We start from the raw sequence: 47,554 nt of genomic DNA, 5'->3' as shown, positions 1-47,554 counted from the left end.
GCGGTGTTAGCCGCTTTCTTTTGCCTACTTTTCTTTGCGGCGGCAAAGAAAAGTAGGTGCCGCCCCGCACAGGGGCGACGCGTGAAGCACGCTAACAAATCGCGGATGCCAGCACAAAAGCAAGCACACAATGAAGGCTTGCGCAGCAAACATCCCATCGCGAACGCCAGCAAAAAACCAAAACCCCTAACGTTCAAATCTCAAGCTCCAAAAACTGCGTCCCTTCAACAGGATTAAACACATAAGCAGAAATCGGCCTGAACCCAAGAGAAGCATAGAGCCGCTGCGCGCTCTTCATACTCGGCAGCGTATCGAGCCGCATCCTCCGATACCCCGCTTCCTTCGCAGCATGCACGACAGCCTGCGCAAGCAGTGTCCCAAGCTGACGCCCACGCCCTTCGGGCCGCACATAAAGCCGCTTCATCTCGCAGATATCAAACTCGAAAGCCCGCAGCGCAACGCAGCCGATCACGCGTTCGTCGCGCCAAGCGAGCAATATCGTGCCACGCGGCGGCGAGTACTTACCGGGCAGCGCGGCCAGTTCCTCATCGAACGCCTGAAAGCCAAGGTCAACACCAAGACCATCCGCGTACTCGCGGAAAATCGCCCGCACGGCGTCGATATCGTCGGGAAAACGGGCGGGCCGAATGTCGATCATCGAAGTCTTTCTGCAATGTGTGATGTATGCAAGTGTAGTCGCGCATCGCGATACGTTCACACCAAGGAGAAAGCGGACGCACCCCGCACGAAGAAGGGCAAGAGATCATGGCAACGATATAGCCAGATCCGCCGACTGCGGCCCAAGCCGGATACTCTGCGAGCAAGGCGCAAGCGTCGGCACGTCGCATCCTTCAGATAGGCATTGAGCCCAAGAAGCGCAACAGCAACAACCTTGACGCCTTCAGGCGATCGCATCAGCCTCCGCAATATGCCGCACGATGGCCGCATTGACCTTGTCAGCGTGCGTGAGCGGTCCCATGTGTCCTGCACCTTCGACGATGGCAAGCCGCGCCGCTGGCAACAGCATCGGCAGTCGCTCGGCAATCGCGCGCGTCGGAATGGGCGCGTGCTGGCCGCGCATGATCAGCGCCGGGACACGCAAACCTGTGTATGCGCTGGCGGGCGTGCGCTCGTCGAGCAGTGCGCGGAAGTCGAGTGGCGCCTTCGGCGCCCAGCGCGTGAGTGCGTCCTGCACCGAAGGCCGCAGTGCTGCCCACGCGCCCCGGCCGCCCCAGTAATCGACGAATGAAGCCGCCGCGCCCCGATAGTCGCCACAGCTCACGCCATCGGCGGTGCGCTTCGAAATCGCAACGATTTCCGCAAGCGCGTGCGCTCCATACGAGCCCATCATCTTGAGCAGATGAAACGCCGAGGGCTCGTATAGCGTCAGACTCGCGATACGCTCGGGCCGCTCGACGGCTGCGCGCAACGCCACGCCGCCGCCATACGAGTGGCCAACGAGATGCACCTTGCCATGCGATGCGTCGATGATGCCGACGGTCTTCGCGGCCTCGTCGGCGAGCGTGAACGCGCGCTCGCCGCTCCACGGCCCCGTGCTGTCGCAGCCGTAGTGCTCGGGCGCGGCGAACGCGTGACGCGAGCCAAGCGCTTCGCCGAGCTTGCGCCATTGCGCCGCTCCCGAGCCTGAGCAATGCAGTGCGATCACCGACGTTACGGATGAAGAGGCTTGCGATGTGACTGTGCTGTCCATGTTGTTGAGAGAGTCAGAAAGTTGGATCGTGACGTCGGCGCGTGTGCGTCAGTCAATTTCGCTTGCATGCATGCGGCGTTCGAGTTCGACCATGTCGACCGCGGATGCGAGGTACGCGTCGCGGCGGCTATGTTCAGCACGGTCAAGCGCCTTTCTCAACAACTGGAATAGATAGATGAGCATGATGTCCTCTGGTCGATCACGTGATCGATTGCGTAGCGGCATGAATGCCGTGTACTCGCAGAGTCCATGCCACGTTGCTGCAAGCCTTGTCTGCCGGGCGTTTCAGCTGTCTCTGCGGGTTTAATACCGGGCGAAGCGTCGTCGCAAAGCCGACAAACCCTGAATGGAAGTTGGACTGAAACAGACACGTATGCCGTGTCGCGACGCATCACGGGACGACTTCGCCGCGCGTGAGCGCAGCGAAGTCAGTTGACGCAGGAAAAGCGGCGTCTGAAGGAAACGACCAGACGATCCGCGTCAGACTCCATTCACACGCGTTCCACCACGACTTCGAGATACTCGCTCGGCAGGACGAGCGTCGCGTCGTTCGAGCGGTTGCGGCTCTCGATCAACGCCATCAGATCGCGAAGAAACGCCGCGTGCGGTTCGCCTTCGAGTGCGGCAAACGCCTTGTTCATCGGCCCATAGAACGTGCGGAACACGTCGACGAAATGTTCCGGCGAACGGTAGCGGAACGTGAAATCGCGGCTGGCCGCGATGACGTTCCTGGCGTTCGCGCCGAAAAGCTCTTCCAGGCGCGCCTTCGTGCCCCAGAGCGCGGGTGACTTCACGCCTGCCGGCGGTGGAATGTACTTGCCGATCGTCTTGAATAGCTGCCCAATGAAACTCTCCGGCGTCCAGTTCGCGAGACCAATCCGTCCGCCCGGCTTGCAAACACGCACGAGTTCGGCGGCCGCTTTCTCCTGGTCAGGCGTGAACATCACGCCGAAGGTCGACATCACGATGTCGAATGAGGCATCCGCGTAGGGCAGCGCTTCAGCGTCCGCTTGCTGGAACTGCACCGGGAGCCCTTCGGCTTGCGCGCGCGCACGGCCGGAATCTAGCAGCGAGGCGACGTAGTCGGTCGATGTGACGTCGCAATAGCGGCGCGCAGCGGCAAGTGTCGCGTTGCCGTTGCCGGCGGCAACGTCGAGCACGCGATTGCCGGCGCGTACATCGAGCGCTTCGCAGAGGTTCTCTCCGACGATTTGCAGCGTGGTACCAACAACGGCATAGTTGCCCGTCGACCAGGCCACCTGCTGGCGGAGCTTGACGGCGGTGAAGTCTGCAACGGGTGCGAAAGCGGAATCAACAGCGGACATGAAGAACTCCTGAAGGGCCAGGGCAGCGATGCGCGAGTGCATGGTTGTGCTGCGTGTCTGATGGCGCCGCGAATGCTTGCTGCGAGCATGCCCGCGCGGCGAACGGGCAAATCAAACTGAACTAGAAGACGCGACGGCTACTCGACAGTTACTCGACAGCGCTGATGCCCGAGCCGCCCATTTCGCTCGGCAGGTCCCTGAGTTTTGGCAGGCCATCGTTCATGGGTAGCACGGACTCCGGGTAGTGAACGTGGACACCCGCTGCATACGGGAAGTCGTCTACAACCGCGGCATAGACATCGATGAGGCCGAGTCCCGGGTGCTCCGTGAAGAGATGTCCGCCGCACAACCTGCACCATTTGCGATAACTGTGCGGTGTCTTGTTGTAGGTGCTGATGTCCTCGGCACCATGTGTGACGCGCAGTGCGTTGGGGCTCCAGAGCGTGAATGCATTGATCGGGCTGGCCGACCAGCGGCGGCACGACTCGCAATGGCAATAGCCCATTCCCGCAGGTTCTCCACTCAACGTGAACTGCACGGCGCCGCAAAAGCATTGGCCTCGATAGATGTCCGCGTGACTCATGTTTGTCTCCGGATAAAGAGGTGCCCGCGCCTTTGACGTTCCATGAGCGCTTCACCGTTCGTTGGTGCAGAATTGCATGGGTGCTAGTATCGGCACGCAAGCCGGTTCGAGGAATGACCAGGCGTCCAGATGTTTTGCGCAGGACGCCGAAACTGATGGGCGCTTTTATGGATGCTTTTTCAGATGTCCTTCGCGTGGTGCGTCTCGGAGGGGCGGTGTATCTAAACGCCGACTTAACCGCACCCTGGTGTGTCGTCGGGGAAGTCACGTCGGATTTGTGCGCCACGTTCCTGCCGCGCGCTGAACGCATCGTGTCCTATCACCTCATAACGGAAGGCAGTTGCTGGGCTGCCCTCGTTGACGATCCTGCTTCTGCGATTCGTGTCGACGCAGGAGAACTTCTCGTCGTACCGCAAGGCGAAGCGCATCTGATGGGCAGTTCACTCGACGTCGAGCCCGCGCCTTCGGACGAACTCATGGCGAAGTATCTGAGCACCTCGCCGGGCGAAGTGATGACGTTGAATTTCGGCGGTGGTGGTGCGCACACGCGGATCATCTGTGGCTTTCTTGCGTGCGACGATTCATTGACGAACCCGGTCCTTTCGGCACTGCCGCGACTCTTCAAGGTCGACATGCGCAACGATCCACAATCGGCGTGGCTCGAATCGTCGTTGAAACTTGCCGCCAACGAAGCGGCCGACTGGCGCGTGGGCAGCGCGATCGTGCTCGCACGGCTTTCGGAGCTGCTGTTTGTGAAGGCGGTGCAACGTTGCATCGAGTCGCTGCCGGCAGATCGCAAGGGTTGGCTGGCAGGAGTAGGCGATCGTTTCGTTGGCCGCGCACTCGCCATGCTGCATGCGCAACCCGCCTATGGCTGGACCGTCGAAGAACTCGCACGCAAGGTAGGTCTCTCGCGTTCGGCGCTTGCGCAGCGCTTCACGGAACTGCTTGGCCAGCCGCCCATGCAGTACCTCGCCCGATGGCGCTTGCAGGTCGCAGCGCAGACGTTGCGGGACGGAAACCAGACGCTTGCGGCAGTGGCCGAGCAGGTTGGGTATGAATCGGAGGCTGCATTTAATCGCGCGTTCAAGCGGGAATTCGGCATGCCGCCCGCCAGTTGGCGACGCAGCAAAGGTCTGGCGGATGGCCGCGATTCGATCGATGCAGACGCCGATACTCGAATCGGTGACGATTCGTCTGAAGAGCGCTTCGTGGCGGGTTAGCGGCGGTTGAGCTAACGCGCGCTAACCGGCGAGCGTGTGGCCGGAAAGAAGCAATGGCGGACGAGGGTTGCACGCGGTAGCGTCGCCTCGTCATTCCTCACGAGCCGGTTCAAGTTCAACGACTGCAAGTTTCGCAGCCGTGTCGCCAATCACGCGGCTCCGATGTCCTCGACCGCTTGTGTCTTCGAGAAGCAGGGCATCGCCGGGCCGGACGCGGTGGTGCTCTCCATCAGACGCCTCGAATTCCATTTCTCCGTCGAGAACGAATACCCACATGCGAAGCGGAGATGGATGCAGGTCACCGATCCATTCGGCCGGAACCACAAGGAAGCCGTTGCGTAAGGCGGGTACAAATGCTGAAACGTTAAAAGCCGGTGCGGGTGGCGCAAAGCTACGTGTGAACGTTTCGACGGATGCACGTTCGAAATGCGATTCGCCAGCGGGGTCGGCATAGAGTCGCAAGTAACTTACCGTAGCGGACGTGGCCATCGCGCATCTCCTTTCAGGAAGATGTCAGTCTACAACTGTGGATGCAGTGCAAGATCGGCGATGCGGCAGCGATGAGCACTGACACGGTTTCACCACGGGTGGAGGACGCTAATCGGCGGAGGCAACTGCGTTGCTCGTCTATTCGCAACTAACTGTCTGCCGCCACCAGCGCCCCCGACAGCTGCCGCGCGAACTTCTGTCTACAGGCAGAGGGCGATATACCCGTTTGCCCAGACATGCAAGCGCCAACGCGCCCAAGGGCGGCCCCACAACGCCTCCACGCACCATCTACGGCGCGTGTCGATCGACAGTGCTAGTCTTTGCGCTGATCGCGCATACCGGCCGTCGCGAACTTCATCGCGCTTCGCGGCTCTTAGCGCAAACGGCGACGCGTCGCGGGCCGCATCTGCACCCGGGCGCCGCGCTGTCCACCGTGCTCAACGGGCACAGACGACCGAGGCGAGGTAACGTGAATGAACACACCATCCAACAACGACGTTGTCTTTCTGTTCGACGTCGATAACACGCTGCTCGATAACGATCACGTGCTGACTGACCTGCGCACGCACATGACGCGGCAATTCGGAGAAGAAAATAGCGCGCGCTACTGGCAGATCTTCGAGGATCTACGCAGCGAACTCGGCTATGCGGACTACCTTGGCGCACTGCAGCGCTATCGAACCGAGCACCACGACGACACGCAGCTATTGTTGATGTCGTGCTATCTGATCGATTATCCGTTTGCGAATCGCGTATTCCCCGGTGCGCTCGATGCGCTGCGCTATGCGAGCGAGTTCGGCAAGACGGCGATTCTTTCCGATGGCGACGTCGTGTTCCAGCCGCGCAAGGTCTCGCGCTCGGGCCTGTGGGACGAAGTCGAAGGACGCGTGCTGATCTACATTCACAAGGAGCTGATGCTCGACGACGTGATCGCGCATTATCCGGCGCGCCATTACGTGATGGTCGACGACAAGCTGCGCATTCTCACAGCGATGAAAGAGCAATGGGGCGACCGCCTGACGACGATTTTCCCGCGCCAGGGTCACTACGCCCTCGATGCCAAGGAGATCGCGAAGTATCCCGACCCTGACATTACGATCGAACGAATCGGCGAGCTGACGTCGATCGACTTCGACGCGTTGACGGCCAAGCGGCGTTGACCGACGAATAAAGCACGCCGCTATTCGCTCATCCATTCGCCGCTCAGATCGCTGCTTTGCAGCAACTCCAGCAGCGTGCCCGCCGGCTGACTGAGCCGCTTCGCGCCCAGCGCGATGAATTCGACGTCGGGTAGGGCGGGCAAGCTCGCGCTGTTCACGGGCGGCGCGAGCCCGCGCGCGGACACGTATTGCGATTTCGCCGTCAACCCCAAGCCGCCGCGCGCGGCCGCGATGCAGCCCGCGTGGCTGCTGCTCGTGCAGACCACTTCCCAGCCGAAGCCTTTCTCGGCGAGCGCATTCAGCACGACGGCGCGCGTCACGCTCGGCTCAGCGACGAGCACCAGCGGCAACGGCTGTTCGAGATCGACGATCGTGCCGGGCCGCGCAATCCATTCGAGCCGCGAGCGCAGTAACGGCGTGCCGCGTCGCTCGCCCAGGCGTCGCTTGCCGACGAGCAGATCGATCGAACCGGCATCTAGCAGTTCATACAGGCGGCTCGTCATGCCGATCGTGATCTCCAGTTCCACATCGGGATGAGCCGCGCGAAACGCGGCCAGCACGTTCGGCAATGCGCCGAGCGCGATGTCGTCGGAGGTGCCAAGGCGCACGCGTCCCTTCAACCTCGGCTTGCGGAACTGCGATTCGGCGCGATTGATGGCCTGCAGGATCACGTTGGCATGCACGAGCAGCGCTTCGCCGTCGGCGGTCATCGCGAGCGAATGCGTGTCGCGCACGAATAGCCGTCTGCCGACGCTCTCCTCGAGGCGGCGAATATGTTCACTGACGCTCGACTGATTCAGGTCGAGCCGTTTGCCTGCCTCAGTAAAGCTGCGGCAGGTGGTGACGGTGGCGAACGTCCTGAGCCAGAGGGGATTGAGCATGCGGCATTGTCATCGGCATTAACGATGACAGTCAATGCCTTCAGGTGACTTCCCGATTGCCGGTGAAATCGATACCATGATTGCTACATCTGGATCTGGACGAATCGGCCCGATCGCCGGTTCGGCGAAACGCCCGTTTCCGAGGCGCTGTCATTGCGACGCTATGTTTAACGGCTTCCGTCGCGCCTCTCCGAACTTCATCATGACCCGCGATTCCTCACACACCGCGCTACTCTGGATCGTCGCCGCTGCCTTCTTCATGCAGGCGCTCGACACAACCATCGTCAACACTGCGCTGCCTTCGATGGCGCAAAGCCTTCACGCATCGCCGCTCGCGATGCAACCCGTCGTCGTCTCATACTCGCTGACGATGGCGCTTCTCACACCCGCCTCTGGCTGGTTCGCCGACCGCTTCGGCACGCGCCGCGTGTACTTCGCCGCGATTCTCGTGTTCGTGTTGGGGTCGGTGTGCTGCGCGGGCGCGCACACGCTGGATCAACTCGTGATTGCGCGAGTGCTGCAAGGCGTCGGCGGTTCGATGCTGCTGCCCATCGGGCGGCTTGCCGTGTTGCGCCGCGTGCCGGGCGAGCAGTACGTATCCGCGCTCGCTTTCGTTTCGATTGCGGGGCAGGTCGGGCCGATCGTCGGGCCGACGCTGGGCGGCTGGCTCACGCAAGCCATTTCGTGGCACTGGATTTTCCTCGTCAACGTGCCCGTCGGCGCGATCGGCCTGATCGCCGTGCAGCACTTCCTGCCGCACGATAATGCAAGCCATCCGCCGCCGTTCGATTTCATCGGCTGTGGTCTGCTTTCGCTCGCGATGATCCTGCTCTCGCTCGCGATCGATCCGCCGATGAGCACCTATCGTGTCGAATGGTCAGTGGGTCTCGCGATGGCGGGCGTCGTCGCAGCGCTGGCTTACATTCCGCATGCACGTTCGAGCGAGCGGCCGCTGTTCAGGCTCGCGCTATTCAGCGAACCGAATTTCAGCGTTGGCTTGATCGGCAACCTGCTGTGCCGGATCGGATCGAGCGCGGTGCCGTTCATGCTGCCGCTGCTGATGCAGGTGCAACTCGGCTATTCGCCGCTGCGCTCGGGGATGATGATGCTGCCCGCCGCCATCGCCGGAACCGTGTCGAAGCAATGGATCGCGCCGCTCATCAAGCGCTTCGGCTATTCGGCGTTTCTGCTCGTCAATACGATGATCGTCGGCTCGACGATCGTCGCGTTCGCGCTCGTGTCGAAACAGTCGGCGCCGCTGCTGGAAATCGCGCTGCTCGCCGTGTTCGGCGCGGCCAACTCGATGCAGTTCGCCGCGATGAACAGCGTGACGCTCAAGGGCTTGTCGCACGCGGATGCAGGCAGCGGCAACAGCCTGTTTTCGATGGTGCAGATGCTGGCGATCGCGATGGGCGTGTCGATCGGCGGCGGGCTGGTCAACCTGTTTTCTGCTGGCGTGGGTTCGTCGGCGACGGGATTCATGCTGAGCTTCGTTTGCGTCGGCGTGATCACGCTGCTGTCGGCGCTCGTGTTCCGGCGGCTCGATGTATCGCCGGCACGGCCTGCCGTCGCGGCGCGTACGGCGCGGTGATTCGCGCTTCATCGGGGCATATGGGTGTACTGCGCACGCTCAACGAGATGATCGACCATGCGCTGCGCGGCAGGCTGTAGCGATTCGAAATCGCGAAAGCACACCACGAAATTCCGCTTTGCCCATTCGTCCGTCAACGGAATGACACGCACGTCGAGAATGCGCGCGTACGTGTCGCCGACCACTTGCGGAATCACGCTGATGCCGAGCTTCGCGGCCACCACGCGAAACGCGGCATCGAAATTCGATACCACCGCCCGATATGACACCGTGCCGCCCGCGCGCGCGGCGGCGCGTTGCAGCATCATGTGTACCGAGGTTGTCGGCGGCAAGCCGACGTGCTCATAGCCGAGCGTGTCCGTGAAGCGAAGCGTCGAGCGTTTCGCCAGCGGATGATCGGGATGCACGGCCAGCGCGAGCCGGTCCTCGCGATACGGCCGATGCTCGAGCCCTTCCAGATCCACGTTGTCCCAGCACACGCCGACGGACGCGGCGCCTTCGCGCAAGCGCCGCACGAGATCGTGCGACAGCCACTCCTCGACATGCACGCGGATGTTCTCGTGCGCCGGCATGCTCATGAACGAGGCGACATCGTCGAGCAGGCTTTCCGCAATCGCCGATGCCGATGCGCACACGCTGACGCTGCCGCGCAGACCGCTGCCGAATGCGGCGACGTCGCTCGCAATCCGGTCCATCGTGAACAGCACGCTACGCGCATGTTCGAGCAGTGCGACGCCGGCGGGTGTGGGCTGCACGCCGCGTCGCGAGCGCGTGAAGAGCGGTACGCCGAGGTCGCTTTCCAGTTGCGCAATCCGCTTGCTGACGGCAGAAGGCTCGATGTGCTCGTCGTGCGCGGCGCGCGCCATGTTCTTGTGCTCGCACACGGCCACCACGAGCCGCAAGGTTTTCAGATCAATGTCGCGCACGCGCTGTGTCTCCTTGTGAGTTTCCTGTTCGGAAACCTGGCGCTTCCAAAATAGCGCTTTATGTATCAGATGGAATGTCTAAAGTTAGCACAACGCCGGCATGACTACGACCGGCTTGCACTTTGGAGACACCTCCCATGCCCCCATTCCCATCGAACGTCGTGATCCGCGAAGTCGGCTTGCGCGACGGGCTGCAAAGCATCCAGACCATTCTTCCGACGCACCGGAAAATCGAATGGATCACCGATGCGTATGCCGCCGGTCAGCGCGAAATCGAAGTCGGTTCCTTCGTGCCCGCGCGTCTGTTGCCGCAACTGGCCGATACGGCGGAACTCGTCGCGTTCGCGAAGACGCTGCCGGATTTGCGCGTGTCGGTGCTGGTGCCCAACCTGAAAGGCGCCGAGCGAGCCATCGATTCACGCGCCGACCTGATGCTCGTGCCGCTGTCCGCGAGCCACGCGCATAGCCTCGCGAATCTGCGCAAAACGCCCGACGAAGTGATCGCCGAAGTCGCGCGCATGCGGGCGGCGCGCGACGCTGCGGGTTCGAAGACGTTGATCGAAGGCGGCATCGGTACGGCGTTCGGCTGCACGATTCAAGGCTCCGTCGATCAGTCCGACGTGCTGCGCTGCATGCAGGCGCTGCTCGATGCGGGCGCGGATTTCGTGAGTATCGCGGACACCGTCGGCTATGCGAGCCCTGCCGCCGTGCGCGATCTGTTCGAGAAAGCGCGGCACATCGCGGGCGACCGCTTCTGCTGCGGCCATTTTCACGACACGCGCGGTCTCGCGCTTGCGAATGTCTACGCGGCGCTGGAGGCGGGTGTTGCGCGCTTCGATGCGACGCTCGCGGGCATCGGCGGCTGTCCGCATGCGCCGGGCGCGAGCGGCAATGCGTCGAGCGAAGACCTCGCGTTCATGCTCGCGGACATGGGCATCGAAACGGGCATCGACATCGAAGGGCTTCTGGCGTTGCGCGCAAAGGTCGCGCAGTGGCTGCCGGACGAAACGCTGCACGGCTCGCTGTGGCTCGCGGGCTTGCCTAAAACCTTTGCCAATCACACTGCTATTGCCTGAGGGCCGCCATGAACACTTCCACTCGACTGCCTCTCGACGGCGTGCGCGTCATCGAATTCACTCACATGGTCATGGGCCCGACGTGCGGGATGATCCTCGCGGATCTTGGCGCGGAGGTCATCAAGATCGAGCCGCCGGGCGGCGACAAGACGCGCAAGCTGCCGGGTCTGGGCATCGGCTTTTTCCGCACGTTCAATCGCAACAAGAAGAGCGTCGTGCTCGATATCAACACGTCCGAAGGCCACGCAGCCGCTGAAGAACTGATCGGTCAATGCGACGTCATGCTCGAAAATTTCCGGCCTGGCCTGATGACGAAACTCGGGCTCGATTACGACACGTTGTCGAAGAAGTTTCCGCGCCTGATTTACGTGTCGCACAAGGGCTTTCTGCCGGGGCCGTATGAAAAGCGCCTCGCACTGGATGAAGTCGTGCAGATGATGGGCGGCCTTTCTTATATGACCGGGCCAGTGGGGCGGCCGTTGCGCGCGGGTACGTCGGTCAACGACATCATGGGCGGCATGTTCGGCGCGATCGGCGTGCTGGCTGCGTTGCGCGAGCGCGATTTCACAGGGCGCGGCCAGGAAGTGCAAAGCGCGCTGTTCGAGAACTGCGTGTTCCTCGCCGGCCAGCATATGCAGCAATACGCGATGACGCATGAAGCGCCGCCGCCGATGCCGTCGCGCGTCTCCGCGTGGAGCGTCTACGACGTGTTCACGCTGGCGAATGACGAGCAACTGTTCATCGGCGCAGTGAGCGACAAGCAGTTCGTCACGCTTTGCGACGTGATCGGACGGCCCGATCTGGCCGAGGAACCGCAATTCGCGGACAACGCGATGCGCGTCGCCGTGCGTCCTGAACTGCTCGCACGGCTTGGCGACATCCTCAAGCATCATCGCACCGACGAACTCGCGCCGAAGCTCGAAGCAGCGGGCATTCCTTACGCGCCGATCGTGCGCCCCGATCAACTGTTCGACGATCCGCATCTGAAGCAAAGCGGCGGCCTCGTGCCGATGCAAACCGACGACGGCGACACGACGGAAGTCGTGCTGCTTCCGCTGACGATGGGTGGCCGCCGGCCCGGCGTGCGTCAGGCGCTGGCGAAGGTCGGCGAGCATACGCAAGAGATTCTGGCGCGGCTGACAGGTAGAGCGGCCGCCTGAACGCATAGCGGGCGAGGAAGTAAAAGACACGAACGAATCATAAACCATCAGGTATCCAAACTAATTAACGACCGATGGTGAACTTCAGGAGACATTCATGCAGCGTACTATCACAGCAGACAATCCTCCGTTTGCGCCTTCTGATGCACAGACCCATTTGCGCGCCGCTGCGTCGTTGTCGGCGCGGATGGATCGCTTGCCCGTCACGCGGCATCTATGGATGCTCGTGCTGCTGATTTCGCTTGGCGGCTTCTTCGAGGTCTACGATCTGATCTTCACCGGCTATATCGCGCCGGGCATGGCGAAGAGCGGGCTGCTCAAGACCACGACGGAGTCGTTCTTCGGCCTTCAGGGCATTGCAGGATTTATCGCATCGACGTTCGCGGGCCTGTTCGTCGGCACGTTCTGCTTCGGCTGGCTGCCGGACCGCTTCGGGCGACGCAAGGTCTTCACGGTTTCGCTGCTGTGGTATTCGATCGGTTCCGCGATCATGGCGTTTCAGACCTCGCCGGAAGGGCTGATCCTGTGGCGCTTCATCACGGGCATCGGCGTTGGAATCGAGATCGTGACGATCGACAGCTATATCACCGAACTCGTACCCCAGCATATGCGCGGCCGCGCGATGGCGTTCAATCAGGCCGTCATGTTCGCTGCCGCGCCTGCCGCCGCGATTCTCTCGTACTGGCTCGTGCCGATTACGTTGGCGGGTATCGATGGCTGGCGCTGGGTCGTGCTGCTGGGCTCCGCTGGCGCGGTGATCGTGTGGTTCATCCGGCTCGTCGTGCCGGAAAGTCCACGTTGGCTCGCAAGTCACGGACACGTCGAACGCGGCGAGCGCGTGGTCAGGAAAATGGAAGAGATGGCCCTAAAGCAGACGGGCCGCGCGCTTCCCGCGCCGCTTCCCGTCGTCGAACAACCGGTACATCGGCGAGCGTCGCTGGCCGAGTTGTGGCAGCCGCCGTACCGTTCGCGTCTCATCATGTTGATCATATTCAACTTCTGCCAGGCGATCGGTTATTACGGATTCGCGAACTGGGTGCCGACGCTGCTGATCGGTCAGGGCATCACCGTGACGAAGAGCTTGCTGTATTCGTTCATCATCGCGATTGCGCTGCCTTGCGGACCTTTGCTCGCGATGCTATTCGCCGACAGGGTGCAGCGCAAATGGCTGATCGTCGGCTCCGCGTTTGCAGTCGTCGTGTTCGGGCTGATGTTCGGCCAGGTGAAAACGGTGATGCCGCTGATCGTGCTGGGCGTGCTCATCAGCCTCGCGGGACAGACCATCTCGGTTTGCTATCACGCGTACCAGGCCGAACTGTTTCCGACGCGTGTCCGTTGCCGCGCGAATGGGATCGTCTATTCCGCAAGCCGCGTAGGTGCGATGATGTCAGGCTTTATGATCGCGCATTTGCTGCGTGAGTTCGGCGTAGCCGGCGTGTTCGTCGGAATTACGGCGTGTATGCTCGTGGTGATGATTTCGATTGGCGGTTTCGGGCCGAAGACGAACGGCATGCGGCTTGAAGAACTGTGCCATTGAAAACAGAAACGCCGGCCGGGTCTCGAAAGACCCGGCCGGCGTTTTAACGTCGTGCCGCGATTGAACGCGTGAAGTTACGCGTTGCCCGCCGCCTTCAATTGCAGACGGAACTTGTGCAGCAGCGGTTCCGTGTAACCGCTAGGCTGCGCGCGACCTTCGAACACCAACGCGCACGCCGCCTTGAACGCAATCGAACTATCGAAGTTCGGCGCCATCGGTTTGTAGCTCGGATCGCTCGCGTTTTGCTGATCGACGACCTTCGCCATGCGCTCCATCGTTTCGCGCACGAACTCAGCCTTGACGACGCCGTGGCGCAACCAGTTCGCGATGTGCTGGCTCGAAATACGCAGCGTTGCGCGGTCTTCCATCAGGCCGACGTTGTGAATGTCCGGCACCTTCGAACAGCCAACGCCCTGATCGATCCAGCGCACCACATAGCCGAGAATGCCTTGCGCGTTGTTCTCGACTTCGCTGCGGATTTCTTCGTCGCTCCACTGCGCACGTTCGACGACAGGAATAGTCAGCAGCCCGTCCAGCAGTTCATCGCGCACGCCGGCGAAATCCGTGCGCTCCAGTTCCTTCTGAACGGCCTGCACGTCGACCTGGTGATAGTGCAGCGCATGCAGCGTCGCGGCCGTGGGCGAGGGCACCCATGCCGTGTTCGCGCCTGCCTTCGGATGGCCGATCTTCTGCTCGAGCATCGCCTTCATCAGGTCGGGCATCGCCCACATGCCCTTGCCGATCTGCGCGCGGCCGCGCAGGCCCGCAGCGAGGCCGACGAGCACGTTGCTGCGCTCATAGGCGGCGATCCACTTGCTCGACTTCATGTCGCCCTTGCGCATCATCGGGCCCGCTTCCATCGAGCTGTGCATCTCGTCGCCCGTGCGGTCGAGGAAGCCCGTGTTGATGAACGCGACACGCGACGAAGCCTCGCCGATACACGCGGCGAGGTTCACGCTGGTGCGGCGCTCCTCGTCCATGATGCCCATCTTGATCGTGTTGCGCGCGAGGCCGAGCAGGTCTTCGACGCGCGAGAACAGCTCGCTCGCGAACGCGACTTCAGCCGGGCCATGCATCTTCGGCTTGACGATATAGATCGAGCCTGTGCGCGAATTGAGCTTGTGCGTGCGGTCATGCAGCGCGCACAGCGTCGTGACGACGCCGTCGAGAATGCCTTCGGGAATCTCGTTGCCGTCGCGGTCGAGCACGGCCGGGTTCGTCATCAGATGGCCGACGTTGCGGATGAACAGCAGCGAGCGGCCGTGCAGCTTCACGGGCTGGCCGTTCGCGCCTTGATATTCGCGGTCCGCGTTCAGGCGGCGCGTGAACGTCTTGCCGCCCTTCGTGACTTCTTCCGTCAGGTTGCCGACCATCAGGCCGAGCCAGTTGCGATAGAGCAGTACTTTGTCGTCGGCATCGACGGCGGCGACCGAGTCTTCGCAATCGATGATCGTGCTGACGGCCGCTTCCATTAGCACGTCCTTGACGTGCGCGGGGTCGGTCTTGCCGATCGAATCGTTCGCGTCGATCTGGATTTCGAAGTGCAGGCCGTTGTGCTTGAGCAGCACGGCAGTCGGCGCATTCGCGTCGCCCTGATAGCCGATGAATTGCGCTTCGTCCTGCAGCGTGGCCGTGCCATTCTTCAGTGCAATGCTCAGCTTGCCGTTCTCGATGCGATAGCCGGTCGCGTCCTTGTGCGAGCCGTTCGCGAGCGGCGCAGCGTCGTCGAGGAACTTGCGCGCGAACGCGATCACGCGCGCGCCGCGCACCGGGTTGAACTTCGCGGTGCGTTCCGCGCCGTCGGCTTCGTCGATTGCATCGGTGCCGTACAGCGCGTCGTACAGGCTGCCCCAGCGCGCGTTCGCGGCGTTCAGCGCGTAACGCTGGTTCGACAGCGGCACGACGAGTTGCGGGCCCGCCTGTTCGGCGATTTCGCGGTCGACGTTGTCGGTCGTTGCTTTCACGCCGGCAGGCGTCGGCACGATATAGCCGATGCTTTCGAGGAAGCCGCGATACGCGCGCAGGTCACGCACCGGGCCCGGATTCGCGCGATGCCACGTGTCCAGTTCGACCTGCAGGCGGTCGCGTTCGGCGAGCAGCGCGCGGTTCTTCGGCGCGAGATCGTGTACGAGGGCATCGAAACCAGCCCAGAAAGCGGCGCTATCGACACCGGTTCCTGGCAGGGCTTCCTTTTCGATGAACTGTTCGAGGTTCGCGGCGACCTGCAATCCGCCGCGTTGGGTCAATTGAGTCATGGGCTGTTCCAAGAGGGGCAAATTCTGGGCAAATTATTCTTTTTTAGCGCGGCCTTCAGCCGTTCGCGTGGCTGGCAACGGCCGCAGCACCGGCCTTTGCCACTTGCGCATCCTGATCGGCCTTGACGCCGGAAACACCGACGGCGCCGACCACCTGACCATTTACCACAACGGGCACGCCGCCTTCCAGCGTGCCCGACAACGGCGCGCTCAGGAACGCGGTGCGGCCGTTGTTGATCATGTCCTCGTACTGCTTCGATTCGCGGCGGCCGAGCGCGGCGGTGCGGGCTTTGTCCGTCGCGATGTAGGCGCTGACGGGCGCGCAGTTGTCGAGGCGCAGCAGCGACAGCAAGTGGCCGCCGTCGTCCACCACCGCGATCGTGACGGCCCACTGGTTGCGTTCGGCTTCGGCGCGCGCCGCTTCGATGATTTTCGTCGACTCGGCGACCGTCAGCACGGATTTTGTCTGCATGTTGCGATTCCTGAAACGATTGAAGTGAATTCCACCGACAGACCGGCCGCAAGCCGCCTTTGTACATGTCAGCCCACATGCGCATGCACTGTGGACGTGCATGCGAGGTCCAGTCTTATATATGACCTGGTGTCCATTGTTCCGGGTTCCAGGCGACTTGTCGACCCGGTGGAACACTGGTCATACCAGTTTTTCTCATTCTTTTTACGGCTTGAAGCACTTGCAGGCGCTGCGCCAGGGAAAACCCGCGCAACAAGTCAATGCGCTTGACCTTGATTCGCTCGGCGCGAATACTACTAAGATGTTAGTGAATGACGGATGCAGGCAAGCCATGTTCGCACTCGACGATCACCGGATTCATCTTGCAGCCGAGCCGTTCGCACGCGATGTCGATGCGCGGACCGTGAGCCCATTGCTCGCGAGTGGAACGGCATGCAGGCCGCCTGTGGATGGCGCGGTCTACGGAACGCTGTTGAACGATCGGGCCGCGCTCGATGCACTCGGCGACGCGGTCAACGCGGCGCCCTACAAAGCGCCGCCGAAAGCGCCCGTGCTGTACGTGAAGCCGCGCAATACGTTCGCCGGTCATCGTGCGAGCGTGGTTGTTCCGGACGACGCGCAAGGCGTGCAGGTAGGCGGTTCGCTCGGCGTCGTGATCGGGCGTACGGCATGCCGTGTGAGCGTCGAGAGCGCACTGGAGTACGTCGCGGGCTATACGATCGTGGCCGACCTTTGCGTGCCTCACGAAAGCGTCTATCGCCCCTCGGTGAGATTCCGCGCGCGCGATGGCTTTTGTGTGATCGGTCCCACCGTGGTCGCGCGTCGGCATGTGGCAAATCCCGACGCGCTGCGGGTCGCGATCCGCATCGAAGGAAAAGAGCCGTTCATAGCGAACATGTCCACATCGATTCGCAACGTCGCGCGCCTGATCGCCGACGTGACCGACTTCATGACGCTCGCACCCGGCGACGTGCTGACATTGGGCGTCCCGCACGGCGCGCCCATCGCGCACGTGGGCGACGAGATCAGCATCGCAATCGGCGACTGGCCGCCGCTGTGTTTCTCGATGACAGCAAGAGAAGGAGGCGGACGATGATGCGCGGCCGTGTTGCCTATGCAGGCGCGATTCATGAAGCGTATCCGCACGAACGTGGCGTGCGTCTCGCCGATGGCCGTGTGTGCCGCGAGGATGAAGTCGTGTGGCTTGCGCCCATTCAACCCGGCACGATCTTCGCGCTCGGACTCAATTACGCGGAGCACGCAAAAGAACTTCAGTTCTCGAAACAGGAAGAGCCGCTTGTTTTTCTCAAGGGCGCGGACAGCGTGATCGGTCATCGCGGGGTGACGCGGCGTCCTTCCGACGTGACGTTCATGCACTACGAGTGCGAGCTTGCTGTCGTTATTGGCCGACCGGCGAAAGAGGTGACGCGCGACGACGCGATGCGATACGTGGCCGGCTACATGATCGCGAACGACTACGCGATTCGTGACTACCTTGAGAATTACTATCGGCCGAATCTTCGCGTGAAGAACCGCGACGGCGGGACGGTACTCGGCCCCTGGTTCGTCGATGCCGCGGATATCGTCGATGTCGCGCAACTCGAATTGCGCACTTATGTGAACGGCACGCTGCATCAGAAGGGCAACACGCGCGATCTGGTGACGGACATTCCCGCGCTGATCGAATACCTCAGCAGCTTCATGACGCTGGCGCCCGGTGACATCATTCTGACGGGAACGCCTGAGGGCGTCGTCAATGTGAATGCGGGCGATGAAGTCGTCTGCGAAATAGACGGCTTGGGCCGTCTCGTCAACGCGATCGTTTCCGACGCGGCCTTCAACCGCGATTGATCATTCAGGACCCGCCATGCGAATCGAACATCTGATCAACGGCAAACCGAAGGCCGCGCGCGATTACTTCGAAACGGTGAACCCGGCCACGCAGGAAGTACTCGCCGAAGTCGCGAGCGGCACGGCGGAAGATATCGACGCCGCCGTGCGCGCCGCGAAAGACGCGTTTCCCGCATGGGCCGCAAAGCCCGCTGTCGAGCGCGCGAAACTCGTGCGCAAGCTTGGCGAACTGATCGCGAAGAACGTGCCTGAACTCTCCGATACGGAAACGCGCGACACGGGGCAAACCATTTCGCAAACGCGAAAGCAACTCGTGCCGCGTGCCGCCGACAACTTCACGTACTTTGCGGAGATGTGTACGCGCGTCGACGGTCACACGTATCCGACCGATTCGCATCTGAACTACACGCTGTTTCATCCCGTCGGCGTGTGTGCGCTGATTTCGCCGTGGAATGTGCCGTTCATGACGGCGACATGGAAAGTTGCGCCGTGTCTCGCATTCGGCAATACGGCTGTGCTGAAGATGAGCGAGCTGTCGCCTCTGACGGCGTCGATGCTCGGCAACCTCACGTTGGAAGCGGGCATTCCTGCGGGCGTGCTGAATGTCGTGCATGGCTATGGCAAGGACACGGGCGAGCCGCTCGTCGCGCATCCCGACGTGCATGCGATTTCCTTTACCGGTTCCACCGCGACGGGCAACCGGATCGTGCAGACAGCCGGGCTAAAGAAGTTCTCGATGGAACTGGGCGGCAAGTCGCCATTCGTGATTTTCGACGACGCCGATTTCGAACGCGCACTCGACGCCGCGGTGTTCATGATCTTCTCGAACAATGGCGAACGCTGCACGGCGGGCTCGCGCATTCTTGTGCAGAAGTCGATCTATGCGACATTCGCGGAACGGTTCATCGAGCGTGCAAAGCGTCTGACCGTTGGCGATCCGCTCAGCGAGCAGACGATCATCGGCCCGATGATCAGCCAGGCGCATCTGGCAAAAGTGCGCAGCTATATCGAGCTGGGTCCGAAAGAGGGCGCGACGCTCGCATGCGGTGGACTCGACGCGCCGTCTCTGCCGGACGTACTGAAGCGCGGTAACTTCGTTGCACCGACGGTGTTCGTCGATGTCGATAACCGCATGCGCATCGCGCAGGAAGAGATCTTCGGGCCAGTCGCGTGCCTGATTCCATTCGACGACGAAGCCGAAGCAATTCGACTCGCCAACGATATTTCGTATGGACTTTCCAGCTACGTGTGGACCGAGAGCACGGGCCGCGCGCATCGCGTGGCGGCCGCTGTCGAAGCTGGCATGTGCTTCGTGAACAGCCAGAACGTGCGCGACCTGCGCCAGCCGTTTGGCGGCACGAAGGCATCGGGCGTCGGACGTGAAGGCGGCACTTGGAGTTATGAAGTGTTTCTCGAACCGAAGAACATTTGCGTATCGCTCGGCTCGCATCACATTCCGCGCTGGGGCGTCTGATCTTTCCGAACGACGCGCGGTTCCGCCATTTTCGCATGGGAAAGGAGAACACGATGGGCAAGCTCGCACTGGCCGCCAAAGTGACCCACGTGCCTTCGATGTATTTGTCGGAACTGGATGGGCCACATAAAGGCTGCCGCCAGGCTGCAATCGACGGACATCATGAAATTGGCCGTCGTTGCCGTGAACTCGGCGTCGATACGATCATCGTTTTCGACGTTCACTGGCTGGTGAATAGCGAATACCACATCAACTGCGCGCCGAAGTTCGAAGGCGTTTATACGAGCAACGAACTGCCGCATTTCATCAACAACATGGCCTATGCGTATCCCGGCAATGTGCAACTCGGCAAGCTGATCGCCGAAGTCGCGAACGAAATGGGCGTGAAAAGCCGCGCACATAGCGAAACCTCTCTCGAACTCGAATACGGCACACTGGTCCCGATGCGCTACATGAACGCGGACCAGCGCTTCAAGACGATATCGATTGCAGGGTGGTGCATGTGGCACGACCTGCCGACCAGCGCGCGCTTCGGGCTCGCCGTACGCAAGGCCATCGAGGAACGCTATGACGGCACGGTCGCGATTCTCGCGAGCGGCTCGCTGAGTCATCACTTCGCGAACAACGGTACGGCCGAGCAGTTCATGCACAAGGTGTGGGACCCGTTTCTCGAACAGACCGACCGTCACGTGGTGTCGCTGTGGGAACAGGGCGACTGGAAAACGTTTTGCGGCATGCTGCCGCTCTACAACGAAAAATGCTGGGGCGAGGGCGGTATGCACGACACGGCGATGCTGCTCGGTGCGCTCGGCTGGGATCGTTACGAAGGCAAAGTCGAAGTGGTGACGCCTTATTTCGGCAGTTCGGGTACTGGGCAGATCAACGCGATATTCCCCGTTACGCCGCTGCCCGCCTGATCGAACAATGGAGATTTGCCGTGCCGCATCTCACGCTCGAATACAGCGCCAATCTGGCAAATGAAGGCAGCATCGAAACGCTTTGCCGCAAGCTCGCGCAATGCCTCGATGCGCAACGCGAGAACGATCAACGCGTCTATCCGCTCGGTGGAATACGCGTGCGCGCGGTGCGCTGCGAACAGTACTGCATCGCGGACGGCAGGCCGGATGCCGCGTTTCTGCACGCGAACCTGAAGATCGGCGCGGGCCGGTCGGAGCATGCAAAGAAGGCAACGGGCGACGCTTTATTCGACGTCATCAAGCAGCATTTTGCCGATGCATTCGAGAAGAACGGGCTGGCGCTTTCGCTGGAGATCAACGAGTTCAGCGAAGCAGGCACCTGGAAGCACAACAATCTGCACGCGCGGCTGAAGGGCTGATAAAACGCTGAGCGTGATTATCGGGAACTCAACATGCTAGACCAGACGACTATCCGTGAACTCGCCGGGAAACTCGACCAGGCCGAAAAAACGCGCACGCAATTGCGGCACTTTTCCGCTGCCTATCCCGAGATGACCATCGAGGACGGTTACGCGATCCAGCGCGAATGGGTCAAGATGAAGCTTGCCGAAGGGCACGTGATCAAGGGACGCAAGATCGGTTTGACGTCGCGCGCCATGCAGCGCTCGTCGCAGATCGACGAACCGGACTACGCGCCGCTTCTCGACTACATGTTCATTGAAAATGGCCAGGACATTCGCGCCGATCGCTTCATCGCGCCGCGTGTCGAAGTGGAACTGGCGTTCATTCTCGCGCGACCGCTCAAAGGGCCCGGTGTGACGCTCACCGATGTGCTCGATGCGACGGCCTATGTAACGCCCGCAGTCGAGATCATCGACGCGCGCATCGAGCAGTTCGATCGCGAGACGAAAGCGCCGCGAAAGGTCTTCGATACGATCTCCGACTTTGCGGCGAATGCGGGCATCGTGATGGGCGGTCGTCCCGTGCGTCCGATGGATGTCGACCTGCGTTGGGTCGGCGCGTTGCTTTACAAGAATGGCGCTGTCGAAGAGAGCGGTCTCGCCGCTGCCGTGCTCAATCATCCGGCGACGGGCGTCGCGTGGCTCGCGAACAAGATCGCCCCTTATGACGAAATGCTGAACGCGAACGATGTGATTCTCAGCGGCTCATTCACGAGTCCCATTCCTGCGCGCGCGGGCGATACGTTTCATGTCGATTACGGTCCGCTCGGCGGCATTGCGCTGAATTTCGTCTAACGCTGCCCGGTGCATCGCCGCATTTTTTTAAAACTACCAGGCCGCCCGCACATCAAGGCACAATCAGAACGTCGCGCATTCGACGCCGCACGGCGGGATGCGCCCATCGCGTGGACGCTTTTGATGCGGAGGCGGCACCATGACGTCGTCGATCAAGCTCGTGCTATTCGATATGGAAGGTGTGTTGTCGCATTACGATCGCGCGGCGCGCACGCAACGCCTGGCGCAGTTGACGGGCAAGCCACCCGAAGCCGTGCGCCACGCCATTTGGGAGTCGGGCCTCGAAGCGCGTGCCGATGCCGGTGAGATTACCGACGACGCGTATCTTCGCGAGCTTGGAGACATGCTGGGCTGCGCAGTCAGCCGCGACGACTGGCTGACAGCGCGGCATGCATCGATCACGCCGGATACGGAAACGTTGGCGCTCGCCGCTCAAGTGGCCGGTCGCCATCCGATCGCCGTGCTGACCAACAATTGCCGGCTTGTCACCGATCATATCGGCTATCTTAATCCGCCTGTCGCGCAGCTATTCGGCGCGCACGTTTATCCGTCGGCGGCATTCGGCGCCGCGAAACCCGCTGCCCAAGCGTATCTGGGCTGCGTTCGTCAGCTTGGCGTCGATGCCAACGCGACGCTCTTTATCGACGACTCCGACGCGAATGTCACGGGCGCCATCGATGCGGGGCTGCATGCGTACAAGTTCACCAGTGCCGACGCGCTTTCGGAAGAACTTGCACGCTTCAATCTGCTTTAGCGCGGGACCGTTTAACCGACGCTTTGCGCCGAACAAAGCGCTGCTCGACGACAGCCTCTCCCCATTGCGTGCCCTCGGCCTCCTCGGCCAGCTGGAAGCCGAACGCTTCATACAAATGACGCGCGGCATCTAGGCCCTTGAACGTCCACAGATAGGTTTCGTCGAAGCGTTCGTCGACGAAAGCCATGGCGCGCGTCATCAACTGCCTGCCGATACCTAAACCGCGCAGCGAATCGTCGACGATGAACCACCGCAAGTGCGCAACGCGGGTCTCCGCGTTTCCGTCGATGGCGATCGATGCCAGCGTTCGCCCGTTGTCGGAGACGAGCCACAGCTGTCTGCTGGGATCGGGAAGCAATCCGGCGAATTCGGCCAGCCCTGTCGCAACGAGCTTTTCGAAGTACGCGCCAAAGCCGGAGTGCTCCGAATAGTAGCGCGCGTGAAGACTCGCGACGTCGCCAATGCAGCCGGGCTGATAGCCCTCGATGATTTGCAGGTTCGATGCAGGGGCTTGCAGCGGCTCTTTGGCATCGTTGTCCTGCTCGAGCGCGCTTGCGTACAGCGAGAGCGCGCGCACCAAAGACTGCTGATCGGACGGCGCAAGCTTGCGCAGCGCGCTCGACACCTGATCGGTCGCAAACTTGTCGATCTTCTTGCGCAGTTGCTGGCCCGCTTTGGTCAGGTAAAGCTCCGACGAGCGTGCATCGTCGCTCGATGCAGTGCGCTCGATAAGCCCGGCCGTTTCCAGTTTGGCGACCTGTCTGCTCGCGTTCGACTTGTCGAGCCGCAGAAGATGAGTGAGATCGCGCGCCTGAATGCCCGGCGTCGCGCCGATTTCAAGAATGGCATGCACGGCCGACGGCGCGAGATCGCTGTCCGCCAGCGTGGAGCGCATGAAACCCAGTTCGCGCACGAGTTTGCGCGAGAACTCGCGCAGTTCGAGGATGGTCGAGTCTCGCGACTGGATGGGGGTGTCGATGATATCCATGATCTTTGCTCTAGTTGCGCTTCGCAACCACTATAGTTGCGAAGCGCAACTTATGCAAGTCCGGATATGGGACTCGAGCAACGGCCTGTCAGCTCACTCTATCTTCCACTTGATCGAACATCCGAATGCCGGATACTGGGTTTCGGGTGCGGCGCCCGTTTGCGCCATCTGCTGCATCGCCTCGAACAGGTCGCGGCGCGCATCGGGAAGCGGGTCTTTGCGCGACGCATCCAGTCTGCCGCGATATCGCAGCAGCAACCCGGAATCGAAACCGTAAAACTCCGGCGTGCAGACGGCATCATAGGCGCGCGCGACCTGCTGCGTTTCATCGAACAGATAGGGGAAGGGCAACTGCCAATCAGCCGATAGCGCGACCATGCGCTCGAACGAATCTTCTGGATAGGTAATGCTGTCGTTCGAGTTGATCCCGACGGTGCCGATACCCAGCGTCGCGAGATCTCGCGCTTCGCGCACGATACGCGGCAACGCGGCTCGCACGTACGGACAATGGTTGCACATGAAGATCACGACGAGTCCCTTCGGGCCGCGCACGTCGTCGAGTGCATAGGTGCGGCCGTCGGTAGCGGGCAGCGAAAACGCGGGCGCTGCCGTACCCAGTTCGCCTGGAGGAGATTCAGTACCCATCCATTGCTCCTTGATTCGAAGTGTCGAAGAACCTTCTTTCTTTCAGCAGTTGTGACGCTAACGTGCTAACGCCCCATCGCCGCAGCCATCGTGTCTTCCTTCACTTGCGTTGCAACGGGCATCGCATCGGGCGCGACATGGGACAGCCTCATCATGCGCGGTTGCAACAGCAGCGCAACGAGTCCCGTCCACCCTGTCTGATGCGAAGCGCCCACGCCACGCCCGTTGTCGCCGTGAAAGTACTCATGGAACAGGATCAGATCCTGTGAACGCGGGTCCGCCTGCAGCATCGGATACGCGGCCATCACGGGCCGCACGCCTTGCTCGTTCTTCATGAAGAGTGTGGTGACGCGTCGCGCGAGATCGTCGGCGACTTCGCTGAGCGAAGAATACTGCCCCGATCCGGTTGGATGCTCGATACCGAACTCGTCGCCATAGTAGCGATGGAACTCGTATAGCGATTCGATCAGCAGATAGTTGACGGGTATCCACACCGGTCCGCGCCAGTTCGAGTTGCCGCCGAACACACGCGAGTCCGATTCGCCAGGTTGATATTCGATGCAGACATGCACGCCGTCATGATCGAAAACATACGGTTCCTGGAGATGCACACGCGAAAGCGCCCGCACGCCATAGGGAGAGAGAAATTCGTTTTCATCGAGCGCGCGCTTGAGCAGCGATTTCATTCTGTGTCCGCGCAATAGCGAGAGCAAGGATGTGTTGCCTTTTCCGGATTCCGTCCAGCGCGACACGAGTTTCGCCAGATTCGGCCGGTGATCGAGGAACCATGCGAGCCGTTCGCGCAACCCCGGCAAATGACCATGTATCTGCTCGTCGAGTACGTGTACCGCGAACAGCGGAATCAAGCCGACAATTGACCGAATGCGCATCGGTACGCGCGCGCCGTCCGGAAGATGCAGCACGTCATAGAAGAATTCATCGCGTCCATCCCACAGTCCTGTATGACAACCTTCGCCGCAACTGACGGCTTCCGCGATATACAGAAAGTGCTCGAAGAACTTCACTGCGATTTCGACGTACGCCGCGTTCGTCATCGCGAGTTCGAGTCCGATCTGCATCAGATCGAGTGCATAGGAGGCCATCCACGCGGTGCCGTCCGCCTGATCGATGCGGCCGCCCGTCGGGAGCGGAGAAGAGCGATCGAAGATGCCGATATTGTCGAGCCCGAGAAATCCGCCCTGGAAGATGTTGCGGTCGTCTGCGTCCTTGCGGTTGACCCACCACGAGAAATTGAGCAGCAGCTTATGAAACATCACTTCGAGAAACTCGTGATCGCCGACACCCGTGATCTCGCGGTCGAGTTCATAAACACGCCACGTGGCCCACGCATGCACAGGCGGATTCGCATCGCCGAACGCCCATTCGTAAGCGGGCAGCTGCCCGTTCGGATGCATGTAGCGCTCTTTCACGAGCAGTTGCAATTGCTTCTTCGCAAAGTCGGGATCGACGACAGCGAATGCGACCGCATGAAACGCGAGATCCCACGATGCATACCACGGGTACTCCCATTTGTCGGGCATCGACACGATGTCGCCATTGCACATGTGTCGCCAGTCCGCATTGCGGCCACGCCTGCGGCCTTTCGGCGGCACCGGCTGGCCGGGATCGCCGTCGTGCCAGCGCGTCACGTCGAACTGATAGTACTGCTTCGACCAGAGCATCCCGGCAAGCGCCTGACGTTGCACGAGACGCGCGTCGGCATCGGCGATATCGTGCTGAAGCGCCGCATAGAATTCGTCGGCCTCTGCCTGGCGGCGTGTAAAGAGTGCCGGCATGTCGAGCGGCGCAGCCTCGACAGCGGATTCGGGACGCCAGCGCAGATACAGCACTGACTGTTCGTGCGGGCCAAGCTGGAGAAACACGTGCGCGGCGGCGCGCGTGCCCTTGTCGCGGCGTATCGCGCGTTCGTCGCCATCAACGAGGTAATCGTTGAAGCCGTCCTTGAACGGCCCTTCGCCGTCGATGCCGAAAATGCGGCGCGAGTTGGTTTCGTTTTCGCAGAAGAGCCATTCGATGGGCTGCTGCGCTGCTGCCGTCACGATCGTCGTGTCGAGCGCGGGATTGCGGGCGATGACCCGCGCGCCTTCTGCTGCATTCGGCTCAAGCGTGAGCGATGGCTTGCCGGGCTTGCCCGACCACGCCCACCGGTTGCGCGCCCAGAACTGCGGCAGGGCATGCAGCGTGCCGGGCAGGGTCGAACGGTTTTCGACGGTCACACGCATGACGATATCGTCTTGTGTGTGCTTCGCATATTCGATCCAGACGTCGAAGTAGCGGTTGTCGTCGAACACGCCCGTATCGAGCACTTCATACTCGGGCTGGTCCGCGCCGCGCCGCGCGTTTTCGTCGATCAGGTCCTGATACGGGTACGCGTCATGAGGATACTTGTAGAGCATCTTCATGTACGAATGCGTCGGCGTACCGTCCAGATAGAAGTAAAGCTCCTTCACGTCCTCGCCGTGATTGCCCTGCGCGTTCGTCAGGCCGAAGAGTCTTTCCTTGATGATGGGGTCGTGTCCGTTCCAGAGCGCGAGTGACACGCACCAGTCGAGCGGATCATTGCCGAAGCCCGCGATGCCGTCCTCGCCCCAGCGATACATCCGGCTGCGCGCATGGTCGTGTGGAAAGTAGTCCCATGCGGTGCCGTATTCGCTGTAGTCCTCGCGCACGGTGCCCCATTGACGGTCGCTCAGATACGGTCCCCAGCGGCGCCAACGCGCGAGGTCCGGGCCATGAAGACGCGAACCTTCCTTCGACTGGAGCAGATTGATTGCGCTTGCAGGCTGCATGGCACCTCCCGGCCGAAATCGATCGTCCGACACGTTCTACATTTGAACGTCTGTGCTTTTCCGTCTCGCGCGGCGTGCGTGGATGGAATCATGATGATATGCGTCAACTCGCTGTATGGCGATTGAAGGGCGCAGCTATCGGTCGAGCCGCGCCGATATTGCATTGTCAATCCGCGCGCGCATTGTGCTGCATACTTGAGCGCATCACATTGCGGAACCTGTCGACATGGATTCGAAGCTCGCACGCTCGTGGTTGACGTTCAGCGCGCCCGTGGCCGCGGCGCAGGCGGCCGGCCGCCCGATAGTCGCGTTGGAGTCGACGATCATCGCGCACGGCATGCCGTACCCGCAGAACGTGCGCACGGCGCGCGAAGTGGAAGCGGTGATCCGCGATCTCGGCGCACAGCCCGCGACGATCGCGCTGATCGGCGGGCGCATCCGCATTGGACTGTCGGACGACGAACTCGAACTGATTGCGCGCTCCGACAACGTTCACAAGGTCAGCCGCCGCGATCTGCCGGCCGTGCTGGCTAGCGGCGGACTTGGCGCGACGACGGTGGCAGGCACGATGATCTGCGCCGCGCTGGCGGGGATCGAAGTGTTCGTGACGGGCGGCATCGGCGGCGTGCATCGCGGCGCGCCGGATACCTTCGACATATCAGCGGACTTGCAGGAACTGGCGAAGACGTCGGTTGCGGTGGTCTGTGCGGGCGCGAAATCGATTCTCGACATCGGGCTCACACTGGAATATCTGGAAACGCATGGCGTGCCCGTGCTCAGTTGCGAGCAGGACAACTTCGCCGCGTTTTATACGCGCGACAGCGGCTTTCGCGCGGATTTCAGACTCGACGATGCGGCGGAGCAGGCACGCTTCATTCGCGCAAAGTGGGATCTGGGCCTCGCGGGCGGCGTCGTGTTGAGCACGCCCGTGCCCGAAGCCGCTGCGATGCCGTCCGAAGAGATTGACACGTTGACCCGGCAGGCGCTCGAAGAAGCCGCTGCACAAGGCATCACTGGAAAAGCCGTGACGCCGTTCCTGCTGGCACGCATCAAGGCGCTGACAGGCGGGCGCAGTCTCGCGACCAATATCGCGCTGGTGAAGCACAACGCCGAGGTCGGCGCGCGGCTCGCGTTAGCGCTGGCCAATGAAGGACAAGCGGCCGCATGAATATGCCTCTAGGTCTCGGATACCTGAATCTGATAAAGGCCCCACGGAGACAATACGAAGCGATCCTTGAGCGGCTTTGCTGCGAGTTCCGGGATCTTGTCGGCATCGTAGATCGCCCATAGTGGACCGAGGCCGCCCAAGGGCATCGGCTTGCCGTCCAGATGCGTCGCGACGATGAAGTGCCATGCGCGAATGTTGTCGAGCGTGGTCAACACTGCGTAACCGTCGACGGCGCGCAAGGAAATCTTCGTGTCGCCCGCGCTGGGTGCGCCGACCTGCTCGAGTACATTGGCCAGCAATGGGCCGCTTAGCGTGTGCTGCTTCGCGTCGTATTCGATGGTTGGCTTGATGGTGACGGCGGGCAGACTCGCGAGCGACGGATAGTCGAATGTATAAGCCGACGAGAATTTGACGAGTTGCTTGGCCATCAATGGATCGAATGCCGGATCGAGCGCGCCGCGATTCGTGCGTTTGATCGCGCCGGACACGGTGAGTATCGCGGGAGCCGCAGCGCATGCGGCGGTTTTCGCATTCGTCGCGCCGAGTGCGGGCGTGACGCTGACGCCGATGGCAGCGGCGCTGGTCAGGAACTGACGTTTGTTCATGTTTATTGGCTCCGCGGATGTCGTTGATTGCTTTTCGAATCTTATACACCGACAACAAGTCTCTGGCGTTGCCGGTAGCATGTTCAGTGAACGCTTCACGAGGCGTGGCTTGCGTGGTTTTTCCTGTAACGTCCCGGCGTAGAATCGGTTTGTATTCAACGTCCCACCGAACCGGGAGAATCGCATATGGAAGACGATTCACAACGCGAACTCGCGCAACTCGTCGTCGTGCGTCCCGACAGGGAAATTGCCACGACGCAGCGCTTGCCGTACTTCGTCGGCATTTCGTCAACTACAGCGGGCGCGCAGGGACTTTCGATGCATCTCGTGGTCGTTCCGCCCGGTGGGCATGCCGAGCCTCACATCCACTGCGGTTATGAAACGGGCATCTATGTGCTCGAAGGGCGCGTGGAGACGCGTTATGGACCGGGCCTGCGTCAGTCGATCGTTACGGAAGCAGGGGACTTTCTGTTCATTCCGCCTGGCGTGCCGCATCAGCCGTTCAATCTCAGCATGACGGAGTCGGCGCGCGCTGTCGTGGCGCGGAATCGTCCTGATGAGACGGAGCAGGTGTTGCCGTATGAGGTCGTTGAATAATCGCAAGCGGTTTGGTGGTTCGGTGGTTCGGTTTTTTGGGGCTTTGCGCTGGCATCCGCGCTATGCCTTCGTGCTTCAAGCGTCGCCCCTGTGCGGGGCGGCACCTACTTTTCTTTGCCGCCGCAAAGAAAAGTAGGCAAAAGAAAGCGGCTAACACCGCCAACATTTCTTCCTGCCTGAGGGACCCCAACCGGTCCCTTACTTCACGCGGCAACTTCTCGATTCATGTTCGTTGCCAGCGCTCTTGCGGTGCGCCTCACCCGCTTCACGCGCCCGCGTCGCCGTATGCCGTGCCAGATATTCCACGGCCGCCCAGGTGGCAAACTGTGTGTAGGCCGTAGTGCCTCGCACGCCTCACTTCGAACCGATAGCGCGCGCCTCCATGTAAGAGCGCCGAGCTATACGCCGCGACAACCTACACACAGTTTGCCACCTGGGCGGCACATACCATTCGCTGCCGCTTGCGCGAGTACGGGTATTCGAAGCGGGTGAGGCGCTCATTTATAGCGTTGGCAACGCACGCGAACAAGGGCGTTGCCGTGTGAAGCGTAAGACCCTGTGGGGGCCCTCAGGCAAAAACAAGAAATAGCGGTGTTAGCCGCTTTCTTTTGCCTACTTTTCTTTGCGGCGGCAAAGAAAAGTAGGTGCCGCCCCGCACAGGGGCGACGCCTGAAGCACGAAGGCATAACGCGGAGGCCAGCGCAAGGGCAAACCCACAGGGGCGACGCCTGAAGCACGAAGGCATAACGCGGATGCCATCGCAAGAGCAAACCCACAGGGGCGACGCGTGAACGGCAAACACCGTAACGCGAATGCCAGCGCAAAAGGCGAGCACGCCGACCGGCAATGCCTGAAACACAAAGACAAAACCGAAACACCAACAGGCAACGCCCGCGCCGCGAAGGCCCCAACCGCTATCAGAAAACCTGATCGTTCCGATCCAAATTACGCGTTTTTCTTACGCCTGCGAATCCTGCATAGTAGACACACCCCGATACACACGAAGGTAGTGACTGCCATGAACATGCGAACCGACCCCGCATTGCTCGCCGACCCACAGCTGAGTTTTGCGACCGTCGCATCGGGCATCTGCATTCCCTATGTCGAGCGGGGCGCGGGCGAGCCCGTCGTGTTCGTACACGGTTCACTCTGCGATTACCGCTACTGGGACGCGCAGATCGCGCCTTTGTCCGCGCAGTTTCGCTGTATCGCGCCGAGCCTCAGTCACTATTGGCCCGCAGCCGAAGCGTGCATCCAGAATGAATTCGGCTGGCAGGAACACGTCGGCGAGCTGGCTGAGTTCATCGTTGCGATGGATCTCGCGCCCGTTCATCTCGTGGGGCATTCGCGCGGCGGCTGCATCGCATTCCAGCTTGCGCGCGACTATCCGCGTCTCGTCAAAACCTTGACGCTTGCCGATCCGGGCGGCCCCTTGCAACTGGACGGCATGCGCGAAGCGTCATTGCCCTCGGCGATGAACGCATTGCGTGCCAAGGTGGCCGGCATGATCGAGGAGGGTGTCGTGGAGCCCGGCCTCGAACTGTTCGTCGATTCCGTCAGTGCGCCGGGCGCCTGGAGAAAGAGCACCGACGCGTTCCGTATGATGGCCATCGACAACGCCAGCACGCTGCCCAAGCAGTTTCTCGATCCGCTGCCAGCCTATTCGCGCGAGACGGCGTCACAGGTGACATGCCGGACACTGCTGATCGACGGCCAGAAGAGTCCGCGCATGTTCCGCAACAACGTCGAAAGCCTCGAAGGCTGGATCTATCTCGCGGAACGAGGCACGATAGCGGGCGCTTCGCATGGCATGAACGTCGCGAATCCGGCCGCGTTCAACAGAATGCTGCGTTCGTTCATCGACTACTGACGCGCACTAAAACCCACTCAACCGAGCCGCAAGATCATCTCGACTTCGCGATCCGTGTCGTCGTCGATCGCTTCTTCGCACGGCTCGTTTTCCACGGCTTCAAAGCCTGTCGACCGATATAGCGCGATCGCGCTGACGTTCTCCACGCCTGTATTGAGCGCGATCTGCGTCAGGCCCATCGCGCGCGCCTGATCGACGGCAGTCGCGATCAGTCGCCGCGCGATGCCGCTCCTTCGATGCGTGTGTACGACGAACAACCCCCACAGAAAGCCCTTTTGCTGCACGGGACGCAGCGGATAACGCCGCAGTCCGGCGACGGCGACAAGCGTCTCGCCGGCGAAAGCGCCGAACACCACCTGATTCGCCGTCGCACAGATGCGCGCCTCGATTTCATCGATCGTTCGTTTTTCTTCTTCCGCACGTGTCGACAGAAAAGTCTCCGGGGCTTCGTCGATCGCGCACAGACGTAGCGACGCATAGGCGGCGGCGTCGCCGGCGCATAAGGGGCGGATGATCGGGCTGACTGATTCCATCGCGCGATTTTAAGGTACGAGCCGCGGCGTGGGCTTCATCAGCTTTAAAAGCAGATTGAAATACGTCGTCGTACAACAATCATCTGAGGATGCGTTTCTGAGTTTCAGCGGGGAGACAAAGTACAGACGGAATATGCCGGTCAGCACAGCACTGGCTAAGGCTGCAAAGGCTCGCCAGGGTAAACGCCGGATTGTAAAAAATGGTGCGACGCTTCAATCTGTCATCAGACAACCTATGAGGCGGAGAATGTGTTTCCACATTCGTTGCGCTCGCCGGTTGCGCAATCTTGCCGGCTGAACGCTGGTGCGCAAGGAGGAGACAGTATATGGCCAACGTTGTGCAAGGCGTGACCGCTGAGAGGCGAACCCGCATCCGCTACGGGATTGTCGCGATGCTGTTCTTCGTCACGGCCGTCAACTATGCAGACCGTGCAACGCTTTCGATGGCGGGCACGTCGATGTCGAAAGACCTCGGTCTGGATGCTGTGGCCATGGGTTTCATCTTCTCCGCGTTTGGCTGGTCGTATGTGATCGGCCAGTTGCCGGGCGGCTGGCTGCTCGACCGCTTCGGCTCGAAGCGCGTCTACGCTGCCAGCATTTTCATCTGGTCGCTGTTCACGGTCATGCAGGGCACGGTGACCTTTCTGAGCGTCTCAGTCGCTGTCACCACGCTATTCGCACTGCGCTTTCTGGTGGGCCTCGCCGAAGCGCCGTCGTTTCCTGCCAATGGGCGCATCGTCGCTTCGTGGTTTCCCGCTGCGGAGCGCGGCACGGCGTCGGCCATTTTCAACTCCGCGCAGTACTTCGCGACGGTGCTGTTCGCGCCGATCATGGGCTGGGTCACGCACCGTTTCGGCTGGCCGTATGTGTTCTATTTCATGGGGGCAGTGGGGATCGTCGTGAGCCTCGTCTGGATGAAGACGGTCTACAGCCCGAAGAACCATCCTCGGATCAGCCGCGCAGAACTCGACTATATCCAGGAAGGCGGCGCGCTCATCGACATGGACGGGCCGAAGAAGAGCCGCGCCGTGAATCAGGCCGCAACGCTCGCCGGTGCCTCGACGCAAAGCGCGAACGAAGCGCCGAAAGGGTCGTACGTCAAGCAACTGCTCGGCAACCGGATGCTGCTTGGCGTGTACATCAGCCAGTATTGCATTACCACGCTCACGTATTTCTTCCTGACGTGGTTCCCCGTTTATCTCGTCAAAGAGCGTGGCATGTCCATTCTCAATGCGGGCTTTGTCGCCGCATTGCCGGCGGTGTGCGGATTCGTCGGCGGCGTGCTCGGCGGCATCTTCTCCGACTTCCTGATCCGCAAGGGCTGCTCGCTGACCGTCGCGCGCAAGGTGCCGATCGTCGTGGGCATGCTGCTGTCGACCAGCATGATTGCCTGCAACTACGTGGACTCGTCCGCCGTCGTCGTTGCGATCATGGCATTCGCGTTCTTCGGCAAGGGCTTGGGCGCACTCGGCTGGGCGGTCGTTGCGGATACATCGCCGAAGCAGATCGCGGGTCTGAGCGGCGGCATGTTCAACATGTTCGGCAACGTCGCCGCCATCACGACGCCGATCATCATCGGCTATATCGTCAAGGCGACGGGGTCGTTTAGCGGCGCGCTGGTGTTCGTTGCCTGCAATGCACTGGTTGCGATCGTCAGCTACCTGGTGATCGTCGGAGAAATCAAGCGCGTTGAATTGAAGTGAGTCCACATGGCCCGCTCTGCCCGATTGCCCTATCGAGCGTAGCGGGCTTTTTCACGCCGCCGTCTTTCACCACACCGCCTGACTCGTAATCGCGAACTGCTTCAACTGCGCATCGACAGGAAGCGGTCCATTGCGCATCATCTTCTCGATGCTATCCACATGCGGCAGCCCAAGTCCTTCGAGCCACGACGAGAGCCCGAACTCGACGGGCGTATCGATCCGCACGAACATACCCGCGTGCAGCGCGAGCCAGTGACTGATCAGCGCCTTCGCGCGGCTGGAGTCGGGTGAATCAGGCGCGACGACGGGACCGATCACATGCCCGTCGCCGAAACGCCTGAACAGTGCAAAGCCGATCAGTTCGCCATCGCGATCGAGCGCGATGCCGCTCGCGATATCGAGCAGCGCCGGCAGTAGCTCACGCCGGTCCAGTCCGCCTGCGCGCGAAGCGAGTTCGACGAGACGCGGCGCGTCGTTGACGCCGAGCGGGCGCAGCCGCTCGCCCGGTGGCAGCGAAACGAGCGGCGGCTGAAACGCCGCGCCCTGATGCTGGTTGATCGTGCCGATGCGCTGAAAGCCCAGTTTCTCGCACAGCGACACGCCAGCCGGGCTCGCATGAATCAGCAACGTGCGCGGGCCGAGTTCGTTCATCAACAGTTCGATCAGCTTGCGCCCAACGCCGCTTCGCTGCCGCTCGGGCGCGACGATGATCATGCCGAGCGTCGCCGCTTCACGTCCGAAGCGCCACGCAAGCGCGGTGCCGATCACGCCGCTCGCATCTTCTGCGACGAAGCCCTGGCCGATGCGCGCCGCGAAGCGCCAGTCATCGGGACGATGCCGCCACCTGACGGCGCTGGATAGCGCATGTCCTGCCGCGATGTCGTCGGAGGTGAAAGGGCGATAGTCGATCACATCGTTCCTGTTTGGGTCGGACACGCCGGCCTCCTCGTTCTGAAGACACATACCGTGACTCTCTCACTGTATCGCCCGCCTGACTAGGACGATCCTTTTGCTGCGCGGGTCGCAAACGCACGGCAGATGATGCAACGCAAAACGCGGGGTTCCGGCGACGATAACGCGTCAATTGTGCTGTGGGCGCTTTTTTGTCGGTGCAATATGCCGCGTCCGTGAGCCTACGATTTCCAGCATCGAAGGCAATCGAGGACTCACGCAAATGGACCGTTTCGATCCCGCAACGATCGACGTGCGCAGCGGACATTTCATCGGCGGATCATATGTCGATGAACATGGCCCGCGAATCGACGTCGCACGCCCAAGCGATGGCGTGGTCTACGCATCGGTGCCCATCGCCGACGCCGCCATGATCGACCGCGCCGTGCAGAACGCGTGGACGGCATGGCGCACGAGCGGCTGGGCGCGCATCGCGCCGCGCGAACGTGCGCGCGTGCTGCGGCGTTTCGCCGACCTCGTCGCCGCGGATGCAGAAACGCTCGCGCCGCTCGAAGCGCTCGGCTCGACGCGGCCCATTCGCGACGCGTTTAACTGGGACGTGCCGTTCACCGCGGAAGGCATCCGCTTCTATGCGGAGTTCGCCGACAAGATCGGCGGCGACGTTGCCGCGACCGACCACGATCATCTCGGCATGACCATCGCCGAACCGTACGGCGTGATCGCCGCCATCGCGCCGTGGAATTTTCCGCTCGTGATGGCGTCGTGGAAGATCGCGCCCGCGCTCGCGGCGGGCAACGCGGTCGTGCTGAAACCCTCGGAGATGACGCCCTTTTCCGTGCTGCGGTTAGCCGAACTCGCGGTCGAAGCGGGCGTGCCGCCCGGCATCTTCAACATCGTGCAAGGCGACGGACGCACGACAGGCGATGCACTCGTGCGTCATCCGCGCATCGCGAAGGTGACGTTCACCGGCTCGACGCGCACGGGCGCGGCGATCATGGCCGCCTGCGCCGAAACGGGCACGAAGCCCGTCACGCTCGAACTGGGCGGCAAGAGTCCGCAGATCGTATTCGCCGACGCGCCGCGTCTCGACGATGTCGCGCGCCGCATTGCCGGCGCGATCACGACCAACGCGGGACAGGTTTGTGTCGCGGGCTCGCGGCTACTGGTCGAACGGTCGATCGCTGACGAACTGGCCGGGCGCATCCAGCGCATATTCAGCGAACTGAAGGCAGGCGCGACCTGGACGCCTGGCACGACGCTGCCGCCGATCATTTCCGACCCGCAAGCGGCGCGCATTGAAGCCATCGTGGAGCGCAGCGTCGCTAGCGGCGCGACCTTGCGTTGCGGCGGCCAACGCGCGGACGCGGCGACGCCCGGCGCGTTCTACACGCCGACGCTGCTCACCAGCGTCACGCCGCAAACGGACGCCGTGCGCGAGGAAATTTTCGGCCCCGTGCTGACCTTACAAACCTTCGACACCGAAGACGAAGCGCTCGAACTCGCCGCGCATCCCGACTACGGCCTGGCGGCAGGCGTGCATACAGCGGATCTGGGCCGGGCGCTGCGCATGGTGCGAGGCATCGAGGCGGGTACGGTATGGGTCAACCGTTACGGCCGCACCAGCGACTTCATGATCCCGACGGGCGGCTACAAGCGCTCGGGTTTGGGCAAGGATCTCGGGCGGCAGGCGTACGAAGCGAATCTCCGCTTCAAGAGCGTGCTGATCGACGTTCGCGCCTGACGAATCAGGGCAACTACCTACGACGCGATAGCGCCAGAAAAGCCGCCGCATAGTCTGCTGCCGATGCCCCTCAAAACGCGTGGTTTGTATCGTCGGAGGCATTCGAATCAGCGACCACCGAAGTTTTTGCACTGTTTAAATTTTCCACAGGGATGCGTTTCCTGTTTTCGCCACTGAACTCCGTATGGGTTCACAACACGATAGGACTGACACCATGATCGATTTCGAGCCGAAGTACATCACGTTCGACTGCTACGGCACGCTGACGAAATTCCGCATGGCCGACATGGCTCGCGAGATGTACGCCGACCGCCTGCACGGCGCGGAACTGGAGCAATTTGTCGCGTTCTTCGCGGGCTATCGCCGCGATGAAGTGCTCGGCGCATGGAAGCCGTATCGCGACGTGATCGTCAACTCGGTGCGCCGCGCGTGCAAGCGCATGAACATCGAGTTCAATGAAGCGGAAGCTGAAAAGTTCTACCTCGCCGTGCCGACGTGGGGCCCGCATCCGGACGTGCCGGAAGGTCTGTCGCGTCTGGCGAAGAAGTACAAGCTCGTGATTCTTTCGAATGCTTCGAACGATCAGATCCAGAGCAACGTCGACAAGCTCGGTGCGCCGTTCCATCGCGTGTTCACCGCGCAGCAGGCGCAATCGTACAAGCCGCGTATGCAGGGCTTCGAGTACATGTTCGACCAGTTGAACTGCAATCCGCAGGACGTGCTACATGTGTCGTCGAGCCTGCGCTACGACCTGATGACGGCGCACGACATGGGCATCAAGCACAAGGCCTTCGTCAAGCGCGGCCACGAGCCGAGCACGCCGTACTACGAGTACTACGAAGTCGACACGATCGGCGACCTCGCGTCGAAGCTCGGCCTCTGATCCACGCATCCGCGCAAAGGCACCCGATGAAACTCGACTCCTACTGGCTCGACACCGCGCCCGCCGGCATTCAGGTGAGCGAGGGGCCTGTCGAAGGCCACGTCGACGTCGCCGTGATCGGCGGCGGCTTCACCGGGCTGTCCGCTGCGTTGGCGCTCGGCAAGCGGGGCGCGTCGGTGGCGGTGCTCGACGCCGGGCGGATCGGCGGCGGCGCGTCGGGACGCAACGGCGGCCAGTGCAATACGGGCGTTGCGCAGGACTATGCGGCGCTGCGCGCGCAGCTGGGCATCGAACGCGCGCAGGGTTGCTATCGCGCGTATGCGGCCGCCGTCGATACCGTCGAGCGCCTGATCCGCGACGAGCAGATCGATTGCGACTATCTCGCGTCGGGCAAGCTGAAGCTCGCCGCGAAGCCGCACCATCTCGCGCATCTCGAACAGACGGCCGAATTGATCCAGCGTGAAGTCGATCCCCACGTCGAGATCATCACGCAAGACCGGATTCGCAGCGAAGTCGATTCGGACAGTTTTTTCGGTGGCCTGCTGCAAAAGCGCGGCGGTCAGATGCACATGGGCAAGTTCGCCGTCGGCCTGGCGAACGCGGCAACACGCAACGGCGCGCGGCTATTCGAGCACGCAACCGTCACGGCGATCGCGAAGGATCGCGGCGCGTATCGCATCGATTCGTCGCGCGGCACGTTGCGCGCGCAGCAGGTGTTGATCGCGACGGGGCCTTCGCGGCATGGGCCGTTCGGCTGGTATCGACGCAGGCTCGCGCCCGTCGGCTCGTTCATCGTCGTGACAGAACCGCTGCCCTCCGAACACCTTGCGCGCCTGCTGCCGCAGCGCCGCTCGTACACGACGAGCCGCCTGATGCACAACTATTTCCGCGTCACGCCCGATTCACGTTTGCTGTTCGGCGGACGCGCGCGCTTCACCGCTTCCGAGCAGCCGTCCGACGCAAAGAGCGGCCGCATCCTGCAAGCGAATCTCGCGGCGACGTTCCCGAGCCTCGCGAGTGCGCGCATCGACTATTGCTGGGGCGGACTCGTCGATATCACGGCGGACCGTCTGCCGCGCGCCGGGCAGCATGACGGCCTGTACTTTTCGATGGGCTACAGCGGCCACGGCACGCAGATGTCGACGCACATGGGCCAGGTGATGGCCGACGTGATCGGCGGCAATGCGGCGGCAAACCCGTGGCGCGATTTCGATTGGCCCGCCATTCCGGGACATACGGGCAAGCCGTGGTTTCTGCCGCTCGTCGGCGCGTACTACCAGATCAAAGACGTTTTCTATTGACGTTGCTTGCTGACGTCACGCACACAGACAGCCCGAAGCTGCCGATTGATTTCCCACAAGCCATCTCACGCGGAGAGTTTCATGAGCATCGATAAATCGCCTGAAGCAGTCGCCCATGCCGGCATCCGGCTCGAAGAGTTGACGCGGCGCGGCGCATCGCGGCGCGAGGTCCTGCGCGCGATGGCGGCGGGCGGACTGATGTCGCTGACGGGCGCAGGCCTGCTCGCGTCCAGCAGCGGCGCATTCGCGCAGCAGCAGGGCAAGCCGAAGCAGGGCGGCAAGATTCGCGTGGCGACGCAATCGTCGTCATCGGCCGATACGCTCGACCCCGCGAAGGGCGCGCTCGGCACGGACTATGTGCGCGCCAACATGTTCTACAACGGCCTGACGGAACTCGATCCGCACCTGGGCGCGAAGATGGCGCTCGCGGAGTCGCTGGAAACGAAGGACGCGACCGTGTGGGTCGTCAAGCTGCGCAGCGGCGTGCAGTTTCACGACGGCAAGTCGCTCACGCCGAACGACGTGATCTATTCGCTGATGCGTCACAAGGACCCGGCCGTTGCGTCGAAAGCGAAGACGCTCGCCGACCAGATCAAGGAAGTGAAGGCGACGGGCCCGAACGAAGTGACGATCACGCTGGAAGGCGCGAACGCGGACCTGCCCGTGATTCTCGCGACGTCGCACTTCCTGATCGTCAAGGACGGCACGACCGACTTCAAGACGGCTGTCGGCACGGGTCCGTTCAAGCTCAAGGAGTTTGCGCCGGGCGTGCGCACGGTTGGCGTGCGTAACGAGAAGTACTGGAAGCCCGGCATGCCGCATCTCGACGAAGTGGAGCTGATCGGCATCGGCGACGAATCGGCGCGTGTGAATGCGCTGCTTTCCGGCGACGTGCAACTGATCAATGCCGTCAGCCCGCGTTCGACGGCGCGCATCAAGAGTACGCCCGGCTTCTCGGTGCTCGAGACGAAGACAGGCCAGTACACGGATCTGATCATGCGCGACGAAGGCGGCATCACGGGCACCGCGGACTTCCGCCGTGGCCTGACGCACCTGATGGATCGCGAGCAGATTCGCCGCGCGGTGTTCCTCGGCTATGGATCGATCGGTAACGACCAGCCTATCGACCCGACCAACAAGTACTACCTGAAGGGCCTGCCGCAACGCCCGTTCGATCCGGAGAAGGCGAAGTTCTACTTCCAGAAGGCGAAGCTCGGCAGCGCGCCTGTGCAACTCTACGCGTCGCCCGCCGCCGAAGGTTCGGTCGAAATGGCGATGCTGCTGCAACAGGTCGCGCCGCAAGCGGGCCTGAACCTGCAGGTGGTGCGCGTGCCGTCCGACGGCTACTGGTCGAACCACTGGATGAAACATCCGCTCGGATACGGCAACATCAACGCGCGCCCGAGCGCCGACGTGCTGTTCACGCAGTTCTTCAAGTCGGATGCGCCGTGGAACGAAGCGAACTGGAAGAACCCGAAGTTCGACCAGATGCTGGTCGCCGCGCGCGGCGAGCCGGACGACGCGAAGCGCAAGCAGATCTACGGCGACATGCAGCAGCTCGTACACGATGACGGTGGCATCGGCATTCCGATGTTCCAGAGTTCGCTCGACGCGCACTCGTCGAAGCTCAAGGGGCTGGGCTCGATTCCGCTCGCGGGCCTGATGGGCTTCATGTTCGCGGAGAACGTCTGGCTCGAAGCGTGAGCATGCCTTGCCACTGCGCGTGCCGCCCAAAGGCGGCGCGCGGTTTCAACGAAGGAGGCGATATCCGATGAAAGCCCACGCGCAACGACTCATCGCCGCGCGCCTCGGTCTCGCGCTGCTCACGCTGCTGCTGGTGTCGGCGATCGTGTTCGCGATCACGGGCCTGCTGCCTGGCGACGCGGCGCAACAGGCGCTCGGCCAGGCGGCGACGCCCGAACAGGTCGCGGCCCTGCGCCATCAGTTCGGCCTCGATCAGCCCGCGCTGCAGCGTTACTTTCAATGGCTCATGCATGTCGTGAGCGGCAATTTCGGCACGTCGCTGTCGAACAACCTGCCCGTCAGCGAACTGATCTCGACGCGCCTGCCCAACTCGCTCGTGCTCGCGGGATTGACGACGCTGGTATCGGTGCCCGTCGCGCTTTTCATCGGCATTCTGTCGGCGATGTATCGCGGCTCGCTGCTCGACCGTGCGCTCAACGTGCTGACGCTGTCGACGGTGGCCGTGCCCGAGTTCCTGATCGCGACCATCGCCGTGCTGATTTTCGCGGTGAAGCTGCGCTGGCTGCCGGCGCTGTCGTATCTGTCCGAGGTGACGTCGTTCGGCGCGCTGCTGCGTATCTACGCAATGCCCGTGATGACGCTGTGCTGCGTGATCGTCGCGCAGATGGCGCGCATGACGCGTGCCGCGGTGCTCGATCAGCTGAACGCGTCATATGTCGAGATGGCGTTACTCAAGGGCGCGTCGCCGATGCGCATCGTGTTGCGCCATGTGCTGCCCAACACGATCGGCCCGATCGCCAACGCCGTTGCGTTGAGCCTGTCGTATCTGTTCGGCGGCGTGGTGATCGTCGAGTCGATCTTCAACTATCCGGGTCTTGCGAGCCTGATGGTCGATGCCGTCACGAATCGCGACATGCCGCTCGTGCAGGGCTGCGTGATGGTGTTCTGCGCGGCGTATCTCGCGCTCGTGCTGATCGCCGACCTGTGTCAAATCATCTCCAACCCGAGGCTGCGTCAACGATGAACCGACCCGCCACACCTCATGCAACGACCGTTCTTTACGCGGTGCCCGACGAAGACGGCAAGCTTTGCGCCGACGCCGTGCAGGAAACGCCCGTTGAAACGCAAGTCGCCACGTGCGGCCCGCTCCGCCGCTTCGTGAAGCGTTCTTCGGTGCTCGGCCTGATCGGTCTGGCGATCGTCGTGTTCTGGCTCTGCGTCGCGTTCTTCGGCCCGCTCGTTGCGCCGTACAAGGGCGGCGCGGTGACGTCGACGGAAATCTTCGGCCTGTATAGCGCCGCGCATCCGCTCGGCACCGATTACCTGGGCCGCGACATGCTGAGCCGCGTGTTGTACGGCACGCAATACACGGTCGGGCTGGCGCTCGCATCGACCTTGCTCGCCAGTTGCATCGGCACGTTCTTCGGCCTCGTCGCGGCCGTGTCCGGGCGCTGGGTCGATGAAACCTTGAGCCGTCTGTTCGATGCGCTGATCTCGATTCCGAGCAAGGTGCTCGCGCTCGTCGTGATCGCCGCATTCGGCTCGTCGGTGCCGATGCTGATCATGGTCGCCGCGCTCGCTTATATTCCCGGCGCGTTTCGCATCTCGCGCTCGCTCGCCGTCAATCTGATGACGCTCGAATACGTGCAGGTCGCGAAGGCGCGCGGCGAAGGGCTGTTCTACATCGCGCGCGTCGAAGTGCTGCCCAACATGATTCACCCGATGCTCGCGGACTTTGGCTTGCGCTTCGTGTTCATCGTGCTGTTGCTGAGCGGTCTGAGCTTCCTCGGCCTCGGCGTGCAGCCGCCGAACGCCGACTGGGGCTCGCTGGTACGCGAGAACATCGGCGGTCTCGCGGAAGGCGCGCCCGCCGTGCTGATGCCCGCCGTCGCGATCGCGACGCTGACGGTCGGCGTGAATCTGCTGATCGACAGCCTGCGTCGTCATGGCGCGCGTGCTCATGGAGGCGCCAAATGAACATGATCGAAGTGAAAGGCCTGCGCGTGGTCGCGGGCGCGGCGCCCGACCCTGTCGTCGAAATTGTGAAGGGCGTCGACTTCACCGTGAAGAAAGGTGAAGTGCTCGCGCTGATCGGCGAGTCGGGCTCGGGCAAGACGACGATCGCGCTGTCGCTGCTCGCTCACGCACGCGGCGGATGCTCGATTGCGGGCGGCTCGGTGAAGATCGGCGGCGTGGATGTGCTGTCGCTCGACGAGAAAGGCCGGCGGGCGTTGCGCTCACGCACGGTCGCGTATGTCGCGCAGAGCGCGTCGGCAGGCTTCAATCCGGCGCGCACGATCATGGATCAGGTGACGGAACCCGCGCTGCTTCACAAGCTGATGACGCCCGCCGCCGCGCGCACGAAGGCCGTCGATCTGTTCCGTGCGCTCGCGCTGCCCGCGCCGGAGACGATCGGCGCGCGCTACCCGCACCAGGTGTCGGGCGGGCAGTTGCAGCGCTTGATGGCGGCCATGGCGTTGATTACCGATCCTGCTGTCGTCGTGTTCGACGAACCGACCACGGCGCTCGATGTCACCACGCAGATCGAAGTGCTCGCTGCGTTCAAGAAGGTGATTCGCGAACTGGGCACAACCGCCGTGTACGTGTCGCACGATCTGGCCGTGGTTGCGCAGATGGCGGATCGCATCGTCGTGTTGAATGGCGGGACAGTGCGCGAGAACGGCGCGACGGCGCAAGTGCTCGATGCACCCGCCGATGAATACACGCGGCAACTGCTCGCGGCGACGATGCGTCCGGAACCCGAGCTTGTGTCGAACATCGCGAACGATCCGCCGCCGCTGCTCGAAATCCGCAATCTGAGCGCGGGCTATGGACGTATCGATGCGAACGGCGTGCCGGCAGTGCGCGTGCTCGACGACGTGAGCCTGAAGATCGTACGCGGCAGCACGCTCGGCGTGATCGGCGAGTCGGGATCGGGCAAGACGACGCTCGCGCGCGTGGTGGCGGGACTGGTGGATCGCGCGCGCGGCGATGTGTTGCTCGATGGCAAGCCTCTGCCGGCAAAGCTTTCCGAACGCACACTCGATCAATACCGGCGCGTGCAGATCGTGTTCCAGAACGCCGACACGGCGCTCAATCCGAGCCGCACGATCGCCGACATTCTCGCGCGGCCAATGAACTTCTATCACGGCCTGCGCGGTGCTGCCGCGCAGAAGCGGATGCTCGAACTGCTCGATCTGGTGAAGCTGCCTGCATCGGTGGCGAAGCGTCAGCCTGGCGGTCTGTCGGGCGGACAGAAACAGCGCGTGAATCTGGCGCGCGCGCTCGCCGCGAACCCGGCGCTGATTCTCTGCGACGAAGTGACGTCCGCGCTCGATACCGTGGTCGGCGCGGCGATTCTCGATCTGCTCGGCGAACTGCGGCGGGAACTGGGCGTGTCGTACATGTTCATTAGCCACGACATTTCGACGGTGCGCGCGATCTGCGATGAAGTGATCGTGCTGTACGCCGGGCAATGCGTCGAAGCGGGCCAGCGCGATGCGTTGTCAGCGCCGCCGTATCACCCGTACACGGGGCTGCTGATCGACTCCGTGCCTGCGTTGCGGCCTGGCTGGCTGGACTCGCGGCGCGCGCTTACAGCGGGTGCATTGCCGACCATGGGGCCCGCCGCTGATTCGCATGAACTGTGCAGTTTCCGCGCGCGGTGTACGGCGCGCATCGACGGCAAGTGCAACGTCACCCCACCTTCGATGAAGAAGCTGCCATCGGGCGCAGAGATTCGCTGCCATCACACGGCTGCCGACCTGACCCGCATGCAGACGGCCGATACGGTGGCGGCATGAATGCACGCTTCGTGAGAGTGGCGGAGACAGGGCGCAAGACCTTCGACATCACCGTCGACGGCGTCCGCACGCAAGCGGCTGAAGGCGACACGCTGATGGTCGCGTTGTTGACCGCGCATGACACGCTGCGCGATTCGGAATTCGGCGACGGCCGCCGCGCGGGCTTCTGTCTGATGGGCGCGTGTCAGGACTGCTGGGTGTGGACCGCGCAAGGCGAGCGCGTGCGCGCCTGCACCACGCCCGCCGCGCCGGGCATGTCGATTGTCACGCGCATCGCGCTTGCCGGGGAGGGCGTATGGCCGCGCATCGGGACGTGAAGCAGCCGAAGGTGATCGTGATCGGCGCGGGGCCGGCGGGCGTGCGCGCCGCGCAGGCGCTCGTCGAAGCGGGGCTGCGTCCTTTGGTTATCGATGAAGGACGTCGTGACGGTGGACAGATTTATCGTCGTCAGCCGGAAGGTTTCTCGCGCTCGTATGACATGCTGTATGGGACGGAGGCGGCGCGCGCCGCGTCGCTTCATCGCGACTTCGATGCGTTGCGTGCGCAGATCGACTATCTGCCCGACACGCTCGTGTGGAATATCGGGGCGAAGGCGGTGCATGTGGTTAGCGGTACACGCCATGATGAACTCGCATTCGATTCGCTGATCATTTGCAGCGGCGCGACGGACAGGCTGATGCCCGTGCCGGGCTGGCATCATGCGGGCACGTTCAGCCTTGGCGGCGCGCAGGTCGCGTTGAAATCGCAGGGCTGCGCGGTGGGCGCGCGGACCGTGGTGATGGGCACGGGGCCGCTGCTTTATCTGGTGGCCGCGCAATATGTGAAGGCGGGCGCGACGGTGAGCGCCGTGCTCGATACATCGACGTTAGCACAGCGCGTGCGCGCGTTGCCTCAACTGCTCGCGATACCCGCGACGCTGCGTAAGGGCATGGCCCTGATGAACGTGCTGCGTCAGGCGCGCGTGCCTGTTCATCGCGGCGTGACGCCCGTTGCAATCGACGGTTCGCCGGAACATGGCGTGACGGGCGTGCGCGTGAAGCTCGCCAACGGCGCGACGCTCGACGTGAAATGCGACGCCGTCGCGCTCGGCTATCACTTGCGCTCCGAAACGCAGCTTGCCGATCTCGCCGGATGCGAATTCCGTTTCGATCACGCGACGCAAACGTGGCTTCCGCATATCGACGCGGATGGCCGCAGCAGCGTCGCAGGCGTCTATCTGGCGGGTGATGGCGCGCGCGTGCGCGGCGCCGATGCCGCGGAACGCGCGGGGCGGCTTGCTGCGCTGGCGGCGTTGCGCGACGCGGGCATCGAGCGCGAAGGCACTGAAGGATTGCGCGCCGAACTCGCGCGCTATACGCGTTTTGCGGCGGGCTTGCGAGAGGCGTTTCCGTGGCCTGCGCGCTTCGCGGCCGTGCTGCCCGACGAGACCATCGTTTGTCGTTGCGAAGCGATTACAGCGGGCGAATTGCGGCGCGTGGTGCGCGAGATGGGCGCTAAAGAAGCAAACCGTGCGAAGGCGTTTTCGCGCGTCGGCATGGGCCGTTGTCAGGGGCGTTTCTGCGCGCATGCGGGCGCGGAAGTGATTGCAGCTGAGGCGCGCGTGCCGCTCGAAGCCGTCGGACGTTTGCGCGGACAGGCGCCCGTCAAGCCGCTGCCGATGGCGCTGGAATCGACGTGTACGGTCTCGCGAGACGTAGAAGAAACAGGCGCACGCGCACAGGAGTTCAGCGAATGAGTGATCGTGCCGATGTGATTGTGATCGGTGGCGGGATCGTCGGGACGTCGACGGCGTTTTTTCTGCGGCGCAGACAGCGTTCGGTGATTTTGCTTGAACGCGGATTGACGGGGCAACAGGCGAGCGGCGTGAACTTCGGCGGCGTGCGCCGCCAGGGGCGCGCGCTGACCCAACTCGCGATGTCCAATCGAGCGCTCGATACATGGAGGCGTTCGAAAGAGCTGCTTGGCGAAGACGTCGAGTTCCTGCCGTCGGGGCATACGCGGGTCTGCTATCACGCGCACGACGCCGAGTACTTTCATCGCTATGCAGCCGAGGCGCGCGCGTACGGTCTCGATCTCGAGGTGCTGGACGGCTCGGCGATGTTTCGGCGCTTTCCGTTTCTGGGGCGCGAAGTGTTGGCGGCGTCGATGTCGCCGCTCGATGGGCACGCGAATCCGCGCCTGGCGGCGCCCGCATTTGGGCGTGCGGCCGTGCGTCTTGGCGCGCGCATCGTGGAGAACACGGAGATCGTGCGCGTCGAGAAAGAGGCGGGCGGCTTTCGCGTCGAGAGCGCGGCGGGCGATGTGTATCGCGCGGAACAGGTGTTGATTTGTGCGGGCGCTTGGGCGAACGCGCTGTCGATACAATTCGGCGAGCCGGTGCCGCTCGTTGCGCGCGGGCCGCAGATGGCTGTTACCGAGCCGGTTCCGTATGTGTTCGGGGCGTCGATGGGTGTTTATACGTCGATCAAGGAGGAGAGCGTTTATTTCCGGCAGATACCGCGCGGCAATATCGTGCTGGGTGGCGGCCCTGCGGGTCCCGCCGATGCTGTGACGTGCCGCGCTTCGGTGTTGCCGGAGAACACGGTGCAGCAGATGGCGCAGTTTCGCCGGCTCGTGCCCGCGCTCGCGGCGCTGCATGTGATACGGGTGTGGAGTGGCGTCGAGAGTTATTTGCCGGATTCTGAGCCGGTGATTGGGGCGAGTTCTACGACCGATGGTCTTTTCTATGCCTTTGGGTTCTGTGGATCGGGGTTTCAGATCGGGCCGGGTGTCGGTGAGACGCTTGCCGAGCTGATCGGCACGGGCAGCACGCCGATTGCGTTGGATACGTTTTCGATTGGGCGGTTTGGCGGAGGCAAGTCTTTGCAGCCTGCACCTGCTTCTGCGTCTTTTGAGGCTTCTTCATGAGTACCGGTCAATCGTCTTCTTTTATGCTGCGGGATGCGCTTGCTTATATCGAGGCGAATTTCGATAAGACTGTGAGTCTTGCTGAATTGGCTGATCTGTCTGCGCTTAGTGTTTCGCGGTTTGCTACTGTGTTCAGGCAGCAGGTTGGGCTTTCGCCTTATAGGTATTTGTGTGGAGTGCGTGTGAGGCGTGCGCAGACCTTGTTATTGGCAGGGGTGCCAGGGGCCGTTGTGGCTACTGAAGTTGGGTTCTTTGATCAGAGCCATCTGGCCAGGCATTTCAAACGGTTTTGTGGTGTGACGCCGAGTCGGTTTTTGTCGAATGCTAAGGGAATGGGGTAGGGGGTTTTTGTTGTCTGCGACGCTGGGTGGTCTGCTAGTGTTTGCGCTGGCATCCGCGGTTTGTTATCTAGCTGGGGCTGTCATAGATTTTGTGTTCAAGGCATAACATGTAGCTCAAGGAGCATGTATGCCACGCAAACCCAAGACGACCACCGAAGCGCAGACAGCGTTGCCGTCCATTCCGAAGGAACTAATCGACCAGTTCGTGAAGGGGCCGATGACGGCCGAAGCGGTGCATGCCGCTTCGGCGGCGTTCAAGAAGGCGCTGATCGAGCGGGCGCTGGGCGCCGAACTTGGACACCATCTGGGCTATCCGGCGGGTGCCGTGCGGCCAGAAGATGCGACCAACCAGCGCAACGGCAAGAGCGGCAAGACAGTGCTGACCGACGACGGTCCGCTACG

At 62.3% G+C, this 47,554-nt stretch carries 44 protein-coding genes and 1 pseudogene; 29 read left to right on the top strand and 16 right to left on the bottom strand.

The features are described from left to right. Positions 1–193: 193 nt before the first annotated feature. The 5 genes from BLT65_RS42990 to BLT65_RS42970 all read right to left on the bottom strand — a co-directional run bounded on the left by BLT65_RS42990 (position 194) and on the right by BLT65_RS42970 (position 3,619). Positions 194–658 carry a GNAT family N-acetyltransferase gene (locus BLT65_RS42990; protein WP_091790243.1) on the bottom strand — a complete coding sequence of 155 codons (465 nt, stop codon included), beginning with the start codon at positions 656–658 and terminating at the stop codon, positions 194–196. 243 nt (positions 659–901) lie between these two features. Continuing rightward, positions 902–1,711 (bottom strand): alpha/beta fold hydrolase, encoded by an 810-nt coding sequence (locus tag BLT65_RS42985; protein ID WP_091790242.1) that lies wholly within the window; start codon positions 1,709–1,711, stop codon positions 902–904. Between the two features lie 48 nt (positions 1,712–1,759). Beyond that, complete coding sequence (locus BLT65_RS42980) at positions 1,760–1,894, bottom strand: DUF3563 family protein (RefSeq protein ID WP_081921511.1); 135 nt, start codon at positions 1,892–1,894, stop codon at positions 1,760–1,762. A 308-nt stretch (positions 1,895–2,202) separates the two neighbouring features. Beyond that, entirely contained in the window at positions 2,203–3,036 is an 834-nt protein-coding gene (locus BLT65_RS42975; protein ID WP_091790241.1) for a class I SAM-dependent methyltransferase, read from the bottom strand. Between the two features lie 148 nt (positions 3,037–3,184). Beyond that, a complete protein-coding gene (locus BLT65_RS42970; RefSeq protein WP_091790240.1) occupies positions 3,185–3,619 on the bottom strand; it encodes a GFA family protein in 435 nt (144 codons plus the stop codon). Between the two features lie 167 nt (positions 3,620–3,786). Between BLT65_RS42970 and BLT65_RS42965 the strand changes: the two genes are divergently transcribed. Continuing rightward, positions 3,787–4,842: an AraC family transcriptional regulator gene (locus BLT65_RS42965; RefSeq protein ID WP_236674354.1), complete on the top strand. Its 1,056-nt coding sequence runs from the start codon at positions 3,787–3,789 to the stop codon at positions 4,840–4,842. Between the two features lie 90 nt (positions 4,843–4,932). Here the strand turns inward: BLT65_RS42965 and BLT65_RS42960 are convergent, their stop codons facing one another. Then, positions 4,933–5,331: a cupin domain-containing protein gene (locus BLT65_RS42960; RefSeq protein WP_091790239.1), complete on the bottom strand. Its 399-nt coding sequence runs from the start codon at positions 5,329–5,331 to the stop codon at positions 4,933–4,935. A gap of 473 nt (positions 5,332–5,804) precedes the next feature. Here BLT65_RS42960 and BLT65_RS42955 point away from each other — a divergent pair, with 473 nt between their 5' ends. Then, a complete protein-coding gene (locus tag BLT65_RS42955; protein WP_079503202.1) occupies positions 5,805–6,491 on the top strand; it encodes an HAD family hydrolase in 687 nt (228 codons plus the stop codon). A 20-nt stretch (positions 6,492–6,511) separates the two neighbouring features. Here BLT65_RS42955 and BLT65_RS42950 read toward each other — a convergent pair whose 3' ends face one another. Continuing rightward, positions 6,512–7,372, bottom strand: coding sequence for a LysR family transcriptional regulator (locus BLT65_RS42950; RefSeq protein ID WP_091790238.1), 861 nt, complete (start codon positions 7,370–7,372; stop codon positions 6,512–6,514). Between the two features lie 202 nt (positions 7,373–7,574). Here BLT65_RS42950 and mdtD point away from each other — a divergent pair, with 202 nt between their 5' ends. Next, positions 7,575–8,963: a multidrug transporter subunit MdtD gene (gene mdtD / locus BLT65_RS42945; RefSeq protein WP_091790244.1), complete on the top strand. Its 1,389-nt coding sequence runs from the start codon at positions 7,575–7,577 to the stop codon at positions 8,961–8,963. An 8-nt stretch (positions 8,964–8,971) separates the two neighbouring features. Here the strand turns inward: mdtD and BLT65_RS42940 are convergent, their stop codons facing one another. Beyond that, the gene (locus BLT65_RS42940; RefSeq protein ID WP_091790237.1) at positions 8,972–9,889 is read right to left on the bottom strand and encodes a LysR family transcriptional regulator; all 918 of its coding nucleotides are present in this window, start codon (positions 9,887–9,889) and stop codon (positions 8,972–8,974) included. Positions 9,890–10,026: 137 nt separating this feature from the next. On the opposite strand from BLT65_RS42940, the gene BLT65_RS42935 reads away from it, so the two are divergent. The 3 genes from BLT65_RS42935 to BLT65_RS42925 all read left to right on the top strand — a co-directional run bounded on the left by BLT65_RS42935 (position 10,027) and on the right by BLT65_RS42925 (position 13,662). Beyond that, positions 10,027–10,965, top strand: coding sequence for a hydroxymethylglutaryl-CoA lyase (locus BLT65_RS42935; RefSeq protein ID WP_091790236.1), 939 nt, complete (start codon positions 10,027–10,029; stop codon positions 10,963–10,965). Between the two features lie 8 nt (positions 10,966–10,973). After that, positions 10,974–12,125: a CaiB/BaiF CoA transferase family protein gene (locus BLT65_RS42930; RefSeq protein ID WP_091790235.1), complete on the top strand. Its 1,152-nt coding sequence runs from the start codon at positions 10,974–10,976 to the stop codon at positions 12,123–12,125. A 97-nt stretch (positions 12,126–12,222) separates the two neighbouring features. Beyond that, complete coding sequence (locus BLT65_RS42925; protein ID WP_091790234.1) at positions 12,223–13,662, top strand: MFS transporter; 1,440 nt, start codon at positions 12,223–12,225, stop codon at positions 13,660–13,662. Between the two features lie 74 nt (positions 13,663–13,736). Here the strand turns inward: BLT65_RS42925 and BLT65_RS42920 are convergent, their stop codons facing one another. Then, positions 13,737–15,917 (bottom strand): malate synthase G, encoded by a 2,181-nt coding sequence (locus tag BLT65_RS42920; protein ID WP_091790233.1) that lies wholly within the window; start codon positions 15,915–15,917, stop codon positions 13,737–13,739. Positions 15,918–15,972: 55 nt separating this feature from the next. After that, complete coding sequence (locus BLT65_RS42915) at positions 15,973–16,389, bottom strand: heme-binding protein (RefSeq protein ID WP_091790232.1); 417 nt, start codon at positions 16,387–16,389, stop codon at positions 15,973–15,975. Positions 16,390–16,720: 331 nt separating this feature from the next. Here BLT65_RS42915 and BLT65_RS42910 point away from each other — a divergent pair, with 331 nt between their 5' ends. From BLT65_RS42910 to BLT65_RS42880, 7 genes are all read left to right on the top strand, one after another. Further along, positions 16,721–17,485 carry a fumarylacetoacetate hydrolase family protein gene (locus BLT65_RS42910; protein ID WP_091790231.1) on the top strand — a complete coding sequence of 255 codons (765 nt, stop codon included), beginning with the start codon at positions 16,721–16,723 and terminating at the stop codon, positions 17,483–17,485. Continuing rightward, positions 17,482–18,240, top strand: coding sequence for a fumarylacetoacetate hydrolase family protein (locus BLT65_RS42905; RefSeq protein WP_091790229.1), 759 nt, complete (start codon positions 17,482–17,484; stop codon positions 18,238–18,240). Before BLT65_RS42910 ends, BLT65_RS42905 begins: the two co-directional genes overlap by 4 nt. 16 nt (positions 18,241–18,256) lie before the next feature. Then, positions 18,257–19,714, top strand: coding sequence for a 5-carboxymethyl-2-hydroxymuconate semialdehyde dehydrogenase (gene hpaE, locus BLT65_RS42900; protein ID WP_091790226.1), 1,458 nt, complete (start codon positions 18,257–18,259; stop codon positions 19,712–19,714). A 53-nt stretch (positions 19,715–19,767) separates the two neighbouring features. Further along, positions 19,768–20,631, top strand: a complete 864-nt coding sequence (hpaD, locus tag BLT65_RS42895; protein ID WP_042315794.1) for a 3,4-dihydroxyphenylacetate 2,3-dioxygenase — start codon at positions 19,768–19,770, stop codon at positions 20,629–20,631. 20 nt (positions 20,632–20,651) lie between these two features. Beyond that, a complete protein-coding gene (locus BLT65_RS42890; RefSeq protein WP_091790224.1) occupies positions 20,652–21,050 on the top strand; it encodes a 5-carboxymethyl-2-hydroxymuconate Delta-isomerase in 399 nt (132 codons plus the stop codon). Between the two features lie 33 nt (positions 21,051–21,083). Beyond that, positions 21,084–21,887 carry a 2-oxo-hept-4-ene-1,7-dioate hydratase gene (gene hpaH, locus BLT65_RS42885; protein WP_009770909.1) on the top strand — a complete coding sequence of 268 codons (804 nt, stop codon included), beginning with the start codon at positions 21,084–21,086 and terminating at the stop codon, positions 21,885–21,887. Between the two features lie 139 nt (positions 21,888–22,026). Further along, entirely contained in the window at positions 22,027–22,641 is a 615-nt protein-coding gene (locus tag BLT65_RS42880; protein WP_091790223.1) for an HAD family hydrolase, read from the top strand. Here BLT65_RS42880 and BLT65_RS42875 read toward each other — a convergent pair. The 3 genes from BLT65_RS42875 to BLT65_RS42865 form a co-directional block, all read right to left on the bottom strand. After that, positions 22,628–23,629: a bifunctional helix-turn-helix transcriptional regulator/GNAT family N-acetyltransferase gene (locus BLT65_RS42875; protein ID WP_091790221.1), complete on the bottom strand. Its 1,002-nt coding sequence runs from the start codon at positions 23,627–23,629 to the stop codon at positions 22,628–22,630. The two genes, BLT65_RS42880 and BLT65_RS42875, sit on opposite strands and share 14 nt — an antisense overlap. 93 nt (positions 23,630–23,722) lie before the next feature. Beyond that, the gene (locus BLT65_RS42870) at positions 23,723–24,274 is read right to left on the bottom strand and encodes a thioredoxin family protein (RefSeq protein WP_091790219.1); all 552 of its coding nucleotides are present in this window, start codon (positions 24,272–24,274) and stop codon (positions 23,723–23,725) included. 65 nt (positions 24,275–24,339) lie between these two features. Continuing rightward, positions 24,340–27,084 (bottom strand): MGH1-like glycoside hydrolase domain-containing protein, encoded by a 2,745-nt coding sequence (locus tag BLT65_RS42865; protein WP_091790217.1) that lies wholly within the window; start codon positions 27,082–27,084, stop codon positions 24,340–24,342. A 226-nt stretch (positions 27,085–27,310) separates the two neighbouring features. Between BLT65_RS42865 and BLT65_RS42860 the strand changes: the two genes are divergently transcribed. Beyond that, entirely contained in the window at positions 27,311–28,252 is a 942-nt protein-coding gene (locus BLT65_RS42860; protein ID WP_091790215.1) for a pseudouridine-5'-phosphate glycosidase, read from the top strand. Between the two features lie 8 nt (positions 28,253–28,260). Here the strand turns inward: BLT65_RS42860 and BLT65_RS42855 are convergent, their stop codons facing one another. Beyond that, positions 28,261–28,857 (bottom strand): putative pterin-binding protein, encoded by a 597-nt coding sequence (locus BLT65_RS42855; RefSeq protein WP_091790213.1) that lies wholly within the window; start codon positions 28,855–28,857, stop codon positions 28,261–28,263. Positions 28,858–29,043: 186 nt separating this feature from the next. Here BLT65_RS42855 and BLT65_RS42850 point away from each other — a divergent pair, with 186 nt between their 5' ends. Together BLT65_RS42850 and BLT65_RS42845 are read left to right on the top strand one after the other, a co-directional pair. Then, positions 29,044–29,454 (top strand): cupin domain-containing protein, encoded by a 411-nt coding sequence (locus tag BLT65_RS42850; protein ID WP_091790211.1) that lies wholly within the window; start codon positions 29,044–29,046, stop codon positions 29,452–29,454. A 1,018-nt stretch (positions 29,455–30,472) separates the two neighbouring features. Then, the gene (locus BLT65_RS42845) at positions 30,473–31,324 is read left to right on the top strand and encodes an alpha/beta fold hydrolase (RefSeq protein ID WP_091790209.1); all 852 of its coding nucleotides are present in this window, start codon (positions 30,473–30,475) and stop codon (positions 31,322–31,324) included. A 17-nt stretch (positions 31,325–31,341) separates the two neighbouring features. On the opposite strand, the gene BLT65_RS42840 is transcribed toward BLT65_RS42845, so the two are convergent. Continuing rightward, positions 31,342–31,857, bottom strand: a complete 516-nt coding sequence (locus tag BLT65_RS42840; RefSeq protein ID WP_091790207.1) for a GNAT family N-acetyltransferase — start codon at positions 31,855–31,857, stop codon at positions 31,342–31,344. A gap of 326 nt (positions 31,858–32,183) precedes the next feature. Here BLT65_RS42840 and BLT65_RS42835 point away from each other — a divergent pair, with 326 nt between their 5' ends. Further along, the gene (locus BLT65_RS42835; RefSeq protein ID WP_091790205.1) at positions 32,184–33,560 is read left to right on the top strand and encodes an MFS transporter; all 1,377 of its coding nucleotides are present in this window, start codon (positions 32,184–32,186) and stop codon (positions 33,558–33,560) included. Between the two features lie 66 nt (positions 33,561–33,626). On the opposite strand, the gene BLT65_RS42830 is transcribed toward BLT65_RS42835, so the two are convergent. Then, on the bottom strand, positions 33,627–34,523 hold the full coding sequence (locus BLT65_RS42830) for a GNAT family N-acetyltransferase (protein WP_091790203.1): 897 nt from the start codon (positions 34,521–34,523) through the stop codon (positions 33,627–33,629). Between the two features lie 211 nt (positions 34,524–34,734). Here BLT65_RS42830 and BLT65_RS42825 point away from each other — a divergent pair, with 211 nt between their 5' ends. From BLT65_RS42825 to BLT65_RS42770, 12 genes and pseudogenes are all read left to right on the top strand, one after another. Next, positions 34,735–36,213, top strand: a complete 1,479-nt coding sequence (locus BLT65_RS42825) for an aldehyde dehydrogenase family protein (RefSeq protein WP_091790201.1) — start codon at positions 34,735–34,737, stop codon at positions 36,211–36,213. A gap of 214 nt (positions 36,214–36,427) precedes the next feature. Continuing rightward, a complete protein-coding gene (locus BLT65_RS42820) occupies positions 36,428–37,096 on the top strand; it encodes a haloacid dehalogenase type II (RefSeq protein ID WP_091790199.1) in 669 nt (222 codons plus the stop codon). A 26-nt stretch (positions 37,097–37,122) separates the two neighbouring features. Then, positions 37,123–38,397, top strand: a complete 1,275-nt coding sequence (locus BLT65_RS42815) for an NAD(P)/FAD-dependent oxidoreductase (RefSeq protein WP_091790197.1) — start codon at positions 37,123–37,125, stop codon at positions 38,395–38,397. An 81-nt stretch (positions 38,398–38,478) separates the two neighbouring features. After that, positions 38,479–40,101: an ABC transporter substrate-binding protein gene (locus BLT65_RS42810; protein WP_091790195.1), complete on the top strand. Its 1,623-nt coding sequence runs from the start codon at positions 38,479–38,481 to the stop codon at positions 40,099–40,101. A gap of 67 nt (positions 40,102–40,168) precedes the next feature. Continuing rightward, positions 40,169–41,125 carry an ABC transporter permease gene (locus BLT65_RS42805; protein WP_007586921.1) on the top strand — a complete coding sequence of 319 codons (957 nt, stop codon included), beginning with the start codon at positions 40,169–40,171 and terminating at the stop codon, positions 41,123–41,125. Beyond that, on the top strand, positions 41,122–42,078 hold the full coding sequence (locus BLT65_RS42800) for an ABC transporter permease (protein WP_091790193.1): 957 nt from the start codon (positions 41,122–41,124) through the stop codon (positions 42,076–42,078). The genes BLT65_RS42805 and BLT65_RS42800 overlap by 4 nt, the downstream gene beginning before the upstream one ends. Next, complete coding sequence (locus BLT65_RS42795) at positions 42,075–43,904, top strand: ABC transporter ATP-binding protein (protein WP_091790191.1); 1,830 nt, start codon at positions 42,075–42,077, stop codon at positions 43,902–43,904. Before BLT65_RS42800 ends, BLT65_RS42795 begins: the two co-directional genes overlap by 4 nt. Continuing rightward, complete coding sequence (locus BLT65_RS42790) at positions 43,901–44,221, top strand: (2Fe-2S)-binding protein (RefSeq protein WP_091790189.1); 321 nt, start codon at positions 43,901–43,903, stop codon at positions 44,219–44,221. Before BLT65_RS42795 ends, BLT65_RS42790 begins: the two co-directional genes overlap by 4 nt. Further along, positions 44,200–45,639: an FAD/NAD(P)-dependent oxidoreductase gene (locus BLT65_RS42785; protein ID WP_091790187.1), complete on the top strand. Its 1,440-nt coding sequence runs from the start codon at positions 44,200–44,202 to the stop codon at positions 45,637–45,639. The genes BLT65_RS42790 and BLT65_RS42785 overlap by 22 nt, the downstream gene beginning before the upstream one ends. Beyond that, positions 45,636–46,811 (top strand): NAD(P)/FAD-dependent oxidoreductase, encoded by a 1,176-nt coding sequence (locus BLT65_RS42780; RefSeq protein ID WP_091790185.1) that lies wholly within the window; start codon positions 45,636–45,638, stop codon positions 46,809–46,811. The genes BLT65_RS42785 and BLT65_RS42780 overlap by 4 nt, the downstream gene beginning before the upstream one ends. Further along, positions 46,808–47,152 carry a helix-turn-helix domain-containing protein gene (locus BLT65_RS42775; protein WP_035995622.1) on the top strand — a complete coding sequence of 115 codons (345 nt, stop codon included), beginning with the start codon at positions 46,808–46,810 and terminating at the stop codon, positions 47,150–47,152. The genes BLT65_RS42780 and BLT65_RS42775 overlap by 4 nt, the downstream gene beginning before the upstream one ends. Before the next feature lie 127 nt (positions 47,153–47,279). Beyond that, positions 47,280–47,554: pseudogene (locus BLT65_RS42770) on the top strand (IS256 family transposase); the annotation flags it as partial.

Source organism: Paraburkholderia steynii, from assembly GCF_900100565.1.
In the GTDB taxonomy this organism is placed as follows: domain Bacteria; phylum Pseudomonadota; class Gammaproteobacteria; order Burkholderiales; family Burkholderiaceae; genus Paraburkholderia; species Paraburkholderia terrae.
Note: the sequence above shows the minus strand (reverse complement) of the source record. Positions and strands in the feature narration are given on the sequence as shown.

Bases quoted from the DNA above. Each gene is read 5' to 3' on its own strand.
- BLT65_RS42865 (WP_091790217.1), bottom strand. From the start codon at position 27,084: ATGCAGCCTGCAAGCGCAATCAATCTGCTCCAGTCGAAGGAAGGTTCG.
- BLT65_RS42915 (WP_091790232.1), bottom strand. From the start codon at position 16,389: ATGCAGACAAAATCCGTGCTGACGGTCGCCGAGTCGACGAAAATCATC.
- BLT65_RS42955 (WP_079503202.1), top strand. From the start codon at position 5,805: ATGAACACACCATCCAACAACGACGTTGTCTTTCTGTTCGACGTCGAT.
- BLT65_RS42795 (WP_091790191.1), top strand. From the start codon at position 42,075: ATGAACATGATCGAAGTGAAAGGCCTGCGCGTGGTCGCGGGCGCGGCG.
- BLT65_RS42815 (WP_091790197.1), top strand. From the start codon at position 37,123: ATGAAACTCGACTCCTACTGGCTCGACACCGCGCCCGCCGGCATTCAG.
- mdtD (WP_091790244.1), top strand. From the start codon at position 7,575: ATGACCCGCGATTCCTCACACACCGCGCTACTCTGGATCGTCGCCGCT.
- BLT65_RS42965 (WP_236674354.1), top strand. From the start codon at position 3,787: ATGGATGCTTTTTCAGATGTCCTTCGCGTGGTGCGTCTCGGAGGGGCG.
- BLT65_RS42935 (WP_091790236.1), top strand. From the start codon at position 10,027: ATGCCCCCATTCCCATCGAACGTCGTGATCCGCGAAGTCGGCTTGCGC.
- BLT65_RS42870 (WP_091790219.1), bottom strand. From the start codon at position 24,274: ATGGGTACTGAATCTCCTCCAGGCGAACTGGGTACGGCAGCGCCCGCG.
- BLT65_RS42775 (WP_035995622.1), top strand. From the start codon at position 46,808: ATGAGTACCGGTCAATCGTCTTCTTTTATGCTGCGGGATGCGCTTGCT.
- BLT65_RS42880 (WP_091790223.1), top strand. From the start codon at position 22,027: ATGACGTCGTCGATCAAGCTCGTGCTATTCGATATGGAAGGTGTGTTG.
- BLT65_RS42805 (WP_007586921.1), top strand. From the start codon at position 40,169: ATGAAAGCCCACGCGCAACGACTCATCGCCGCGCGCCTCGGTCTCGCG.
- BLT65_RS42970 (WP_091790240.1), bottom strand. From the start codon at position 3,619: ATGAGTCACGCGGACATCTATCGAGGCCAATGCTTTTGCGGCGCCGTG.
- BLT65_RS42980 (WP_081921511.1), bottom strand. From the start codon at position 1,894: ATGCTCATCTATCTATTCCAGTTGTTGAGAAAGGCGCTTGACCGTGCT.
- BLT65_RS42830 (WP_091790203.1), bottom strand. From the start codon at position 34,523: ATGTGTCTTCAGAACGAGGAGGCCGGCGTGTCCGACCCAAACAGGAAC.
- BLT65_RS42925 (WP_091790234.1), top strand. From the start codon at position 12,223: ATGCAGCGTACTATCACAGCAGACAATCCTCCGTTTGCGCCTTCTGAT.
- BLT65_RS42790 (WP_091790189.1), top strand. From the start codon at position 43,901: ATGAATGCACGCTTCGTGAGAGTGGCGGAGACAGGGCGCAAGACCTTC.
- BLT65_RS42960 (WP_091790239.1), bottom strand. From the start codon at position 5,331: ATGGCCACGTCCGCTACGGTAAGTTACTTGCGACTCTATGCCGACCCC.
- BLT65_RS42850 (WP_091790211.1), top strand. From the start codon at position 29,044: ATGGAAGACGATTCACAACGCGAACTCGCGCAACTCGTCGTCGTGCGT.
- BLT65_RS42835 (WP_091790205.1), top strand. From the start codon at position 32,184: ATGGCCAACGTTGTGCAAGGCGTGACCGCTGAGAGGCGAACCCGCATC.
- BLT65_RS42785 (WP_091790187.1), top strand. From the start codon at position 44,200: ATGGCCGCGCATCGGGACGTGAAGCAGCCGAAGGTGATCGTGATCGGC.
- hpaD (WP_042315794.1), top strand. From the start codon at position 19,768: ATGGGCAAGCTCGCACTGGCCGCCAAAGTGACCCACGTGCCTTCGATG.
- hpaH (WP_009770909.1), top strand. From the start codon at position 21,084: ATGCTAGACCAGACGACTATCCGTGAACTCGCCGGGAAACTCGACCAG.
- BLT65_RS42990 (WP_091790243.1), bottom strand. From the start codon at position 658: ATGATCGACATTCGGCCCGCCCGTTTTCCCGACGATATCGACGCCGTG.
- BLT65_RS42905 (WP_091790229.1), top strand. From the start codon at position 17,482: ATGATGCGCGGCCGTGTTGCCTATGCAGGCGCGATTCATGAAGCGTAT.
- BLT65_RS42845 (WP_091790209.1), top strand. From the start codon at position 30,473: ATGAACATGCGAACCGACCCCGCATTGCTCGCCGACCCACAGCTGAGT.
- BLT65_RS42860 (WP_091790215.1), top strand. From the start codon at position 27,311: ATGGATTCGAAGCTCGCACGCTCGTGGTTGACGTTCAGCGCGCCCGTG.
- BLT65_RS42975 (WP_091790241.1), bottom strand. From the start codon at position 3,036: ATGTCCGCTGTTGATTCCGCTTTCGCACCCGTTGCAGACTTCACCGCC.
- BLT65_RS42780 (WP_091790185.1), top strand. From the start codon at position 45,636: ATGAGTGATCGTGCCGATGTGATTGTGATCGGTGGCGGGATCGTCGGG.
- BLT65_RS42950 (WP_091790238.1), bottom strand. From the start codon at position 7,372: ATGCTCAATCCCCTCTGGCTCAGGACGTTCGCCACCGTCACCACCTGC.
- BLT65_RS42875 (WP_091790221.1), bottom strand. From the start codon at position 23,629: ATGGATATCATCGACACCCCCATCCAGTCGCGAGACTCGACCATCCTC.
- BLT65_RS42985 (WP_091790242.1), bottom strand. From the start codon at position 1,711: ATGGACAGCACAGTCACATCGCAAGCCTCTTCATCCGTAACGTCGGTG.
- BLT65_RS42810 (WP_091790195.1), top strand. From the start codon at position 38,479: ATGAGCATCGATAAATCGCCTGAAGCAGTCGCCCATGCCGGCATCCGG.
- BLT65_RS42825 (WP_091790201.1), top strand. From the start codon at position 34,735: ATGGACCGTTTCGATCCCGCAACGATCGACGTGCGCAGCGGACATTTC.
- BLT65_RS42855 (WP_091790213.1), bottom strand. From the start codon at position 28,857: ATGAACAAACGTCAGTTCCTGACCAGCGCCGCTGCCATCGGCGTCAGC.
- BLT65_RS42820 (WP_091790199.1), top strand. From the start codon at position 36,428: ATGATCGATTTCGAGCCGAAGTACATCACGTTCGACTGCTACGGCACG.
- BLT65_RS42910 (WP_091790231.1), top strand. From the start codon at position 16,721: ATGTTCGCACTCGACGATCACCGGATTCATCTTGCAGCCGAGCCGTTC.
- BLT65_RS42840 (WP_091790207.1), bottom strand. From the start codon at position 31,857: ATGGAATCAGTCAGCCCGATCATCCGCCCCTTATGCGCCGGCGACGCC.
- BLT65_RS42930 (WP_091790235.1), top strand. From the start codon at position 10,974: ATGAACACTTCCACTCGACTGCCTCTCGACGGCGTGCGCGTCATCGAA.
- BLT65_RS42800 (WP_091790193.1), top strand. From the start codon at position 41,122: ATGAACCGACCCGCCACACCTCATGCAACGACCGTTCTTTACGCGGTG.
- BLT65_RS42920 (WP_091790233.1), bottom strand. From the start codon at position 15,917: ATGACTCAATTGACCCAACGCGGCGGATTGCAGGTCGCCGCGAACCTC.
- hpaE (WP_091790226.1), top strand. From the start codon at position 18,257: ATGCGAATCGAACATCTGATCAACGGCAAACCGAAGGCCGCGCGCGAT.